53 protein-coding genes (2 of these 53 cut by a window edge) are annotated in these 55850 nt (G+C 71.2%); 33 read left to right on the forward strand and 20 right to left on the reverse strand.

All coding sequences use genetic code 11. From position 1 onward, the window contains the following. Positions 1-936, reverse strand: the 5' portion of a protein-coding gene (locus KE274_RS01885) for an APC family permease (protein WP_249185943.1). The gene continues 1020 nt to the left of window position 1, outside the view; only the first 936 of its 1956 coding nucleotides appear in the window; its start codon is at positions 934-936; its stop codon lies off the left edge, out of view. Between the two features lie 224 nt (positions 937-1160). Here KE274_RS01885 and KE274_RS01890 point away from each other — a divergent pair, with 224 nt between their 5' ends. Beyond that, a complete protein-coding gene (locus KE274_RS01890) occupies positions 1161-2270 on the forward strand; it encodes a VanZ family protein (protein WP_211540611.1) in 1110 nt (369 codons plus the stop codon). Between the two features lie 10 nt (positions 2271-2280). Next, on the forward strand, positions 2281-2985 hold the full coding sequence (locus KE274_RS01895) for a GTP pyrophosphokinase (RefSeq protein WP_211540613.1): 705 nt from the start codon (positions 2281-2283) through the stop codon (positions 2983-2985). A gap of 6 nt (positions 2986-2991) precedes the next feature. Here the strand turns inward: KE274_RS01895 and KE274_RS01900 are convergent, their stop codons facing one another. Together KE274_RS01900 and KE274_RS01905 are read right to left on the reverse strand one after the other, a co-directional pair. Continuing rightward, a complete protein-coding gene (locus KE274_RS01900) occupies positions 2992-4230 on the reverse strand; it encodes an amidohydrolase (RefSeq protein WP_211540615.1) in 1239 nt (412 codons plus the stop codon). A 20-nt stretch (positions 4231-4250) separates the two neighbouring features. Beyond that, on the reverse strand, positions 4251-4895 hold the full coding sequence (locus KE274_RS01905; RefSeq protein WP_211540622.1) for a TetR/AcrR family transcriptional regulator: 645 nt from the start codon (positions 4893-4895) through the stop codon (positions 4251-4253). A 156-nt stretch (positions 4896-5051) separates the two neighbouring features. Here KE274_RS01905 and KE274_RS01910 point away from each other — a divergent pair, with 156 nt between their 5' ends. From KE274_RS01910 to KE274_RS01945, 8 genes are all read left to right on the forward strand, one after another. Beyond that, positions 5052-6713: an ABC transporter substrate-binding protein gene (locus KE274_RS01910; protein WP_211540632.1), complete on the forward strand. Its 1662-nt coding sequence runs from the start codon at positions 5052-5054 to the stop codon at positions 6711-6713. Positions 6714-6774: 61 nt separating this feature from the next. After that, positions 6775-7599, forward strand: a complete 825-nt coding sequence (locus tag KE274_RS01915; protein WP_211540634.1) for an ABC transporter ATP-binding protein — start codon at positions 6775-6777, stop codon at positions 7597-7599. Beyond that, positions 7596-8399 carry an ABC transporter ATP-binding protein gene (locus KE274_RS01920; protein ID WP_211540636.1) on the forward strand — a complete coding sequence of 268 codons (804 nt, stop codon included), beginning with the start codon at positions 7596-7598 and terminating at the stop codon, positions 8397-8399. The genes KE274_RS01915 and KE274_RS01920 overlap by 4 nt, the downstream gene beginning before the upstream one ends. Then, positions 8396-9484 carry an ABC transporter permease gene (locus tag KE274_RS01925; protein ID WP_211540638.1) on the forward strand — a complete coding sequence of 363 codons (1089 nt, stop codon included), beginning with the start codon at positions 8396-8398 and terminating at the stop codon, positions 9482-9484. The genes KE274_RS01920 and KE274_RS01925 overlap by 4 nt, the downstream gene beginning before the upstream one ends. A 1-nt stretch (position 9485) precedes the next feature. Further along, positions 9486-10568, forward strand: a complete 1083-nt coding sequence (locus tag KE274_RS01930; RefSeq protein WP_211540640.1) for an ABC transporter permease — start codon at positions 9486-9488, stop codon at positions 10566-10568. Further along, entirely contained in the window at positions 10568-12814 is a 2247-nt protein-coding gene (locus KE274_RS01935; RefSeq protein WP_211540644.1) for a glycoside hydrolase family 3 N-terminal domain-containing protein, read from the forward strand. Before KE274_RS01930 ends, KE274_RS01935 begins: the two co-directional genes overlap by 1 nt. Before the next feature lie 78 nt (positions 12815-12892). Next, entirely contained in the window at positions 12893-13423 is a 531-nt protein-coding gene (locus tag KE274_RS01940) for a flavin reductase family protein (protein WP_211540646.1), read from the forward strand. Positions 13424-13444: 21 nt separating this feature from the next. Continuing rightward, positions 13445-14071: a superoxide dismutase gene (locus KE274_RS01945; protein ID WP_211540649.1), complete on the forward strand. Its 627-nt coding sequence runs from the start codon at positions 13445-13447 to the stop codon at positions 14069-14071. A gap of 13 nt (positions 14072-14084) precedes the next feature. Here the strand turns inward: KE274_RS01945 and KE274_RS01950 are convergent, their stop codons facing one another. Beyond that, positions 14085-14351: a metal-sensitive transcriptional regulator gene (locus KE274_RS01950; protein ID WP_211540652.1), complete on the reverse strand. Its 267-nt coding sequence runs from the start codon at positions 14349-14351 to the stop codon at positions 14085-14087. Between the two features lie 250 nt (positions 14352-14601). Between KE274_RS01950 and KE274_RS01955 the strand changes: the two genes are divergently transcribed. Continuing rightward, positions 14602-16242, forward strand: coding sequence for an FAD-dependent oxidoreductase (locus KE274_RS01955; protein WP_211540655.1), 1641 nt, complete (start codon positions 14602-14604; stop codon positions 16240-16242). A gap of 43 nt (positions 16243-16285) precedes the next feature. On the opposite strand, the gene KE274_RS01960 is transcribed toward KE274_RS01955, so the two are convergent. The 3 genes from KE274_RS01960 to KE274_RS01970 all read right to left on the reverse strand — a co-directional run bounded on the left by KE274_RS01960 (position 16286) and on the right by KE274_RS01970 (position 20081). Further along, the gene (locus KE274_RS01960) at positions 16286-17293 is read right to left on the reverse strand and encodes a LacI family DNA-binding transcriptional regulator (protein WP_211540658.1); all 1008 of its coding nucleotides are present in this window, start codon (positions 17291-17293) and stop codon (positions 16286-16288) included. Positions 17294-17372: 79 nt separating this feature from the next. Beyond that, a complete protein-coding gene (locus tag KE274_RS01965) occupies positions 17373-19037 on the reverse strand; it encodes a glycoside hydrolase family 13 protein (protein WP_211540661.1) in 1665 nt (554 codons plus the stop codon). A gap of 147 nt (positions 19038-19184) precedes the next feature. Then, positions 19185-20081, reverse strand: coding sequence for an SDR family oxidoreductase (locus tag KE274_RS01970; protein ID WP_249185817.1), 897 nt, complete (start codon positions 20079-20081; stop codon positions 19185-19187). A gap of 230 nt (positions 20082-20311) precedes the next feature. Here KE274_RS01970 and KE274_RS01975 point away from each other — a divergent pair, with 230 nt between their 5' ends. After that, the gene (locus tag KE274_RS01975) at positions 20312-21571 is read left to right on the forward strand and encodes a hypothetical protein (protein ID WP_211540663.1); all 1260 of its coding nucleotides are present in this window, start codon (positions 20312-20314) and stop codon (positions 21569-21571) included. 15 nt (positions 21572-21586) lie between these two features. Here KE274_RS01975 and purQ read toward each other — a convergent pair whose 3' ends face one another. The 3 genes from purQ to KE274_RS01990 form a co-directional block, all read right to left on the reverse strand. Further along, positions 21587-22294 carry a phosphoribosylformylglycinamidine synthase subunit PurQ gene (purQ, locus tag KE274_RS01980; RefSeq protein ID WP_211540666.1) on the reverse strand — a complete coding sequence of 236 codons (708 nt, stop codon included), beginning with the start codon at positions 22292-22294 and terminating at the stop codon, positions 21587-21589. Then, positions 22291-22539, reverse strand: coding sequence for a phosphoribosylformylglycinamidine synthase subunit PurS (gene purS / locus KE274_RS01985; protein ID WP_211540674.1), 249 nt, complete (start codon positions 22537-22539; stop codon positions 22291-22293). The genes purQ and purS overlap by 4 nt, the downstream gene beginning before the upstream one ends. A 62-nt stretch (positions 22540-22601) precedes the next feature. Further along, positions 22602-23135, reverse strand: a complete 534-nt coding sequence (locus KE274_RS01990) for an adenine phosphoribosyltransferase (protein WP_211540675.1) — start codon at positions 23133-23135, stop codon at positions 22602-22604. Positions 23136-23296: 161 nt separating this feature from the next. On the opposite strand from KE274_RS01990, the gene KE274_RS01995 reads away from it, so the two are divergent. From KE274_RS01995 to KE274_RS02020, 6 genes are all read left to right on the forward strand, one after another. Next, positions 23297-24604, forward strand: a complete 1308-nt coding sequence (locus KE274_RS01995; RefSeq protein WP_211540677.1) for an ABC transporter substrate-binding protein — start codon at positions 23297-23299, stop codon at positions 24602-24604. A gap of 113 nt (positions 24605-24717) precedes the next feature. Continuing rightward, positions 24718-25761 carry a carbohydrate ABC transporter permease gene (locus KE274_RS02000; protein WP_211540679.1) on the forward strand — a complete coding sequence of 348 codons (1044 nt, stop codon included), beginning with the start codon at positions 24718-24720 and terminating at the stop codon, positions 25759-25761. Continuing rightward, positions 25758-26648, forward strand: coding sequence for a carbohydrate ABC transporter permease (locus KE274_RS02005; RefSeq protein ID WP_211540681.1), 891 nt, complete (start codon positions 25758-25760; stop codon positions 26646-26648). The genes KE274_RS02000 and KE274_RS02005 overlap by 4 nt, the downstream gene beginning before the upstream one ends. Before the next feature lie 5 nt (positions 26649-26653). After that, positions 26654-28090: a GH1 family beta-glucosidase gene (locus KE274_RS02010; RefSeq protein ID WP_211540683.1), complete on the forward strand. Its 1437-nt coding sequence runs from the start codon at positions 26654-26656 to the stop codon at positions 28088-28090. A 117-nt stretch (positions 28091-28207) separates the two neighbouring features. Then, the gene (locus tag KE274_RS02015; protein ID WP_307872122.1) at positions 28208-29206 is read left to right on the forward strand and encodes a LacI family DNA-binding transcriptional regulator; all 999 of its coding nucleotides are present in this window, start codon (positions 28208-28210) and stop codon (positions 29204-29206) included. Between the two features lie 162 nt (positions 29207-29368). Then, positions 29369-30043: a TetR/AcrR family transcriptional regulator gene (locus tag KE274_RS02020; RefSeq protein WP_211540698.1), complete on the forward strand. Its 675-nt coding sequence runs from the start codon at positions 29369-29371 to the stop codon at positions 30041-30043. A 22-nt stretch (positions 30044-30065) separates the two neighbouring features. Here KE274_RS02020 and KE274_RS02025 read toward each other — a convergent pair whose 3' ends face one another. Further along, positions 30066-30722 (reverse strand): GntR family transcriptional regulator, encoded by a 657-nt coding sequence (locus KE274_RS02025; protein ID WP_211540701.1) that lies wholly within the window; start codon positions 30720-30722, stop codon positions 30066-30068. Between the two features lie 171 nt (positions 30723-30893). On the opposite strand from KE274_RS02025, the gene KE274_RS02030 reads away from it, so the two are divergent. The 5 genes from KE274_RS02030 to KE274_RS02050 are packed head-to-tail and all read left to right on the forward strand — an operon-like array spanning position 30894 to position 37019. Next, positions 30894-32171, forward strand: coding sequence for an NRAMP family divalent metal transporter (locus KE274_RS02030; RefSeq protein WP_211540704.1), 1278 nt, complete (start codon positions 30894-30896; stop codon positions 32169-32171). Positions 32172-32175: 4 nt separating this feature from the next. Further along, entirely contained in the window at positions 32176-32940 is a 765-nt protein-coding gene (locus KE274_RS02035) for a LamB/YcsF family protein (RefSeq protein ID WP_211540706.1), read from the forward strand. 1 nt (position 32941) lies between these two features. Beyond that, a complete protein-coding gene (locus tag KE274_RS02040) occupies positions 32942-33742 on the forward strand; it encodes a putative hydro-lyase (protein WP_211540708.1) in 801 nt (266 codons plus the stop codon). After that, the gene (locus KE274_RS02045) at positions 33742-35304 is read left to right on the forward strand and encodes an urea amidolyase family protein (protein WP_211540709.1); all 1563 of its coding nucleotides are present in this window, start codon (positions 33742-33744) and stop codon (positions 35302-35304) included. Before KE274_RS02040 ends, KE274_RS02045 begins: the two co-directional genes overlap by 1 nt. After that, positions 35301-37019, forward strand: a complete 1719-nt coding sequence (locus tag KE274_RS02050; RefSeq protein ID WP_211540711.1) for an acetyl/propionyl/methylcrotonyl-CoA carboxylase subunit alpha — start codon at positions 35301-35303, stop codon at positions 37017-37019. Before KE274_RS02045 ends, KE274_RS02050 begins: the two co-directional genes overlap by 4 nt. 50 nt (positions 37020-37069) lie before the next feature. Here KE274_RS02050 and KE274_RS02055 read toward each other — a convergent pair whose 3' ends face one another. Together KE274_RS02055 and KE274_RS02060 are read right to left on the reverse strand one after the other, a co-directional pair. Next, positions 37070-38425, reverse strand: coding sequence for a uracil-xanthine permease family protein (locus KE274_RS02055; protein WP_211540714.1), 1356 nt, complete (start codon positions 38423-38425; stop codon positions 37070-37072). 100 nt (positions 38426-38525) lie between these two features. Then, positions 38526-39401, reverse strand: coding sequence for a phosphoribosylaminoimidazolesuccinocarboxamide synthase (locus tag KE274_RS02060; RefSeq protein WP_211540716.1), 876 nt, complete (start codon positions 39399-39401; stop codon positions 38526-38528). A gap of 122 nt (positions 39402-39523) precedes the next feature. On the opposite strand from KE274_RS02060, the gene KE274_RS02065 reads away from it, so the two are divergent. After that, on the forward strand, positions 39524-40150 hold the full coding sequence (locus KE274_RS02065; RefSeq protein ID WP_211540718.1) for a PadR family transcriptional regulator: 627 nt from the start codon (positions 39524-39526) through the stop codon (positions 40148-40150). Then, entirely contained in the window at positions 40147-41694 is a 1548-nt protein-coding gene (locus KE274_RS02070; RefSeq protein ID WP_211540720.1) for a DHA2 family efflux MFS transporter permease subunit, read from the forward strand. Before KE274_RS02065 ends, KE274_RS02070 begins: the two co-directional genes overlap by 4 nt. A gap of 69 nt (positions 41695-41763) precedes the next feature. Here KE274_RS02070 and KE274_RS02075 read toward each other — a convergent pair whose 3' ends face one another. Then, positions 41764-42981: an ROK family transcriptional regulator gene (locus KE274_RS02075; RefSeq protein ID WP_211540722.1), complete on the reverse strand. Its 1218-nt coding sequence runs from the start codon at positions 42979-42981 to the stop codon at positions 41764-41766. A gap of 133 nt (positions 42982-43114) precedes the next feature. Here KE274_RS02075 and KE274_RS02080 point away from each other — a divergent pair, with 133 nt between their 5' ends. The 5 genes from KE274_RS02080 to KE274_RS02100 all read left to right on the forward strand — a co-directional run bounded on the left by KE274_RS02080 (position 43115) and on the right by KE274_RS02100 (position 48458). Continuing rightward, a complete protein-coding gene (locus KE274_RS02080; RefSeq protein ID WP_211540724.1) occupies positions 43115-44143 on the forward strand; it encodes a Gfo/Idh/MocA family protein in 1029 nt (342 codons plus the stop codon). Positions 44144-44218: 75 nt separating this feature from the next. Next, entirely contained in the window at positions 44219-45547 is a 1329-nt protein-coding gene (locus KE274_RS02085) for an ABC transporter substrate-binding protein (protein WP_211540726.1), read from the forward strand. Positions 45548-45557: 10 nt separating this feature from the next. After that, complete coding sequence (locus tag KE274_RS02090; RefSeq protein ID WP_211540728.1) at positions 45558-46484, forward strand: carbohydrate ABC transporter permease; 927 nt, start codon at positions 45558-45560, stop codon at positions 46482-46484. Then, entirely contained in the window at positions 46477-47370 is an 894-nt protein-coding gene (locus KE274_RS02095) for a carbohydrate ABC transporter permease (protein ID WP_211540730.1), read from the forward strand. Before KE274_RS02090 ends, KE274_RS02095 begins: the two co-directional genes overlap by 8 nt. Before the next feature lie 2 nt (positions 47371-47372). Next, complete coding sequence (locus tag KE274_RS02100) at positions 47373-48458, forward strand: ABC transporter ATP-binding protein (RefSeq protein WP_211540732.1); 1086 nt, start codon at positions 47373-47375, stop codon at positions 48456-48458. 10 nt (positions 48459-48468) lie between these two features. Here KE274_RS02100 and KE274_RS02105 read toward each other — a convergent pair whose 3' ends face one another. Further along, complete coding sequence (locus tag KE274_RS02105; protein ID WP_211540734.1) at positions 48469-48774, reverse strand: hypothetical protein; 306 nt, start codon at positions 48772-48774, stop codon at positions 48469-48471. A gap of 189 nt (positions 48775-48963) precedes the next feature. Between KE274_RS02105 and KE274_RS02110 the strand changes: the two genes are divergently transcribed. Then, complete coding sequence (locus KE274_RS02110) at positions 48964-50436, forward strand: amino acid ABC transporter substrate-binding protein/permease (RefSeq protein ID WP_211540736.1); 1473 nt, start codon at positions 48964-48966, stop codon at positions 50434-50436. Next, the gene (locus KE274_RS02115) at positions 50433-51161 is read left to right on the forward strand and encodes an amino acid ABC transporter ATP-binding protein (RefSeq protein WP_211540738.1); all 729 of its coding nucleotides are present in this window, start codon (positions 50433-50435) and stop codon (positions 51159-51161) included. The genes KE274_RS02110 and KE274_RS02115 overlap by 4 nt, the downstream gene beginning before the upstream one ends. A gap of 55 nt (positions 51162-51216) precedes the next feature. Here KE274_RS02115 and KE274_RS02120 read toward each other — a convergent pair whose 3' ends face one another. From KE274_RS02120 to KE274_RS02135, 4 genes are all read right to left on the reverse strand, one after another. Next, positions 51217-52521, reverse strand: coding sequence for an MFS transporter (locus tag KE274_RS02120; RefSeq protein ID WP_211540741.1), 1305 nt, complete (start codon positions 52519-52521; stop codon positions 51217-51219). After that, positions 52518-52997, reverse strand: coding sequence for a winged helix-turn-helix transcriptional regulator (locus tag KE274_RS02125; RefSeq protein ID WP_211540743.1), 480 nt, complete (start codon positions 52995-52997; stop codon positions 52518-52520). The genes KE274_RS02120 and KE274_RS02125 overlap by 4 nt, the downstream gene beginning before the upstream one ends. A 119-nt stretch (positions 52998-53116) precedes the next feature. After that, positions 53117-54394, reverse strand: coding sequence for a phosphoribosylamine--glycine ligase (purD, locus tag KE274_RS02130; RefSeq protein WP_211540745.1), 1278 nt, complete (start codon positions 54392-54394; stop codon positions 53117-53119). Between the two features lie 56 nt (positions 54395-54450). After that, positions 54451-55125 (reverse strand): NUDIX hydrolase, encoded by a 675-nt coding sequence (locus KE274_RS02135; RefSeq protein ID WP_211540747.1) that lies wholly within the window; start codon positions 55123-55125, stop codon positions 54451-54453. A gap of 54 nt (positions 55126-55179) precedes the next feature. On the opposite strand from KE274_RS02135, the gene KE274_RS02140 reads away from it, so the two are divergent. After that, on the forward strand, positions 55180-55548 hold the full coding sequence (locus KE274_RS02140) for a sterol carrier family protein (protein WP_211540748.1): 369 nt from the start codon (positions 55180-55182) through the stop codon (positions 55546-55548). Here KE274_RS02140 and KE274_RS02145 read toward each other — a convergent pair. After that, on the reverse strand, positions 55545-55850 hold the 3' end of the coding sequence (locus tag KE274_RS02145; protein WP_211540750.1) for a heme ABC transporter ATP-binding protein. Its footprint extends 468 nt past the window's final position; only the last 306 of its 774 coding nucleotides appear in the window; the start codon falls outside the window, past its right edge; it ends in the stop codon at positions 55545-55547. The two genes, KE274_RS02140 and KE274_RS02145, sit on opposite strands and share 4 nt — an antisense overlap.

A 55850-nucleotide genomic window follows, 5' to 3' on the forward strand; every position in this document is an offset into this window, starting at 1 on the left:
GAAGCCGTTGAAGGCCGTGTTGGCCGCGAGCAGCAGCACGCACGCGGTCGCCGCCTGCACGATGAAGAACGGGATGCTGCCGCCGCCGAACGTCGCGGCGGCGATCTGCGCCATCAGGCTCGGCTGCGGCGTGGTGCAGTCGAAGCCGATCAGGTCGCACGGGTTCTCGGCGTAGTGCACGCCCGTGATGAGCGCGAGCGCGGTGAGGCCGGAGAACAGGCAGATCGCGATGGTGCCCATGAGCACGAGCGTCGACTGCGCGTTGCGCACCTTGGGCGCCCGGAACGCGGGGACGCCGTTCGACACGGCCTCCACTCCGGTCAGGGCGGAGCAGCCGCTGGAGAACGCGCGCAGGATGAGCAGGATCACGGCGGCCTGGCTCAGGTTCTCCGCCTGCACGGAGAACTCCGCGCTCGACGCGACCGGGGCGTCGCCGAGGAAGGTGCGGATCAAGCCGGTCACGATCATGATGCCGACCGACCCGATGAAGACGTAGGTCGGGATCGCGAACACGAGCGACGCCTCACGCACCCCGCGCAGGTTCACGATGATGATCAGGATCACGAACCCGACCGCGAGCTCCACCCGGAACGGATCGAGTCCGGGCACGGCGGAGATGATGTTGTCGACGCCGGATGCGACGGACACCGCCACGGTCAGCACGTAGTCGACCAGCAGGGCTGCCGCGACGATCACCCCGGGGATCTCGCCGAGGTTCTTCGAGGCGACCTCGTAGTCGCCACCGCCCGAGGGGTACGCCTTGATGAGCTGCCGGTAGCTGAGCACCACCACGAACAGCAGCACGACGACGGCGATAGCGACGAGAGGCGTGAACGACAGGAACGTGAGTCCGCCGATCAGCAGGATCATCACGAGCTCCTGCGGCGCATAGGCCACCGAGCTCAGCGCGTCGGAGGCGAAGATCGGCAGCGCCATGCGCTTCGGGAGCAGCTGCTCGTCGACCTGTTCGCTCGTCAGCGGGTCGCCGATGAGGATGCGTTTGGCGAGCGGAGGCGCGTCCGTGCCGTGGCGGGTTTCTTCTGACACGTCCGGCGAGACTACGCCCGCGCCGCGCCCCCTCACAAGATCCTTACGGAATCCCTACGGGGGGCCTGCGCACCCTCACGGAATCCTTACGGCCGGCGAGTAGAGTTTTACTCATGGGGGAACAGGTCGTTCTGGGTGTCATCGCGATCGCGATCGGAGTGGCCTTCGGCTTCGTGCTGTTCGTGCCGTTCGTCGCGATCAGCTATCGCCGGCGGGGGCGGCTCAGCCTCGGGCGGACGATGCTGTGGCTCGCGGCGCTCATCTACTTCTGGGCGATCTGGACCTACACGCTGCTGCCTCTGCCCGACCCGGACGCGATCCGCTGCGTCGGCGCGATCACCGACCCCATGTCGGTCGTCTACGAGCTCCAGCGCGCGTTCGCATCTTCCAGCCCGCTGCGACACCCCGCGTTCCTGCAGCTCGCGTTCAACGTGCTGCTGTTCCTGCCGCTCGGGGTGTTCGTGCGGGTGCTCGCCGGTCGCGGAGTCGTGGTCGCCCTGCTCGCCGGGTTCGGGCTCTCCCTGCTGGTGGAGGTGACGCAGCTCACGGGCGTGTGGGGCCTGTACCCGTGCGCCTACCGGTTCTTCGACGTGGGCGACCTCATGACCAACACGACCGGTGCCGTGCTGGGGTGCGTGCTGGCGCTCGTGGTGCCGCGCACGCTGCGGGGCTCGCGAGCCTCCGCAGACGCGGATCAGCCGCGGCCGGTCACCCGGGGGCGCCGCGCGCTCGCGATGCTGTGCGACGGCCTGGCGTTCTTTTTCGTGAGCGCGGCCGTCGGTGTCGCCGTGCAGCTGTGGCTCGCGTACGTCGTGAACGACGTGGCGGCGATGCAGGAGGGCGCGCTGTCGGACGTCCTGAGCACGGCCGTGGCGGCGGGCCTGTGGCTGGTGCTGATCCTCGTCACGGGGCGCTCGGTCGGCGACGTGGCGGTGCAGCTGCGCTACACCGGCTCGCGCCTGCCCGTGATGCTCGCCCGGCTCCTGCGGTGGGCAGGAGGCATCGGCGGGATCGGCGCGCTCGCCCTGCTCGGCTTCCCGTTCGACCTGATCTCGTCGGTGCTGTACCCCGTGGCCGTGGTGCTGTTGTTCACCACCCGCCACGGCCGCGGGCTTCCCGGGCTCCTCTCCGGACAGGACCTGGAGGACGCTCGCGGGCGGCCGGAGCCGTCGCCCACGGGTGACCGTGAAAATCCACAGGGGTTTCCGATCACGGATCGATAACGTCGATCCCATGAGCGTGATCCCGGTCGACGAGGCCATGATCAGCGAGGCCAAGGAGCTCCGCGATCAGCTGCAGCGATTCCTGCGCGAGTACGAGTTCGGCATGCGGGAGGTGGAGACCAAGATCTCGATCCTGCGCGACGAGTTCACGCACGACCACGCGTACAACCCGATCGAGCACGTGAAGAGCCGCCTGAAGTCACCGGACAGCATCGTGGAGAAGCTGGCACGCAAGGGCATCGACGAGCCCGACTTCGACCGCATCCGCGCCGAGATCACCGACATCGCCGGGGTGCGGGTCACGTGCAGCTTCGTGGCCGACGTGTACCGCCTGTTCGACCTGCTCACCGCGCAGGACGACGTGACGGTGCGCACCGTGAAGGACTACATCGCGCAGCCGAAGGCGAACGGCTACAAGAGCCTGCACGCCATCATCGAGGTGCCCGTGTTCCTCTCGACCGGTGCGCTCTCGGTGCCGGTCGAGGTGCAGTTCCGCACCATCGCGATGGATTTCTGGGCGAGCCTGGAGCACAAGATCTACTACAAGTTCTCCAACCAGGTGCCCTCGCACCTCGTGCAGAGCCTCACCGACGCCGCCGATGCGGCCGCCGAGCTCGACAGCCGCATGGAGCGGCTGCACCGCGAGGCACACGGCGTGCCGCGGCGGCAGCTTCCCCCGCCGCCCCCGCCGTCGCCCCGCGTCGTCGGCGTCTGACCGGGGTCAGCCGAGGAACTCGCGCGCCGCGGCCGACATCGCCGTGACGCCCACCTCGATCGTGGGGTGGATCTCCGGCGCGAAGAACGGCGAGTGGTTGGTGGGGATGTCCTGTTCCAGCCGACCGGCCGCGAGCGCCTCGGCGAACCGGGCCGGATCGACACCGCCCCAGAACCAGAACACGAGCGGCACCCCCGCGTCGCGCGCGAACCACGAGACGTCCTCGCTGCCGGTGAACATGCCGGGGTCGATCACCGCCGTCTCGCCGAGCGCGCGCTGCAACGCCGCCGTGACGCGCGCGGTCGCGTCCTCGTCGTTGATCGTGGCGGGCAGGGTGTGGTCGGTGCGGATCTCCGGCTCCCGCTCCGCCCCCGACGCGGTGGCCTCGGCGCGCACGATGCGCTCGACGCTCGCGAGCACCTTCTCGCGCACTTCGTCGTTCGGGTAGCGCAGGCTCAGCTCGAGCTTCGCCTCGGCCGGGATGATGTTGTTCTTGAGTCCCGCGTGGATCGAACCGACCGTGACCACGGCCACGCCCTGCGGGTCGATCTCGCGCGACACGATGGTCTGCAGGCGCATGACGGTCGCGGCCGCCATCACCACGGGGTCGATCGTGGCGTGCGGCCGGGAGCCGTGGCCGCCGCGGCCGTGGAGGGTGACCGTGAGCCCGTCCGAGGCCGCCATCTGCGTGCCGCTGCGCACCCCGATCACGCCAGCGGGGAGCGGGGTCACGTGCTGGCCGAGGACCACGTCGGGCTTCGGGTACCGCGCGAGCAGGCCGTCGTCGAGCATGGCCCTGGCGCCGGCGCCGTACTCCTCCGCGGGCTGGATGAGCACCACGAGCGTGCCCGACCACTGCTCGCGCTCGGCCACGAGCTTCTCGACCGCGCCGATCATCGCGGTCACGTGCATGTCGTGTCCGCACGCGTGCATGACCGGCACGGTGGTGCCGGACGGGTCGACGCCCTTGGCGGTGCTGGCGTATGCGCGGCCGGTCTGCTCCTCCACCGGAAGGGCGTCCATGTCGGCGCGGATCCACACCACGGGGCCGTCGCCGGCGGTCTCCGAGCTCGACGAAGGGTTGCGCAGTACGCCGACCACGCCCGTCACGCCCACCCCCTCCTCGACGTCGAGCCCGAGGTCGCGCAGGTGCTGGGCGGCGATGCCCGCGGTGCGCGTCTCCTGGAAGGAGAGCTCGGGGTGCTGGTGCAGGTCGATGTAGAGCGCTTCGAGGTCGATGGCCATGGGCCGAGCCTAGCCCGCGGTCACTCCCGGGCGTAGGACTCGAGCGCCGGTCCGGGGTGCAGCACGCCGTTCACGATCGCGCGGATCGCGAAGGCGCTCGCGTCGCCCAGCTCCACGGCGTCGGGATGCAGCAGCCACTGCAGCTGCAGGCCGTCCATGACGGCGAGGATCGCGGCCGAGGCGGCGGCGATCGTGTCGGGCTCGGTCACGCCCTCCTGTGCGCACAGCTCGCCGAACGCCGCGGCGACCTCGCGCCGCAGCGTCGTGTAGCGATCCTCGAAGTACGGGCGTGACGGGTGGTCGTCGGTGACCGACTCGGCCGACAGCACCGTGTAGGCCTGCACGATGCCGGGGCGCTTCTCGTTCGTGAACGCCGTGCGCACCAGGTGCAGGAACAGCTCGGGCCCGTCGGGGATGTGCTTCTGGGCGAGCCCGGCGACGTCGTCCTGATCCCGGTAGGCGAGCACTTCGAGCAGCAGCTTCTGCTTCGAACCGAAGTGGTGCAGCACTCCGGCGTGGGTGATGCCGACCTGCTCGGCGACGTCGGCGAGGGTGCCGTTGGTGGAGCCCTTGTTGCCGAAGATCTCGATAGCCGCCTTGAGGATCTGCTCGCGCTTCTCCCTGGTCGCCGGACGCACTCGCACCGTCTGCTCGCTGTCCGCCATGGCGGCTCCTCTCGTGATCCCGCTCCGCTTGCCAACTAACTTACTCCCCGGTAACCTCACGATTGCTTACTTTCTCGACAGTAAGCAATCACGATCCCTGCCGGGCTCCCATCCCCCCGGCGACCCTGCACAATGACCCGTGCCCAAGGAGAAGCAATGAAGCTCAGAACGTCTCTGATCGCGGCCACCGCGATCACCGCACTCGGCATCTCGGCCCTCGCCGGATGCTCGTCCGGGGGATCCGACGACGCCGCAGCCGGTGGTGCCGCCCTCACCATCGCCAAGCCGGACGGCGCCATCACCACCGAGTCGAACAACCCGTTCGTCGGCGACTCCGCGGCGTCGAAGTACGGCTACGCCAAGGTCGTGTTCGAGACCCTGGCCCTGGTGAACCAGACCGGCGACCGCGGGGTCACGCCGTGGCTCGCCGAGAGCCTCGAGTGGAACGACGACTACACGCAGCTCACCGTCGTCCCCCGCGAGGGCGTCACCTGGAGCGACGGCGAGCCCTTCACCGCCGACGACATCGTCTTCTCCTTCGAGACCGCCTCGATCCCCGCCCTCGACACCGCCGGCCTCAAGTTCGAGGGCGCCCAGGTCGACGGCGACAAGGTCGTGCTGAACTTCGGCGACTCCAAGTACGTCAACCAGGCGCGCGTGCTCCACGTGCCGATCGTGCCCAAGCACATCTGGGAGAACTTCGACGACCCGGCCACCGACCCCGTCAAGGGCGACGACCTCGTCGGCACCGGCCCCTACGCGATGGCGAACTGGTCGACCGAGTCGGTCACGCTCGACGCGCGCGACGACTACTGGGGCGGCGACCTCGCCGTGCCCGAGCTGCACTACGTCTCCTACGGCGACAACACCGCCCTCACCACGGCCCTCGCCAACGGCGACGCCGACTGGGCGCAGGCGTTCATCCCGCAGATCGAGGAGCAGTTCCTCTCGGTCGACCCCGAGCACAACAAGTTCCTCGCCTCCCCGACCACCGGCTCCGCCACGCTGTTCATGAACCTGCAGCAGAAGCCGTTCGACGACCCGGCCTTCCGTCAGGCGCTCGCCTGGGTGATCGACCGCGACGCCTACGTCGACATCGCCCGCGAGGGCGCCAGCGAGCCGGTCTGGTCGGTCACCGGCCTGTCGTCGATCCTCGAAGACGAGATCCAGCCCGAGTTCCAGGGCGTGGACTACAAGGTCGACGCCGACAAGGCGCGCGAACTGCTCGAGACCGCCGGGTACACCTGGAAGGACGACGCGCTGATCGACCCCGACGGCACGCCCGTCTCCTTCACGCTCTCCGTCCCGTCCGGGTGGAGCGACTGGAACACCGCGCAGGAGCTCATCGCCGAAGACGTGAAGGACGGCATCGGGGCCGAGGTCAAGATCGACATGCCCGACTGGGGCGGCTGGGCCGACCCCCGCGACAACGGCACCTTCTCCGCGATCATCCACTGGCTGGAGGACAGCGGCACGGCGTACGGCCTGTACACCTCGACCATGGACCCGCGCTGGATCTCGCCCGAGGGCAAAGCCGGCTTCAACTTCGGTCGCTTCGACGACCCGGAGGCGACCGCCGCGCTGAACACCTACGCCAACGCGTCGTCCGACGAGGAGCGCACCGCCGCCATCGACACGCTGCAGACGATCTTCTCCGAGCAGGTGCCGGCCATCCCGCTGGGCGCCCACCCGCTGCTGGGCGAGTTCAACACGCGCAACTACGTCGGCTGGCCGTCGGAGACCGACACGTACGCCTCGGCCGACCCGACGCAGCCGAACATCGTGCAGATCCTCACGAAGCTGAAGCCCGCCGAGTAAGCCGCAGCCGATCGGGGCCGGCGTCGTGCGCCGGCCCCGATCGATCGACGAAGGACACCCCATGCCAGACCCCCTGCTCACCGTGCGCGACTTCTCGGTCGTGTACGACGTCGATCCGCCCGTCGCGGCCGTGAAAGACGTGACCCTCGAACTGCACCGCGGCGAGATCCTCGGCCTCGCCGGGGAGAGCGGCTGCGGCAAGACCACGCTCGCCTACGGCGTGCAGCGGCTGCTGCGCGCGCCCGCCGTGATCACCGGCGGCAGCGTCACGTTCCACGACGCATCCGGCGTGGACATCGACGTGAACGCGCTCGACGTGGAGGCCATGCAGCGGTTCCGCTGGGACAAGGTGTCGATGGTGTTCCAGGGCGCGATGAACGCCCTCAACCCGGTCGCCACGATCGGCTCGCAGCTGGAGGACGTGTTCGAGATCCACCGGCCCGACATGAACCGCCGCCAGCGCAGGGCCGAGGCGGAGGAACTGCTCGAGATCGTGAAGGTCGGACGGCAGCGCCACCGGTCCTTCCCGCACGAGCTCTCCGGCGGCATGCGCCAGCGCGTGATGATCGCGATGGCGCTCGCCCTGCGCCCGCAGCTGATGGTGATGGACGAGCCCACCACGGCGCTCGACGTGCTGGTGCAGCGGGAGATCCTGAAGCAGATCTCGCAGCTGCGCCACGAGTTCGGGTTCTCGGTCGTCTTCATCACCCACGACCTCCCCCTGCTGCTGGAGATCAGCGACCGCATCGCGATCATGCGCGAGGGCGAGATCATCGAACTCGCCACGGCCGAGCGCATCTGGAACGCCCCGCAGCACGAGTACACGCAGAAGCTGCTGTCGTCGTTCCCCCGACTGACCGGCGAGAGAGGGGTGCTGGTGCGATGAGCACGCTCGAGTTCCGCGGCGTCACCAAGAGCTACACCGTGCGCGGTGCGGGCCAGATCAAGGCCCTCGACGACGTGAGCTTCACGCTCGAATCCGGTCGCACGATCGGCCTCGTCGGACAGTCCGGCAGCGGCAAGTCCACGATCGCGAAGATCCTCACCCAGCTGGAGACCCCCACCAGCGGCGAGGTGCTGCTCGACGGCACCCCCATCCCGCGGCGCGGCAAGGGACTGCGGCGGTACCGGCAGCAGCTGCGCATGGTGTTCCAGGACCCGTTCGCCTCCCTCAACCCGTACCACTCGATCCGCTACCACCTGGAGCGGCCCATCCGCCTCGACAACGTCGTGCCCAAGAAGGACACCGACGCGGAGGTGCGACGCCTGCTCGCGCGCGTGCGGCTCGACGCGGACGCCGTGATCGACCGCCGCCCGCACGAGCTGTCGGGCGGGCAGCGGCAGCGCGTCGCGATCGCCAGGGCCCTGGCGTCCCGGCCGTCGCTGCTCGTGGCCGACGAGCCCGTGTCGATGCTCGACGTGTCGATCCGCCTCGGCGTGCTCACCCTGCTCGCCGACCTGCAGCGCGAGGAGGGCCTCGGGGTGCTGTACATCACGCACGACCTGGCCACCGCCCGTCACTTCAGCGACGAGATCATGGTGCTCAACCAGGGCCGCGTCGTCGAGTACGGCACCGCCGACGACGTCATCCTCCGCCCCCAGAACCCGTACACCCGCGAGCTGCGTGCCGCGTCTCCCGATCCGGAGAAGCACTTCGCCGCCGCCACGAACGGAGGTGCGCGGTGAGCACCGCATTCCCCCAGCTGGACGACAACGACCTCGTCGCGCGCGACGCCCTCGAGGTCGGCACCACCGCCACCACGGTCGACCGCGGGCGGCGCCGCGTGCCCTGGCGCTTCTTCGCCGGACGCGCCGGGTTCTACCTCTTCACCCTGTGGGCCGCGATCACGATCAACTTCTTCCTGCCCCGGCTCATGAAGGGCGACGCGGTCAGCTCCTACCTGGCGCGCAACCCCAACGTGAGCCCGGAGGCCGCCGACGCCCTGCGCATCCTGCTCGGCATCGACTCGGACAAGTCGGTCTGGCAGCAGTACCTCGAGTACTGGGGCATGCTGCTGCGCGGCGACCTCGGCATCTCCACGCTGCACGGACTGCGGCCGGTCGCCGAGGTGCTCGCCTCCGCCCTGCCCTGGACGCTCGGCCTGGTCGGCATCGCCACGATCATCTCGTTCACGATCGGCACGGTCGCGGGCGCCATCGTCGGCTGGAAGCGCGGCAGCAAGCTCGACGCGATCATCCCGGTCACCACGTTCTTCAACACCATCCCGTACTTCTGGCTCGGGCTCATCGCGATCGCCGTGTTCTCGTCGACGCTCAAGTGGTTCCCGTCGTCGCACGCCTACGACAAGGGGCAGTCGCCGGAGTGGAGCCTCGACTTCATCGGGCAGGTGATCATGCACGGCACGCTCCCGGCCCTCACGATCGTGGTGGCCTCGCTCGGCGGGTGGGTGCTCGGCATGCGCAACATGATGCTGACCGTGCTCGACGACGACTACATCACGGTCGCGCAGGCGAAGGGCATGCCGAACCGGCGCGTGCTGTGGGCCTACGCCGCCCGCAACGCCGTGCTGCCGCAGATCCAGAGCTTCGCGCTGTCGATCGGCTTCATCGTGGGCGGCACCATCGTCATGGAGATGGTGTTCAGCTACCCCGGCGTGGGCAAACTGCTGCTCGACGCGACCAACGCCAAGGACTTCGCGCTCATGCAGGGCGTGTTCCTGGTGATCACGCTGTCGGTGCTCGTGGCCAACATCCTCGCCGACGTGGTCTACGCCTACCTCGACCCGCGCACCCGCCAGACGGAGGCCTGACATGACCGTTCCCACCACCGCCGCGAGCACCGCACCCGACGGCTCCCCCGTCGCCTCGGGCATGCCGGAGACCGCGACGCTGCGCACCCCGCCCGAGGGCGAACCGCACCGCACGACCTTCTGGTCGCAGCTCGGCCAGGCGTTCGCGATGTTCCGCAACCCGAAGTCGCTCGCCGGGCTCATCATCCTCGGGGTGTTCGTGCTCGTCGCGATCCTCGCCCCGTGGATCGCGCCGTACGGTCCGACCCAGAAGGACCGCACCGCGCTGCGGCAGCCGCCGTCGTGGGAGCACTGGCTCGGCACGACGCACATGGGGGAGGACGTGCTGAGCCAGATCATCTACGGCACCCGAGGCGTGATCGTCGTCGGCTTCCTCGCCGCGTTCATCGCCACCATCATCGCCATCACGGTCGGCGTGATCGCCGGCTACCTGCGCGGGTGGAAGAGCGAGTCGCTGTCGGCGCTGACCAACGTGTTCCTGGTGATCCCCGGCATCCCGCTGATCATCATCATCGCGTCGCAGTTCGACAACCCGCCGCTGATCGTGATCGCCGCCGTGCTCGGGCTCACCGGGTGGGCGTGGGGTGCTCGCGTGCTGCGCGCCCAGACCATGTCGCTGCGCAACCGCGACTTCATCCAGGCCGCCCGCGCGAACGGCGAACCGCTGCGCCGCATCATCACGGTCGAGATGCTGCCGAACCTGATGGCACTCATCGCGTCGAGCTTCGTCGGCACCGTGACCGCGGCGATCCTCGGCCTCACCACGCTGGCGTTCATCGGGGTGATCCCCGTCAGCAACCTCAACTGGGGCACGATCCTGTTCTGGGCGCAGCAGAACGGCGCCTTCCCCCGACTGTGGTGGTGGTACGTGCCCGCGGGCCTGTGCATCGCCATCATCGGCGTGGCCCTGTCGCTGATCAACTTCGGCATCGACGAGTATGTGAACCCGCGCCTGCGCTCCGCGGGGGAGCGCGCCAGGGCCATGAAGAAGAAGGGCCTCGACGTGAACGCCCCGGTCACCGCCGTGCGCTCCGTCCCCCTGCCGACGACCGATTCCACCGATACGACACAGAACACGAAGTGATGACCTCTCTGCTCCCGACGACCACCCACCCGTACCAGGACCCCTCCCTTCCGATCGCCGAGCGCGTCGCCGACCTCCTCTCCCGCATGACCGTGGAGGAGAAAGTGGGGCAGATGCTGCAGCTCGACGCCCGCGACGACCTCGACGACCACATCCTCCGCCGCCACGTCGGGTCGATCCTGCACACCTCTCCCGAGCGCATCGTGCGGGCGAACGAGCTCACGGCGCAGACCCGGCTGCGCATCCCGCTGCTCGTGGCCGAGGACTGCATCCACGGGCACTCGTTCTGGCCGGGCGCGACGATCTACCCGACGCAGCTGGGCATGGCCGCCACGTGGGACGCCGACCTGCTGGAGCGCGTCGCCAGGGCCACCGCCGAGGAGGTCGCGGTCACCGGCATCCACTGGACGTTCTCTCCCGTGCTGTGCATCGCGCGCGACCTGCGCTGGGGTCGCATCAGCGAGACGTTCGGCGAGGACCCGTTCCTGATCGGCGAGCTCGCGTCGGCCATGGTGCGCGGGTACCAGGGCGACGGGCTCGACGACCCGACCGCGATCCTCGCCACCGCCAAGCACTTCGCGGGGTACTCCGAGACGCAGGGCGGACGCGACGCGAGCGAGGCCGACATCTCCCGCCGCAAGCTCCGCTCCTGGTTCCTGCCGCCGTTCGAGCGCGTAGCCCGCGAGGGCTGCCGCACGTTCATGCTCGGCTACCAGACCACCGACGGGGTGCCGATCACCGTGAACGACTGGCTGCTGAGCGACGTGCTGCGCGGCGAGTGGGGCTACACCGGCACGCTCATCACCGACTGGGACAACGTCGGCCGCATGGTGTGGGAGCAGCGCATCCAGCCCGACCTCACGCATGCCGCCGCGGCCGCCGTGGGCGCGGGCAACGACATGGTCATGACCACCCCGGGGTTCTACGAGGGCGCACTCGACGCGGTCGCGCGGGGCATGCTGCCGGACGACGCGTTCGACGACGCGGTCGCCCGCATCCTCACGCTCAAGTTCGAGCTCGGGCTGTTCGAGGACCCGCGACTGCCGCGCGAGGACCTCTCGAGCGTGGTGGGCCGTGCCGCGCACGCCGCGCTGAACCTGGAGACCGCGCGGCGCTCGATCGTGCTGCTGGAGAACGACGGCGTGCTGCCGCTCGACCCCGCCGCCCCGCTGCGCATCGCCGTGACGGGGCCGCTGGCGGACGACGCGCAGACGCAGCTCGGCGACTGGGCGGGCGGTTCCGGTCAGGCGGGGTGGCTCGACGGGCAGCCGCGCGACATGATCACGACCGTGCTCGACGGGCTGCGGGCGGTGGACGGGTGGACCGTGACGCACGCGCGCGGCGCCGACATCCTCACGCTCGAGGACGACCCCCGGGGGAAGTTCTTCCCCGACAAGCAGCCGCGGCCGCCGGTGGTGCGGCCGTGCGAGCCGGACGCGGCGCTGATCGCGGAGGCCGTGGCCACCGCTGAGGCCGCCGACGTCGTGGTCGCGGTGGTGGGCGACCGGATCGAGCTCGTGGGCGAGGGGCGCTCGACCGCCACGCTCGAGCTCATCGGCGGGCAGAACGCGCTGCTGGACGCGCTGATCGACACCGGGAAGCCGGTCGTGATCGTGCTGCTGGCGTCGAAGCCGCTCGTGCTCCCGGCGTCGGCGGCTCGGGCCGCGGCGGTGCTGTGGGCCGCGAACCCGGGGATGCAGGGCGGTCGCGCGCTGGCCGAGATCGTGGCGGGCGCGGTGGAGCCGTCCGGCCGGCTGCCGATCTCGTTCGCGCGGCACGTGGGTCAGCAGCCCACCTACTACAACCAGATCCGAGGGCAGCACGGCGACCGGTACGCCGATCTCACGCAGTCGCCCGCCTGGGCGTTCGGCGAGGGGCGGTCGTACACCACGGTGGAGTACTCCGACCTGGAACTGGAGGCGGATGCGCTCACCGCGGACGACACGGTCGTGGGTCACGTGACGGTGACGAACACGGGCGCGCGGCCGACGCGGGAGACCGTGCAGGTGTACGTGCGCGACGAGGTGACGAGCGTGAGCTGGACCGACCGGGAGCTCAAGGCGTACCGCCAGGTGGACGTGCCGGCGGGGGAGTCGGTGCGCGTGCGCGTGGAGGTGCGCGCGTCCGACTGCACGATCGTCGACGCGGACGGCCGGCGCCTGGTCGAGCCTGGCGCGTTCACGCTGCTGGTGGGCCCGAGCTCTCGCGAGGAGGCGCTGCTGTCGGCGGGGTTCCGCATCGGCTGAGCGCGGGCGGGCGGGCTCGATTTGATCTCAAGTGCACTTGAGGTCTTACGGTGGAGGGGTGACCCGGAAGTTCCCCGCATGACCGTCGACCCCCGCCCGCACCCCGCCGCCCCCGTCCCGTCCGCCGTGGGCGAGGGCCTCAAGGCCGCGTTCCGCACGCACCCCGCCGGGGTCGCGATCATCACGGCGCAGGGCCCCGACGGCCCGGTCGGCCTCACCGCGTCCAGCGTGTCGTCCGTGGCGGTCGACCCCGCCGCGATCGTGTTCTCGGTGACCAGGGCCACGGGAAGCGCCGGGGCGATCCTGGCCGCGCCGACCTTCGTGGTGCACCTGATCGACGATGAGCACTCGGCCCTCGCGCAGAGCTTCGCCGTGAGCGGCGCCGAGCGGTTCACCCCGGAGCAGGGCTGGACGACGCTGCCGACGGGCGAGCCGCATCTGCCCGAGGCGCGGGTCGCGCTGCAGTGCCGTCCGCTGCAGACCGTGCCGGTCGGCTCGTCGACCGTCGTGATCGCGGAGGTGCTGGAGGTGCTCACCGGGCGGCCAGCGCGGCCGCTCGTGTACCTCGACCGCCGGTTCCACGCCCTTCCGCACGACCCCGCCGTCTGACCACCCCCGAAAGGAACCCCCATGACCGCGTACACGCTCCCCGAGCTCCCCTACGACTACTCCGCGCTGGAGCCGCACATCTCCGGCCGCATCATGGAGCTGCACCACTCCAAGCACCACCAGGCGTACGTGACGGGCGCCAACACGGCGCTCGAGCAGCTCGCCGCGGCGCGCGAGGCGGGCGACCTCGCGAACGTCAACAAGCTGGAGAAGGACCTGGCCTTCAACCTGGGCGGCCACATCAACCACTCGGTGTTCTGGCAGAACCTGTCGCCCGAGGGCGGCGGCAACCCCGAGGGCGAGCTGGCCGCGGCGCTGGCGGACGGCTTCGGCTCGATCGACGGCTTCCGCGCGCACTTCACGGCCACGGCGCTGGGTGTGCAGGGTTCGGGCTGGGCCGTGCTCGCGTGGGACTCCGTGGGTGCCCGTCCGGTGATCTTCCAGCTGTTCGACCAGCAGGGTAACGCGCCGCTCGGCGTGACCCCGCTGCTGCAGCTCGACGTGTGGGAGCACGCCTACTACCTCGACTACCTCAACGTGCGCGCCGACTACGTGAAGGCGTTCTGGGAGCTGGTGAACTGGCCCGACGTGCAGCGTCGTCTCGACGCCGCGCGCTCGGCGACCGCCGGGCTCATCGTCCCGGCCTGAGATCGCTCCCGCGTCAGGCGAGCGAGAGGAACAGCTTCTCGAGCTCGGGGAGGGAGACGCCGTTCTCCTCCTCGGGCTCGGCGAGGCAGTCCTTCATCGCCGTGGCGATGATCTGGAAGCCGGCCTTGTCGAGCGCGGAGGTGACGGCGGCGAGCTGCGTGACGACCGCACGGCAGTCGCCGCCCGCTTCGACGGCGGCGATCACGGCGCCGAGCTGGCCCTGCGCGCGCTTGAGGCGGTTGGCGATCTTGCGCTGCGTCTCGGCATCGGTGGTGGGCATCGGGTCTCCCTGATCGTCGGCTGGGAAGTCCACTATACCCCCGGGGGTATAGTGATGGATACCCACCGGGGTATCGAGAGGAGTCACCCATGTGCCGAGCCGTCCGCTGCCGAACCTGCGGAAAGACCACCTGGGCGGGGTGCGGTCAGCACGTCGACGCCGTGCGCCAGTCCGTGCCGAGGGCCGACTGGTGCGCCGGTCACGCCGACGAGAAGCCCGCCGGCGGCCTGCTCTCCCGGTTGTTCGGCCGATGAGCGCCGCGCCCCTCACGGTCGTGATCGTCGGCGGCGTCGCGGGCGGGATGTCCGCCGCCACCCGCCTGCGCCGGCTGGACGAGTCCGCCCGCATCATCGTGTTCGAGCGCGGCCCCGAGGTGTCCTACGCCAACTGCGGCCTGCCGTACTACGTGGGCGGGGTGATCCAGGACCGCGACGCGCTGCTGCTGCAGACCCCGGCATCGCTGCACCGCCGCTTCCGGCTCGACGTGCGCGTGCGCCACGAGGTCGTCCGCATCGACACGGACCTGCGGATCGTCGAGGTCGAGGGTCCGGACGGGCAGCGCGTGCGCCAGGCGTACGACCGCCTCGTGCTCGCCACGGGAGCCCGTCCGCGCCGCGACGAGCCGCACGCGGGCGTGCCCGTGCGCAGTCTCCGCACGGTGGAGGACGCCGACGCGATCCACGCCACGCTGCGCCCCGGGCTGCCCGTGGTCGTGGTCGGCGGCGGGTACACCGGGCTGGAGGCCGTGGAGAACCTCGTCGCCCGCGGCGCCACGGTCACCCTCGTACAGCGCGGACGGCAGCTGCTCACGCCGCTCGACCCCGAGATGGCCGCGCCGCTCGCGGAGGAGCTGCGAGCGCACGGCGTGGACGTACGGCTCGGCGTCGAGGTCACCGCCTCCGCGCCGGGGGCCGTGACGCTCAGCGACGGCAGCGTCGTGCCGGCGGAGTTCGTGGTGGACGCATCCGGCGTGGTGCCCGAGGTCGGACTCGCGCAGGCCGCGGGCCTCCGTCTCGGCGAGACGGGCGGCATCGCGGTGGACGAGGCCTGCCGCACCAGTGCTCCCGACGTGTTCGCGGTGGGCGACGGCGTGGAGAAGGACGACCTCGTGGGTGGCGGTCCCGCGCTCGTCACGATGGCGGGCCTCGCGAACCGGCACGGCCGCATGGTGGCCGACCTCATCGCCGGCAGGGAGGCGTCCGCACGACCGGCCGCCGGTACCGGCATCGTCGGCGTGTTCGGGCTCGCGTTCGCCAAGACGGGCTGGAGCGAACGACAGCTCCGTGCCGCTGGTCGCGAGTACCTCGCCGTGCACGTGCACCCCGGGTCGCACGCGGGCTACTACCCCGGCGCGGAGACGCTGTCGATGAAGCTGCTGGCCGACCCCGCGAGCGACCGCATCCTGGGCGCACAGGTGGTGGGGCGCGACGGCGTGGACAAGCGCATCGACGTGATCGCGACCGCGATGCAGGCGGGGGTCACGGCCACGGGGCTCGCCGAGCTCGAGCTCGCCTACGCCCCGCAGTTCGGGTCGGCGAAGGACCCGGTGAACCTGCTCGGCTACGTGGCGGAGAACACCCGCACCGGCACCACGCCCACGGTGCAGTGGCACGAGCTCGACGAGACCGTGCGGTCGGGGGCCGCGCTGATCGACGTGCGCTCACCCGCGGAGCACGCGGCGGGGGCGATTCCCGGCGCGACCAACCTCCCGCTGGACGAGCTGCGCGACCGCCTCGACGAACTGCCGCCCGGCCCGCTCGTGGTGCACTGCCAGGTGGGGCTCCGCGGGCACATCGCCACGCGGCTGCTGCGTCAGCACGGGCGCTCGGTGCGCAACCTCGACGGCGGCTACCGCACCTGGCGCGACGGCACGGCCTCCGCGGTCGCCTGAGCCCGCACCGGGGTCGCTCGCGGGCTCGTCCTGGCGCGGTGACTCAGACCAGGCGCGCGGTGGTGCCGCGCACGTTGAGCTCGAACGGCAGCGCGGCCGGAGGGTGTGCGACCTCGGGGTCCGTCAGCTTCGCCAGCACCGCGTCGGCCGCGCGCTCGCCCTGCCCGAGCGGGAACTGGTCGACCGTGGTGAGCCGGAAGAACTCGCCGAGCTCGTGGCCGTCGATGCCGACGATCGACAGGTCTTCCGGCACCCGGAAACCGAGGTCGCGTGCCGCGAGGAGTGCGCCGATCGCCATCTCGTCCGACGCGGCGAACACCGCGGTCGGGCGCGGTCCCGGCCGTCCGAGGAGCTGCTTGGCGGCGCGATACCCGCCCTCGACCGTGAAGTCCGCCGGCTCCAGGAACGCGGGCTGCAGCGGGATCCCGGCCGTCGCGAGCGCCCGCTCGAAACCCAGGCGCCGGTTGGTGGGGATGTGGAAGTCGATGTCGAACTCGGGGTTCGCGCCGATGTGGGCGATGTCGGTGTGGCCGAGCCCGATCAGGTGCTCCGTGGCGAGCTGCGCCACCGCGACGTCGTCGACCGTGAGCGTGTCGAGCTTCGGGTTGGGGCCCCCGATCGCGATCACCGGCAGCCCGAGGTCGAGCAGCTGCTGCGTCTCGTCCTCGTCGAGCTCGATCGACACGGCGATCACGGCATCCACGCGCTGCCGCCGCAGGAACGTGTCGAACACGTGCCGCCGCACGTCCTCGTCCGCCGTGATGTTGTAGAGCGTGATGTCGTAGCCCGCCCGCATCAGCGCGGCGGACACCCCCGACAGCACCGTGCTGAAGAACCAGCGGTCGAGGAACGGCACCACCACGCCCACGTTGCGCGTGCGCCCGGAGGCGAGGCTCGAGGCGCGCGACGACACCACGTAGCCGAGCGACTGCGCCGCCGCCCGCACGCGTTCGCGCGCCGACTCCGAGACCTGCCCGCGGCCGCTGAGGGCGCGGGAGACGGTGGCGGTGGAGACGCCCGCGAGCCGGGCGACCTCGTCGATGCTCGCCATGGGTCCTCCTGGGTCCGGTCCTGCCACGGTCGCACGGGCGGGGGCGCCGCCGGTGCGACCGTGACGGGAACGCGTGGGATCAGGCCGCGGTGGTGTACCAGACGGCGGTGTCGACCGGGAGGGCCGGGCCGTCGAACGGCTGGCTGCGCAGCACGATCAGTGCGTCGGCCGGGAGGTCGAGCGGCTCGGTGCCGAGGTTGGCGAGCACGTGCACGTCGCCGCGGCGGAAGGCCACCGCGTCGGGTCCCGCGTCCTCCCACACGAGCGAACCGGTGCCGAAGCCGTAGTCGCGGCGGCCGGCGAGCAGGCGCTTGTACAGGGCGAGGGTCGACGCGGGGTCGACCTCCTCCACGTCGCGCGCGTACGCGGCCCAGTCGGCCGGCTGCGGCAGCCACGACAGCCCGGTGTCGTTGAAGCCGAACGCGGGCGCCTCGGCCTCCCACGGCAGGGGCACGCGGCAGCCGTCGCGGCCGTAGCGCTTGCCGTTGGTGCGGAACCACGTGGGGTCCTGCCGGAACTCGTCCGGGATCTCCATGGCCTCGGGCAGTCCGAGCTCCTCGCCCTGGTACAGGTAGGCCGAGCCGGGGAGCGCGAGCATCAGGGTGGTCGCGGCGCGGGCGCGGGCCAGGCCGATCGCGGTGTCGGGCTTGTCGGGGGTGTTCGGCCCGATGCCCTCGCCCTGCGGGTTCTCGGCCGTGAGCGCGAGGCGCGAGGCGTGCCGCACGACGTCGTGGTTCGAGAGCACCCACGTGCTGGGGGCGCCGACGGCACCGAACTCGTCGAGCGATTCGCGGATCACGTCGCCCAGGGCCTTCGCGTCCCACTCCGTCATCAGGTACGGGAAGTTGAAGGTCTGGTGCATCTCGTCGGGACGCACCCACAGCGCGGTCTGCTGGAGGGTGGGCATCCACGCCTCACCGCACAGCGCCCGGTCGCCGTCGTACTCCGCGAGCACGCGGTGCCAGTCGCGGTAGATCTCGTGCACGCCGTCCTGGCCCCAGTACGGGACGTTCGACTCGCCGCCGCCCATGGAGTCGGCGTCGGTGGGCGGCGTGTAGTCGGGCAGTCCCTCGGTCTTGATCATGCCGTGGGCCACGTCGACCCGGAAACCGTCGACGCCGCGATCGAGCCAGAAGCGCAGGATCGAGCGGAACTCCTCCTGCACCTCCTCGTTGTTCCAGTCGAAGTCGGGCTGGGTGGCGTCGAAGATGTGCAGGTACCACTGGCCCGGCGTGCCGTCGGCCTCGGTGACGCGCTGCCACATGCCGCCCCCGAACACGGACTCCCAGTTGTTGGGCGGCAGTTCGCCGTTCTCGCCCTTGCCGTCGCGGAAGATGTAGCGCGCGCGCTCCGGGCTGCCGGGCCCCGCCGCGAGGGCGGCCTGGAACCACGGGTGCTGATCGGACGAGTGGTTGGGCACCAGGTCGACGATCACGCGGATGCCGCGGTCGTGCGCGGCGGTGAGCATCTCGTCGAAGTCGGCCAGCGTGCCGAACAGCGGGTCGACGCCGCGGTAGTCGGCCACGTCGTAGCCGGCGTCGCGCTGCGGGCTCGTCATGAACGGGCTCAGCCAGATCGCGTCGACGCCGAGCTCCTGAAGGGCGTCGAGGCGGCGCGTGATGCCCGGCAGGTCGCCGATGCCGTCGCCCGAGGCGTCCGCGAAGGAGCGGGGGTAGATCTGGTAGATGACGGCGCTGCGCCACCACTCGGAACCGGGGGCTGCGAACTGTTCGAGCTGTGCCATGCGAACAGGCTACTGCAAACGCTTACACTCACACCACCGTGCGGATCGAATCGGTTCGGAGAGCCACGGATCCCCGGTCCGCGATGGAGTGTTTCCATCGCCAGTCCGGGTGCCGTCGCCGACACCCGGACGGGCGGGGAGCCGGTGTCACGGCGTGGGCATGCCGCCGTTCACGTTCAGCGTCTCACCCAGCACGTAGCTCGACTCGGGCGAGGCGAGGAACACGTAGGCGGGGGCGAGTTCGGCGGGCTGCCCCATGCGGCCGAGCGGGGTGTCCTGACCGAACTGCGCGATCTTCTCCTGCGGCTGGCCGTCGCTCGGTTGCAGCGGCGTCCAGATCGGCCCGGGTGCCACCGCGTTCACGCGGATGCCCTTCGGCGCGAGCTGCTGGGCGAGGCCCTTCGTGAACGCGTTGATCGTGGACTTCGTCGAGGCGTAGTCGACCAGGATGTCCGACGGCGAGTAGGCCTGGATCGACGTCGTGTTGATGATGGTCGAGCCCGCGGGGAGGTGCGGCAGAGCGGCCTTCGTGATCCAGAACATGGCGTACACGTTGGTCTTGAAGGTGTCGTCGAACTGCTCGTCGGTCAGGTCGGTGAGCGACTCGCGATACACCTGCTTGCCGCCGTTGTTGACGAGGATGTCGAGCCCGCCCAGCGCCGCCACCGCCTCGGCCACGAGCGTGCGGCAGTACTCGGGGTCGCGCAGGTCGCCCGGGATCGTGGCGACGGTCGCTCCCGCCTCGCGGAGAATGCCCGCGATGCGGCTGGCGTCCTCCTCCTCCTCGGGCAGGTAGGAGATGGCCACGTCGGCGCCCTCGCGGGCGAACGCGATCGCGGTGGCGGCGCCGATGCCCGAGTCGCCGCCCGTGATCAGCGCCTTGCGCCCGGTGAGGCGCCCGGTGCCACGGTAGGTGTCCTCGCCGAGGTCGGCCTTCGGGGTCAGGTCGGCGTCGAGGCCCGGCTCCGGCAGGTGCTGCTTCTGCGGCTGGATGTCGGCGTAGAGCTCGGCCGGGTTCGTGAAGGTGTACTGGTCGCGGGACATGGTCGTCCTTTCCGGGGGATCGTGGACAGGCCCCCCATCGTGCGACCGGCCCCGACCGGTCGCAAACGCCTTGCACGGCGTCTTCGCCTTTGATACGCGCGCACGGCTCGCCATATCGCACGCGAGATGTGGACGAAAGGCACTTCACCGGCGTGTCGCCATCTGGCACATTCGGTAGCGTGCCCCCCGCTCCGTCCCGTTCCCCGCGCCGACCGGGCCCCGCTCGCGTCGTGTCCGCTCGTCGTGCCGCCCCGCTGACCGCCGTCGCCGCCCTGGTCGCCGCGGCCGTGCTGATCGGTGCGGCGCCCGCGATGTCCGATAGCCGCAGCCCGCGCGCCGAGAGCGGAGGAGACGTGACGGCCGACCCTGCGGCATCGGTCGCCCTGGCCTACGAGTTCCTCGATGCCCGGGTCGACGAGTTCTGCGACGGGGCGGGCCACTGCCTGCCGCGCAGTTACCAGGGCGGCTTCTTCACCGATCTGCCGACCTGGGACTTCACGCCCTCGTTCGTGTACGACGACGCCCTCGTGGTGATCGCCTACACGGCCCGTGGGCTGCCCGACGACCTGCGCCGCGCGAGGGCCATCGGCGACACCCTCCTCTTCGTGCAGGACGAGGATCCGATCGGCGACGGTCGCACGCGGGCGTCGTACGAGCCCCACGGCATCCGGCAGGGGCGGGTCGAGATCACCGGTCCGGGTAGCTTCACCGGCAACCAGGCGTGGGTGGGCATGGCGTTCGCGCGCCTGTTCCACGCGACGGGGGAGCAGAAGTACCTCGACGGCGCCCTGCGCACGGCGCAGTGGATCCAGGACAACACCGCCGACACGACCCGCGCCCCCTACGGCTACACGGGCGGGCAGACCGACACGGGTGCCGTGCTGGAGTGGAAGTCCACCGAGCACAACGCCGACGTCGCCGGCTTCTTCGCCCAGCTCGCCCAGCTCACGGGCGACGCGGTGTGGGCGCAGCGCTCTGCCGTGGCGGCGGCCTTCGTCGCGGCGATGCAGAGCGCGGACGGCCACGTCGACACCGGCACCCTGCTCGACGGCAGCACCGTCAACACCCACCCCGTCCCCCTCGACGCGCAGACGTGGAGCGGGCTCGGCACGGGAGACGCCCGCTACGGCGCGGCGGTGGACTGGACGCTCGGGCACCTGATGGCCACGGACGGCCCGTACCGCGGTCCGTCGATCAGCGACGTGGACGTGTCGAAGGTGTGGTTCGAGGGGAGCGGGCACCTGGCCCTGGCGCTGAAGCTCCGCGGTGCGGCCGGGGATGCGGCGCAGGCCGACGACCTGCTCGCCGACATCCGGCTGGCGCAGCGCGACGCGGAGAACGGCGACGGCAAGGGCATCGTGGCGACCTCGACCGACGGACTCGACTCGGGCTTCGGCGACCTGTACTACGCGAGCCTGCACACCGGGACGACCGCGTGGTACCTGCTCGCCGCGGCGGGGGACAACCCCTTCGCGCTGCCCTCCACCTGACGCGGCGGGGAGGCGTTACGCGGCGACCCGGGCGACCGCGGCGATCGCGCTCGCGAAGAAGCCCAGACCGTCGACGCCGCTGCGCATCGCGACCGCGGTGTCGGGCCCGAAGCCGGGCTCGGTGGCGTGCTCGGGGTGCGGCATGAGTCCGACCACGTTGCCGGCCTCGTTCGTCAGACCCGCGATGTCGCGCAGCGAGCCGTTCGGGTTGACGCCGGCGTAGCGGAACGCCACCAGCCCCTCGCCCTCGATGCGGTCGAGCGTCTGCTCGTCGGCGATGTAGCCGCCGTCGGCGTTCTTCAGCGGGATGACGATCTCCTGGCCGGAGCGGAAGGCGTTGGTCCAGGCGGTGTCGGCGTTCTCGACCGTGAGGCGCTGGTCGCGGCGCACGAAGTGCTGGTGGTTGTTGCGGATGAGGCCGCCGGGAAGCAGGTGCGCCTCGACGAGCATCTGGAAGCCGTTGCAGATGCCGAGCACGGGCATGCCCTTGGCGGCGGCGTCCTTCACCTCGGTCATGATCGGGGAGAGCGCGGCGATGGCTCCGGCGCGCAGGTAGTCGCCGTAGCTGAAGCCCCCGGGCAGCACGAGCGCGTCGACGCCCTCGAGGTCGTGCGAGCCGTGCCACAGCGCGACCGGCTCGGCACCGGCGAGCCGGACGGCGCGCTGCGCGTCGACGTCGTCGAGCGAGCCGGGGAACGTAACGACCCCGATGCGCGTGGTCACTCGGCCACCTCGATGCCCACCACGTCTTCGATCACGGCGTTCGAGAGCACCTCGTCGGCGAGGCGCTGCGCCTCGGCGAGCACCTCGTCGGTGACCTCGCCCTCGACCGTGAGCTCGAAGCGCTTGCCGATGCGCACGTCGGTGAAGCCCTCCACGCCCAGGCGGGCGAATGCGCCGGACACGGCCTTCCCCTGGGGGTCGAGCAGTTCGGGCTTGGGCATGACGTCGACGACGATGGTGGGCATGAACGGCTCCGGGAGTCGCGGGTGGACGGGCGGGACCAGTCTACTGCCCCGGCCGGAGGGGCTCACGCCGAGTGGAAGACCGTGTGCAGGTCGCCGATCGCCTCGCGACCGCCGAGGCCGTCGATCTCGAACAGCACCGAGATCCCGGCCACGTGACTGCCGAGGCGCTCGACGAGCTGGCGCCCCGCGGCGAGGGTGCCGCCGGTGGCGAGCACGTCGTCGATGAGCAGCACCCGGGAGCCGGCGGGCAGGTCGTCGTGCATCTCGATGGTGGCGGTGCCGTACTCCAGCGCGTAGTCCACGGAGGCGGCGGGGCGCGGGAGCTTGCCGGCCTTGCGGATGGGGATCAGGCCCACCCCGGCGGCGATCGCCGCGGCTCCGGCCAGGATGAAGCCCCGCGCCTCGATCCCGGCGACCACGTCGAACTGTCCCGCGAAGGGTTCGATGATCGCCTCGGTGGTGACGCGGAGGGCCTCGGCGTCGGCGAGGAGCGGCGTGATGTCGCGGAAGACGATGCCGGGCTCCGGGTAGTCGGGGATGCTGCGGATCAGCGAGGCGGCGCGGGTGAGGGCGGGGGACAGGGTGGCTTCGGGCACCGGTCAAGGGTACGCCGGGTCGACGGCTGCGGGGAAACGGGTGGGGTCGAGCGGGGTTGACAGTCGTGGGAGCGCTCCCATAGAGTTCACCGAAGTTCGTGGGAGCGCTCCCACGACTTCCCATGCACCACCACGCACGATCCCGCACAAAGGAGTGAACCGTGAACACACGTGCCCGCACCCGGATCCTGGCCCCCGCGGCCCTGGCATCCGTCGCCGCCCTCGCCCTCGCCGGCTGCTCCGGCAGCACCGGAGGAGACCGCGGCGACGCCGGCGAGCAGATCACGCTGACCGTGACCACGTTCGGCACCTTCGGCTACGACGACCTCTACGACGAGTACGAGAAGGCGCACCCGAACGTGAAGATCGAGGCCACCAACATCGACACCGGCGGCAACGCCCGCACCGACGCCTTCACCAAGATCGCCGCCGGCTCCGGCCTCAGCGACATCGTCGCGATCGAGGAGGGCTGGCTGGGCGCGATCATGGACGTGTCCGACACCTTCGTGGACCTGCGCGACTACGGCATCGAAGACCGCAAGGACGACTGGGTCGACTGGAAGTACGGCCAGGCCACCGACGCCGAGGGCCGCGTGATCGGCTACGGCACCGACATCGGCCCCAGCGGCATCTGCTACAACGGCGCTGCGTTCGAGGCCGCCGGCCTCCCGAGCGACCGCGAGTCCGTCGCCGAACTGCTGAACGGCGACTGGGAGAACTACTTCCAGGTCGGCGCCGACTACACCGCCGCGACCGGCAAGGCGTGGTACGACCACTCCGGCTTCGTCTGGAACGCCATGGTCAACCAGCTCGACGAGGGCTACTACACCGCCGACGGCGAGCTCAACGTGGAGGGCAACGAGGAGCTCAAGCAGCGCTTCGAGCTGCTGGGCGCGGCGACCGAGGGCGGCCAGTCCGCCGCGCAGACCGCATGGGACTGGAACGGCGGCAAGTCGTTCGTCGACGGCACGTTCGCCACGTTCGTGTGCCCCGGCTGGATGCTCGGCGTGGTGCAGGGGCAGATCGAGGCGGGCGGCGGCGACGCCTCGACCGGATGGGACTTCGCCGACGTGTTCCCCGGCGGCGCGGCCAACTGGGGCGGGGCGTTCCTCTCCATCCCCGAGAGCTCGCAGCACAAGGAGGCGGCGGCCGAGCTGGCCGACTGGCTCACGCAGCCCGAGCAGCAGGTGAAGCAGTCCGCCGCGGCCGGCAACTTCCCCTCCACGGTGAAGGCGCAGGAGACCCTGGCCGCCGACGCCACCCCGAACGCGTTCTTCAACGACGCGCCCACCGGGGCGATCCTCGCCGAGCGCGCCAAGGGCGTGGTCGCGCAGTTCAAGGGAGCGGACGACTCCGTGATCCAGGAGAACGTGTTCGGCCCCGCGCTGAGCAGCCTCGACCGCGGGGAGACCGACACCCAGGGGGCCTGGGACCAGGCCATCGGTCTGCTGAACGAGCTGGTCGGCTGACCCCGCCGGGCGTCCTTCGTCTCGTCGCTCCGCTCCTCGCTCGGGAACCGGGTTCCCGGTCCCTGAGCGTGCGAAGCGAGACGAAGGGCGCCCGCCCGACTCGAGGAAGACTCATGACCCTCACGCACGAGCGCGCCGCAACGGCCTCGCCGCCGCCGCGCCCCCGCACCGACGCCGCGCCCGCGTCGTCGTGGCGTCACCGCCTCTCGCGGTTCGACCACCGCGCCTCCCCGTACTTCTACATCTCGCCGTTCTTCCTGCTGTTCGGTCTCGTCGGCCTGTTCCCGCTGCTCTACACGGTGTGGGTCGCGGTGCACGAGTGGGACCTGCTCAAGGGCGAGGGTGACTTCGTGGGACTCGGCAACTTCGTCGAGATCCTCGGCGACGGGATGTTCTGGAACTCGATCCGCAACACCCTCAGCATCTTCCTGCTCTCCGCGATCCCCCAGCTGGCGGTCGCACTGCTGATCGCCTACCTGCTGGACCGCGGGCTGCGTGCACCCACGTTCTGGCGGATGAGCGTGCTGATCCCGTTCGTCGTCACGCCGGTCGCGGTGGCGATCATCTTCTCCAGCATCTTCAACGAGGCGGACGGCCTGGCCAACAACCTGCTGAACCTGATCGGCATCGCCGACCAGCAGTGGAAGCACGACACGGTGCTCTCGCACATCGCGATCGCGGTGATGGTGAACTTCCGCTGGACCGGCTACAACGCCCTCATCCTGCTGGCGGCGATGCAGGCCGTGCCACGCGACCTGTACGAGTCCGCCGCGCTGGACGGCGCCGGCTCGGCACGGCGGTTCTTCTCCATCACGATCCCCACCATCCGCCCGACGCTCATCTTCGTGATCATCACCGCGACGATCGGCGGCCTGCAGATCTTCGCCGAACCGCGGCTGTTCGACGTCTCGACCGCGGGCGGCATCGGCGGCAGCGACCGGCAGTTCCAGACCACGGTGCTGTTCCTGTGGGAGCTGGCGTTCTTCCGCCGCAACCTCGGCGAGGCGTCGGCGGTCGCGATCCTGCTGTTCCTGCTGATCGTGGGGATCGGCCTGATCAACTTCCTGATCTCGCGGCGCATCTCCACCGGCGACGCCCCGAGGAACCGCGCGGCCCGACGCCGCGCCCGCACCACCGCAACGGAGGAGGCACGATGACCGCCACCCAGGCCCTCAGCGTCCCGGAGCGGATCCGCCGCCGTCGCGGTGCGGCGTCCGGCACGGCAGGCATCGGCAGCCGCCCCGGCTTCCTCACCTACGGACTGCTCACGGCGTTCGTGCTCGGCAGTGCTTACCCGCTGTGGTGGTCGTTCGTGGTGGCGAGCGGCACGAACGCCACCCGGGGCGAGACACTGCCGCTGGTCCCCGGCGGCAACTTCCTCGCCAACGCGGCCAAGGTGTTCGACGCGATCCCGTTCTGGCTCGCGCTCGGCAACTCCGTGCTGATCTCCTCGATCATCACGCTGTCGGTCGTCACGTTCTCCACGCTCGCCGGTTACGCGTTCGCCAAGCTGCGCTTCCGCGGCCGCGACGGCCTCATGGTGTTCGTGATCGCCACCATGGCGATCCCGACGCAGCTCGGCATCATCCCGCTGTTCATGCTGATGCGCGAGCTGGGGTGGACCGGCACGATCGGCGCGGTGATCGTGCCCACGCTCGTGACCGCGTTCGGGGTGTTCTTCATGCGGCAGTACCTGGTGGACGTCATCCCGGACGAGCTGATCGAGGCCGCCCGTATGGACGGCGCCGGGCAGTTCCGCACCTTCCTGACGGTCGGCGTCCCCGCCGCCCGTCCGGCGATGGCGATCCTCGGGCTGTTCACGTTCATGACGGCATGGACCGACTACCTGTGGCCGCTGATCGTGCTCTCCCCCCAGAACCCGACCCTGCAGACGGCGCTCAGCCAGCTGCAGTCGGGCTACTACATCGACTACTCGATCGTGCTCGCCGGTGCGGTGCTCGCGACCCTTCCCCTGCTCGTGCTCTTCGTGGCCGCGGGCCGGCAGCTGGTCAGTGGCATCATGGCGGGCGCGGTGAAAGGATGACCCCTATGACGCGTGCCTTCCCCTCGGACTTCCTCTTCGGCGCGGCGACGGCGGCCTACCAGATCGAGGGCGCCGCCTTCGAGGACGGGCGCACCGCCTCCATCTGGGACGCGTTCTCGCGCGAGCCCGGTGCCGTGGTCGGCGGCGACAACGGGGACGTGGCGTGCGATCACTACCACCGCTACCCGCAGGACGTGGCGCTCATGCGCGACCTGGGACTGCAGACGTACCGGTTCTCCACCTCGTGGGCGCGCGTGCGGCCGGACGGCGGGGCGGTCAACCGGGCGGGCGTGGACTTCTACAGCCGGCTGGTCGACGAGCTGCTCGACGCCGACATCCTCCCCTGGCTCACGCTGTACCACTGGGACCTGCCGCAGGCGCTGCAGGAGAACGGGGGCTGGACGAACCGCGACGTCGTCTCGCGCTTCCTGGAGTACGCGGGCACCGTGCACGACGCGCTGGGCGACCGCGTGAACGTGTGGACCACGCTGAACGAGCCGTGGTGTTCGTCGTTCCTCTCCTATACGGGCGGCGAGCACGCGCCGGGGCACACCAGCATCGCGGAGGGACTGCTCGCCTCGCACCACCTGCTGCTCGCCCACGGCGCCACGGTGCGCGAGCTGCGCGGCCGCGACTCGTCGCTCAACCTCGGCATCACGCTCAACCACACCGTGGCCGACCCCGCCGATCCGCAGAACCCGGCCGACGTCGACGCTGCGCGGCGGGTGGACGGGCAGTTCAACCGCTGGTTCCTCGACCCCATCTACCGCGGCGCCTACCCCGCGGACGTCGTGGAGGACATCCGCGCGGTCGACCCGGAGGCGGTGGCGCGGTTCGAGGCCGCGGTGCACGACGGCGACCTCGCCACCATCGCGCAGCCGATCGACACGCAGGGCGTGAACTACTACCACGGCGACCTGGTCTCGGGCACGGCCCCCGCGCCCGCCGACACGCCGGAGGTCGAGGGTCCGGCGACCTCCCGTCCCACGCGCAGCCCGTATCCGTCGAGCGAGGGCATCCACGCGGTCGAGCGCGGGCTGCCCCGCACGGCGCAGCACTGGGAGGTGCAGCCGGAGGGGCTGACCCGGCTGCTGCGCCGCATCTGGACGGAGTACGCCGAGCCCGCCGGGACCGTGCTGTACGTGACGGAGAACGGTGCCGCCTACGACGACCAGCCCGTGGTGGAGGACGGCCGCACGCGCGTGCACGACGCCGACCGCACGGAGTTCCTGCGCCTGCACCTGGAGGCGGTGCTGGATGCGGTCGAGGCCGGGGTGGACGTGCGCGGCTACTTCTACTGGTCGCTGTTCGACAACTTCGAGTGGGCCTGGGGCTACGACAAGCGGTTCGGCATCGTGCGCGTCGACTACGACACGCAGGAGCGGAGCCTGAAGGACTCGGCGCACGAGTACCGTCGCATCATCGCCGCCCGCTCGCTCTGAGCTCGTGTGCGCCCCGGGCCCGGGGCGAGGACTCGACCGTTCGCGCGTACCGGAACGCGTCGGCGGGCGGCCGGGGTGCCGTGTGGATGACAATAGGGCCATGGAAGAGAGCGTGCGGTGATGACGCCCAGGGCGACCATCGAGGAGGTCGCGGCGGCGGCGGGGGTCTCGCGGTCGACCGTGTCACGGGTCGTGAACGGATCGACGGCGGTGAGCCCGGAGGCGCTCGCGGCGGTGCGCGCGGCGATCGACGAGCTCAGCTACGTGCCCAACCGGGCGGCGCGTTCCCTGGCGTCGCGGCAGACGCACGCGATCGCGCTGATCGTGCCGGAGGACACCACGCGGTTCTTCGGCGACCCGTTCTTCGCGGCCATCGTCGCGGGCATCACGGGGGCGCTCGGCAGCTCGGACTACCTGCTCAACCTGCTCATCGCGAGCGATGATCCCGGCGACAAGATGACGAGCTTCGTGCGCAACGGCGGCGTCGACGGTGCGCTCATCGTGTCGCACCACGCGAGCGACGCCTTCGTGGATCGCATCGCCGACGCCGTGCCCGTGGTGTTCGGCGGGCGGCCGGTGCGCCGCAGCGCGGGCGACTACGTGGTGGACGTCGACAACGTGGCCGGGGCGCGCGTGGGCACGCAGCACCTCATCGACATCGGGCGCACCCGCATCGCGACCATCTCCGGCCCGCTGTCGATGATCTCCTCGACCGACCGCGTGCAGGGTTTCCGCGCCGCGCTCGCGGAGGCCGGGCTCACGCCGTTCGGCGAGGAGGAGGGCGACTACAGCGAGGCGAGCGGGGCCGAGGCGGCGCGACGCCTGCTGGCGGCCGGTCGGCCCGATGCGATCTTCGTGGCGAGCGACCTGATGGCGCGCGGTGCCCTGACGGCGTTGCGCGCGGCGGGCGTGCGGGTGCCGGACGACATCGCGCTGGTCGGCTTCGACGACTCCTCGGTGGCGGTCAGCACGGATCCGCAGCTGACCACCGTGCGGCAGCCGATGTACGCGCAGGGCGAGTCGATGGCGCGCGTGCTGCTGTCGCGGCTGGCGGGGGAGGACCCGCCGCAGACCACGATCCTGCCGACCGAGCTCGTGGTGCGCGGCTCGGCCTGACGCGCGCACGGGTGCGGCCCTGACGCCCCCTCATGGCCAGGGAAGCACCCGTGCGTCGGGTGATGGGCGAACCCACACGAACGCATGAACTGAACAGGCGTTCAACGTACACGCTACACGGCGCGGCGATATTCTGGTTAGCCCCCGGGAGGTGGTCGCCGCATGGCCCGAACCGACGAGCAGAACCGCCAGGCCCGCGAACGCGCCCGAGAGAACATCCTCCAGGCGGCGATCGCGGTCTTCAGCGAGCGTGGCGTGGCGGGTGCCAGCATCGCCGAGATCACCTCGCGCGCCGGCGTCGCGCAGGGTCTCGTCAACTACCACTTCGGCGGGAAGGACCAACTGGTCGCCGCCGTGATCGACCGCTGGTTCGAGACCGTCCTCGAGCTCGCGCGCGTGGACGGCACTCCCGACGAGATGCTGGCCGCGATCATCGACGGCGCCCTCATGGCCACCGCTTTCGCGATGCCGCTGCAGCGCGCCGTGCTGGCGATGCAGCAGCAGCCGTCCACCCACCGCCTGTTCGCCGAGTCGGAGCAGCGTCACGCCGACGCCGCGACCGCGGCCGAGGATGCCGTGCGCGACGTGTTCCGCGCGCGCGGCGCCGAAGACCCCGGGCTCGAAGAGGTCATGCTCCGCAGCACGCTCGAGGGCGTGTTCGTGAAGTACTGCGTCTACGGCGACACCTACCCGCTGGAGGAGGCGCGGCGGTGGCTGCACCGGAGGTACGGGCTGCCCGAGCCCGCACAACCGATGCCGCTCGACGTGCCGGCGCCCACGGGGGAGCCGCGGCCACGCGCCACCGCGGCCCTGCGCCCCGCGGAGGCATCCGACTGATCGTGCGGCTCGGGCGTCGCGGTCAGTCGAGGTGCATGCGCCCGAACGCGCCCAGCACCACCCGTTCGGACTGCACCAGGTAGCGCTCCAGCTCGGCGGCCCCCGCCTCCGCGCCGCGGCTCAGGAAGGTGTCGAGCACGGCGCGGTTCTTGCGCACGAACGGCTCGTGCAGCGCCCGCGGGTCATCGATCTTCAGGAACGCCAGGCGCAGTTCGGCCGCGACGTTGCGGTACGTGCGGGCCAGGCGCGGGCTGTCGGCGAGGTCGACCAGCGCCACGTGGAACGCCATGTTGGCGCTGCCCACCGTGCGCCACGCGGCCGCATCGTCGCGCGCGACACCGGCCACGGCGGCCTCGGCCGACGCGACCGCTTCCCTCATGCGCTGCACCGCGGGGTGCTCCGGTTCGGACTGGCGCAGGGCCGTGCACTCGATGACGCGGCGGGCGCGGTAGATGTCGATCACGTCGGCGATCGACGGCGATGCCACGGAGACGCCGCGGTGCGGCACGTGCTCCACCAGGCCCTGCTCCGCGAGCACGCGGAACGCCTCGCGGAGGGTGTTCCGCGACACCTCGAAGTGGTCGGCCAGCGCGGATTCGGACAGGCGGGAGCCGGGGGCGAAGTCGCCGTCGATGATGCGCTGACGGAGCACGTCGGCGAGCGGGCCCTGCGGGTTCATGCCTTCATCGTAGGTGCGGGGCGGGCGGCGGCCGTGGATCGGGGGGCCGCAGGAATCACACGACGGCAATCGTGCTGTAGCACGACGGAAACATGATTGTTGAACAATCGAGCCCTGTCCGTTCTACACTGGGGGTCACCCGACACCCACCAACGACGATGGGACCCCCCTATGTCCGAGCAGTCCACCGCCTCCCTCTCCCCCGAGGACGAAGCCCGCGCCGCCCACGCGAAGAAGCGCGCCGGGCGCAGCGCCGTCATCGGCGCCATCTTCCTTATGGCCACGAGCGCCATCGGCCCCGGCTTCATCACGCAGACGGCCACGTTCACGGCGCAGATGGGGGCCGCGTTCGCCTTCGCCATCCTGGTGTCGATCCTGGTCGATATCGCCGTGCAGCTGAACATCTGGCGCATGATCACCTCCTCCGGCAAGCGCGCCGGCGAGCTCGCCAACAGCGCCATCCCCTTCTCCGGCCACGTGATCGCCGTGCTCGTGGTGATCGGCGGCCTGGCGTTCAACATCGGCAACATCGCCGGTGGCGGCCTCGGCCTCAACGCGCTGCTCGGCATCGACGCCAAGCTCGGCGGCGCCCTCACCGCGGCGCTCGCCATCATCATCTTCCTGGTGAAGAAGGCCGGCAAGGTGATGGACGTCGTGCTCATCATCCTCGGCGTCGGCATGATCGTGATGACGCTCGTGGTCGCCCTGATCGCACAGCCGCCCATCGGCGACGCACTGCGGCAGACGTTCGTGCCCGACCAGCTCAACTTCGCCACCATCACCACGATCGTCGGCGGCACCGTCGGCGGCTACATCACCTACTCGGGCGCCCACCGCTACCTCGACTCCGGTCACGTCGGTCCCCAGTACGCCAAGCCCGTGATGCGCGCCGCGACCAACGGCATCCTCGTCACCGGCATCATGCGGTACGTGCTGTTCCTCGCCATCCTCGGCGTCGTGGCCTCCGGCGTCGCGCTCGACCTCTCCTCGCAGGCCGCGAACCCGGCCGGCCAGGCGTTCGGCGCCGTGCTCGGCGACGCCGGACTGCGCATCTTCGGCGCGATCTTCTGGGCCGCCGCGATCAGCTCGGTCATCGGTGCGGCCTACACCTCGGCCACGTTCCTGTCGACCTTCACGGCGAAGCTCCGCGGCGGCTGGCCGCTGCAGCTCGCCACGGTCGCGTTCATCGTCGTGTCCCTCGCGGTGTACCTCTCGATCGGCACCGCCCCGGCCGCGATCCTCGTGTTCGTCGGCGGCTTCAACGGCCTCATCCTGCCGATCGGCCTCACGGTGTTCATGTACATCGGCTGGTTCCGCCGCGACCTGCTCGGCGACCGGAAGTACCCGATGTGGCTGCTGATCGCCGGTACCGTCGTGACCGCCCTCACCTGGTACATGGGCGCCGTGTCGATCGGCCCCATCTTCGCCTTCCTCGGAATCGGAGCGTGACGACATGGCCACCATCGACCTGAACTCGGACCTCGGCGAGAACGTCCCCGACCGGATCGTCAGCGACGACGCGAGCATGCTGCGCATCGTCACGAGCGCGAACGTGTCGTGCGGGTTCCACGCCGGGAGCCCGGAGGGCATCCGGGAGACCCTCGCGGCGGCCGTCGCGGGCGGCGTCGTGATCGGCGCCCACCCCGGCTACCGCGACTACGAGAACTTCGGCCGCACGAAGGTCGACATCGACTCCGCGACGCTCCAGGCCCACGTCGAGTACCAGCTCGGCGCGCTCCTCGGGCTCGCGGCGGCAGTGGGCGGACGGGTCTCCTACGTCAAGCCCCACGGCGCGCTCTACAACACCATCGCGCGCGACGAGCGGCAGTCGAAGGACGTGGTCGCGGCGATCCGCGCGGTCGATCCCTCGCTCGTACTGCTGGGGCTCGCGGGCGGCGTGGTGCTCGACGTGGCGCAGAAGGCCGGGCTCGCGGTGGCCGCGGAGGCCTTCGCCGACCGGGCCTACCAGCCGGACGGACAGCTGGTGTCGCGCACCGAGGAGGGCGCCGTGCTGCACGACCCCACCGCGGTCGCCGAACGCATGGTGCGGCTGGCCGCCGACGGCGTGATCCGGGCGATCGACGGCACCGACGTCGCGGTGTCCGCGCAGTCCATCTGCGTGCACGGCGACAGCCCCGGCTCGGTCGCGATGGCCGCGGAGACCCGGCGGCTGCTGCAGACCGAGGGCATCACGATCGCCCCGTTCGCGGGAGCCTGACATGCCCGTGCTCGCCACCCCCGATCAGCTCGCCGCCGCCCGCGCCGCCCGCGCCGCGCACCGGGCGGGACACTCCGCCCCCACGAGCGGCGTGGCCCCCGGGCTGACGCAGGCGAACCTGATCGCCGTGCCCGCCGACTGGGCGTTCGAGACGCTGCTGTACGCGCAGCGCAACCCCAAACCGTGCCCCGTGCTGGAGGTCATCGAGCAGGGCGAGGTCGAGTCGCGGCTCGCGCCGGGCAGCGACATCCGCACCGACATCGGCCGCTACCGCATCTGGCGCGACGGCGAGCTGGTGGAGGAGACCACCGACGCGACAGCGGCGTGGGCCGAGCAGCCCGACCTCGTGGCGTTCCTGATCGGGTGCAGCTTCACGTTCGAGACCGGGCTGGTCGAGGCGGGCATCCCGATCCGCCACCAGGAACTCGGCCGGAACGTGCCGATGTACCGCACGGCCGTGGACTGCACGCCCGCCGGACGACTGCGCGGTGAGATGGTCGTGTCGATGCGGCCCATCCCCGCCGACCGCGTGGCCGACGCCGTGCAGATCTCCGGTCGCACGCCCGCCGTGCACGGTGCCCCCGTGCACATCGGCGACCCCGGCTCGCTCGGCATCGCCGACCTGATGACCCCGGACTTCGGCGACGCCCCCGAGGTGCGGGACGGCGAGGTGCCCGTGTTCTGGGCGTGCGGCGTGACCCCCCAGGCGGCAATCATGGCGTCGAAGCCGCCGTTCGCGGTGACCCACGCCCCTGGCTACATGTTCGTGACCGACGTGCCGGATGCGGAGTACCGGGTCTGATGCGCATCCTCACGGCCTCCGACACCGCGCTGCTGGTCGAGGCGGACGACCTCGAACAGGCCATGCGCCTGAACCTCGCGTGGGACGGCGTGCCCGGCGTGGTCGAGCGCATCCCCGGGGCGCGCACGGTGCTGGTGCGGTTCGACCCGCTGCGCACCACGGCGGCCGCGCTCGCCGAGGTGCTCGCCGCGACCGAGGTCGCCGCGACCGCACTGCCGGACGCGGGCGAGGTCACGGTGCCGGTGCGCTACGACGGGGAAGACCTCGACGAGACGGCGGCCCTGCTCGGGGTGTCGGCGGACGAGCTGGTGGCGCGTCATATCGCGGCCGAGTGGCGCGTCGCGTTCTCGGGTTTCGCGCCGGGGTTCGGCTACGCGGTGAGCGGCGACGCGCTGTTCGACGTGCCGCGCCGCTCCTCTCCGCGCACGCGCGTGCCCGCGGGATCGGTCGCGCTCGCCGGAGCGTTCAGCGGCGTATACCCGCGCGAGAGCCCCGGCGGCTGGCAGCTGATCGGCCGCACGGACCTGGCCATGTGGGACATCGACCGGGACCCGCCCGCCCTCCTCGCCCCCGGGCGGCTGGTGCGGTTCGTGCGGGCCGCGCGCGAGGCCGTCACCGCGGCGGCCGAGGGCTCTCCGACCGCGGAAGAGACCCGCACGGTCGCGCTCGCCGACGACGCCCCCGCGGTGGAGGTCGTGCGCTCGTCGCTGCAGCTGCTGGTGCAGGACCAGGGCCGCCCCGGCTACGCCGCCCTGGGCGTCTCGGCCTCCGGGGTCGCGGACCGGGTGGCCATGCGCGACGCCAACCGCGCGGTCGGCAACCCCTCCGCGGCGGCCGTGCTGGAGAGCGTGGGCGGCGCGGTGCTGCGCTTCCGCGGCGCGGGCGTGGCCGCGGTGGCCGGAGCGACCGGTGCCCTCACCCTCACGGACGCCGACGGCGTGACGCGCGACCTCGGGCACGGTGCACCGTTCGCCACGGTCGACGGGGACGAGCTGACCCTCGGTCACCCCGAGCGCGGGCTGCGTGCGGTGATCGCCGTCCGGGGCGGGTTCGACGTCGCCCCGGCGCTCGACAGCCGCGCCAGCGACACGCTCGCCGGGCTCGGGCCGCGACCGCTCGTGGCGGGCGATGTCGTGGCGATCGGTAGGGCTCCGGTGACCTCGGTCGACCCGGTGCCCGTGCCGCGCGACCTCCCGGCCCCTGGCGAGGTGGTGGAGCTGGAGATCACGCTCGGCCCGCGCGACGACTGGTTCACGGCCGCCGGGGTCGCGGCGCTCACCGGGCAGCAGTGGACGGTGACCCCGCGCTCCGACCGCGTCGGCATCCGGTTGCACGGCGACGTGCCGCTGGAGCGCGCGGTGGGCGGCGAGCTGCCCAGCGAGGGGGCCGTGACCGGCGCGATCCAGGTGCCGCCCGACGGTCAGCCCGTGCTGTTCCTCCCCGACCACCCGCTGACGGGCGGCTACCCCATCATCGGCGCGCTCACCGACCGCAGCCTCGACCTCGCCGCGCAGCTGGCCCCCGGCGTGCTGCTGCGCTTCACCGTGAAGGAGACCCCATGACCCGCGTGCTGATCGCCAATCGCGGAGAGATCGCGGTGCGCGTGATCCGCGCGTGCACCGAGGCCGGCCACACCTCGGTCGCGGTGTACGCCGACCAGGACGCGGACGCTCTGCACGTGCGGCTCGCCGACGAGGCCGTGGCGCTCGGCGGCGACACCGCGGCCTCCACATACCTGTCCGTGGAGGCGCTGCTCGACGCCGCCCGCCGCACGGGGGCCGAGGCCGTACACCCCGGCTACGGCTTCCTCTCCGAGAGCGCGGCGTTCGCGCGGGCGGTGGAGGGCGCGGGACTGGTGTGGATCGGTCCGTCGCCCGAGAGCATCGACGCGCTGGGGGACAAGATGACCGCGCGGCGCATCGCCCAGCGGGTCGGCGCACCGCTCGCCGCCGGTACGGACGAGCCGCTGTCGGGGCCGGAGGAGGCCGTGGCCTTCGCCGAGGAACACGGGCTGCCGATCGCCATCAAGGCCGCGTTCGGCGGGGGCGGCCGCGGTCTCAAGGTGGTGCGGGAGCTGTCCGAGGTGGCGGCGGCGTTCGAGGCCGCGACGCGAGAGGCCGTGGCGGCGTTCGGTCGCGGCGAGTGCTTCGTGGAGCGGTTCCTGGAGAGCCCGCGGCATATCGAGGTGCAGGTGCTGGGCGACGGCCGCGGCGGCGTGGTCGTGGTGGGCGACCGCGACTGCTCGATGCAGCGCCGCAACCAGAAGCTCATCGAGGAGGCGCCGGCCCCCGGGCTCACGCCGGAACAGCGGTCGCGGTTCCACGAGGCGGCGCGGGCGATCTGCGCCGAGGTGCAGTACCGCGGCGCGGGCACGGTCGAGTTCCTGCTCGCGGCCGACGGCACGATCTCGTTCCTCGAGGTCAACACGCGCCTGCAGGTCGAGCACCCGGTGACGGAGGAGGTCACGGGCACCGACCTCGTGCGCGAGCAGTTCCGCATCGCGTTCGGCGACGGCCCCTCGTTCACCGAGACCCCGGAGCCGTCGGGTCACGCGTTCGAGTTCCGCATCAACGCGGAGGACCCCGGCCGCGGGTTCCTGCCCAGTCCCGGACGGGTCGAGGCGCTGCGCCTCCCCGGCGGGCCCGGCGTGCGGTGGGACGGCGGTGTCGAGGCGGGCGACGTGGTGCAGCCCGCGTTCGACTCGCTGATGGCGAAGCTCATCGTGCACGCGGACTCCCGCGAGGCCGCGCTCGTGCGGGCGCGTCGGGCGCTGCGCGAGCTCGGGGTAGACGGCCCGGCGACCGTGGTGCCGTTCGACCTCCGCGCGATCGACGACCCCGCGTTCGCGACCGACACCTTCGCGGTGCACACGCAGTGGATCGAGTCGGTGCTGCTGCCCACGCTCGACCTGCAGCCCCGTCCGGCCCCCGCGGCCGAGGGCGGGCTGCGACGGTTCCCCGTAGAGGTGGACGGGCGCCGCGTCGTGCTCGGGCTGCCCGCGGAGCTGCTGGCGGGTCTCGGGCGGGCGGCCGCGGGAGCCGAGGCGCAGCCGGAGCCCGCGGTGGACGCGTCCGAACTGCGGGCGCCCGCACCGGGCACGCTCGTGCGGTGGCTGGTCGAGGCGGGCGCCGAGGTCGCGGAGGGCGATCCGGTCGCGGTGCTCGACGCGATGAAGATGGAGACCACGGTCACCGCGCACCGCTCCGGCGCCCTGACCCCGCGCGCCGAGACCGGCGCGAGCCTCGCGCCGGACGCCGTGATCGCGACGATCGCCTGACGCCGCGTCCCGGGTGCGGGAGGGCGAACCGTCCCGCACCCGACGCCGGGTCAGGCGGGGTCGCCGCCGAGCGGGCCGACCGGCTCGAGGGGCTTGGGGTCGTCGGCGCCGGTCTTGCGGGCGCGGGCGATCAGGTTGCCCAGGTGGTAGATCAGCAGCGCGGCGACCGTGCCGAGCACGATGCCGCCGAACGCGAAGTCGCCCAGCTGCATCGAGAAGCCGGCGATGCCGATCACGAGCGACACCGCGGCCGTGTACTGGTTGACCGGGCGGGAGAAGTCCACGCGGCTGTCCACCCAGATCTTGATGCCGATGATGCCGATCAGGCCGTACAGGGCCGTGGTCGCACCGCCCAGCACGCCCGCGGGGATCGAGTTGAACACCTCGCCGACCTTGGGGGAGAACGCGAGCAGGATCGCGAACATGCCCGCCACCCAGTAGACGGCGGTCGAGTACACGCGGGTCGCGGCCATGACGCCGATGTTCTCGCCGTACGTGGTGGTGCCCGAGCCGCCGAAGCCACCGGCGATCGTGGTGGCCACACCGTCGGCGATCAGTGCGCGGCCGGTGTGCTTGTTGATCGACGGGTCCTCGGTCATGGTCGCGACGCCGCGCACGTGGCCGACGTTCTCCGCGATCAGCACGAGCACGACCGGGAGGAACATGGCGATCGTGGACCAGGTGCCCGGCTCGACGAAGTCCGGCAGCTGGAAGTGGGGCAGTCCGATCCACGGCGCCTCGGCGATCAGCTCGGCCGGGGTCTTGCCGCCGCGGAGCGCGTTGGGCACGTCGAACGAGCCGGTGAACGCGGCCCAGACGAAGCCGACCGCGACGCCGAGGAAGATCGAGATGCGGCCGAGGAAGCCGCGGAACAGCACCGCGAACAGGATGATCGCGACGAGGGTGATGGTGGCGGTCACCGGGTCGAGCTGGAAGTTGCTCCACGCGGTGGGCGCGAGGTTGAAGCCGATCAGCGCCACGATCGCCCCGGCGACCACCGGCGGCATGAGGGCGTCGACCCAGCGGAGCCCCGCGAACTGCACCACGAGCCCGACCACGGCGAGCAGCACGCCCACCGCGACGACGCCCGCGAGCGCGGAACCCGTGCCGCCCGCGGCGACGGCCGCCGTGATGGGGGCGATGAACGCGAACGACGAGCCGAGATAGCTGGGCAGCTGGTTCTTCGTGATGAGCAGGAAGATCAGGGTGCCGAGGCCGCTGAACAGCAGCGTGGTCGAGACGGGGAAGCCCGTCAGCGTCGGCACCAGGAACGTGGCACCGAACATCGCGACGACGTGCTGGAGGCCGATCGCGACGGTCGCGGACCAGCTCAGTCGCTCGTCGGGACGGACGACGGCGCCGGGCTCGACCGTGCGGCCGTTTCCGTGCAGCTTCCACAGGGCCATGCGGGCTCCTCAGGGTTCGGGGGATGGCGGGAGTGCTGGAGCAACACTACCGATTCCTGAGTGTTCCCTGAGCGGCCGGCGTCACGCCGCCGAGGGGCGCTCAGGCGCCCAGACGCTCGATCAGCTCGCGGTAGCGCGCGGTGGTGCGGGCGACGACGTCGTCGGGCAGCACGGGCGGCTCGCCCTGCTTGTCCCAGTTCGCGGCGAGCCAGTCGCGCACGATCTGCTTGTCGAAGCTGGCCATGCGCTCGGCCGGAGTGGTGCCGGTGCGCCACGCCTCGGCGTCCCAGTAGCGCGAGGAGTCGCTCGTGAGCACCTCGTCGGCCAGGCGCAGCGTGCCGTCGGCGTCGGTGCCGAATTCGAACTTGGTGTCGGCGAGGATCAGGCCCTTCTCCTCGGCGATCGCGGCGGCGCGGGTGTAGATCGCGAGGGAGGCGTCGCGCAGTTCGGCGGCACGCTCGGCCCCGACCAGCTCGACCACGCGGTCGAAGGTGATGTTCTCGTCGTGCTCGCCCATCGGCGCCTTGTAGGCGGGGGTGAACAGCGGCTCGGGCAGCCGGTCGCCGTTGTGCAGGCCCTCCGGCAGCGCGATGCCGCACACCGTGCCGTGCTCCTGGTACTCGGCCCACCCGGATCCGGTGATGTAGCCGCGCACGACGCACTCGATCGGCAGCATCTCGAGCGACTGCGCGAGCATGGCGCGGTCGGCCACCTCCGCGGGCAGTTCGCCGGGGGCCAGGTGGTTGGGCACGTCGAGCTGGGCGAACCACCAGCGGCTCAGCCGGGTGAGCAGGGCGCCCTTGTCGGTGATGCCGGGGGACAGCACCACGTCGAACGCGCTGACCCGGTCGGAGGCGACGACGAGGATGCGCGTGTCGGCGGGGTCCTCGGAGGCGTACAGGTCGCGGACCTTGCCGGAGTACAGGTGTCGCCACCCGGGGATGGTCTGGGCCGTGCCGTCGGAAGGTGTGCTCACCCGCCCATTATCCCGGTCCCGCGCGGAGGCTCGTGCGGCCGGTCGGCTCGGGGCCCCGGGCGGTTGCCGGGAGGCCCGCGGGAGGCGTATAGTCCACGTGGACTAATCGAGGTGGAGCACTGATGAAGAAGGACCCCGTCGACACCCTCACCCCGCTGGGCGTGATGGTGCTCGCGCTGCTGCGCGAGGGCGACATGCACCCCTACGAGATGGTGCGCCTGCTGCGCGCCCGCCACGACGACCGGCTGATCGCCGTCACGAACGGCACGCTGTACCACACGGTCGCGCGGCTCCAGAAGGCGGGACTGCTCGACGAGGTCGGCATCGACCGTGACGGCAACCGGCCGGAGCGCACGACCTACACCCTCACCGACCAGGGCCGGGATGCCGTGCTCGCGTGGGTGCGCCGCGAGCTGCCGCGCATCGACCGCGAGACCGACGCCCGCGTCGCACTCGCGGAAGCCCACAATCTCGACCGCGACGACGTGATCGCGCTGCTGCACGAGCGTCGCACGGCCCTCACCGACTCGCACACGCTGCACCGCGACGGGCTGCACAAGGCTCGCCGGAAGGGCGTTCCCGCCCAGGTCCTCGTCGAGATCGAGCGCCAGGAGGCGCTGCTCGCCGCGGAGCTGCGCTGGCTCGACTCCCTCCTCACCCGGCTCGACGGCGACGACCTCTCGTGGGGTCCCGACGCCTTCCACGACACCGACCGCTACCTCGCTCAGCGAAAGGCTGCACAGCAATGACCGAATCCCGCCAGGCCGCAGGGCCGCAGACCGGCCCCTTCGCCGCCGGTCACGCCCCGAAGAGCCCGTGGCCCGCGCTGTGGGCGCTCGTCATCGGCTTCTTCATGATCCTCGTCGACACCACGATCGTGTCGGTCGCGAACCCGGCCATCAAAGCCGCCCTCGACCCGCAGACCAACAATCTCGACAACGTCGTGTGGGTCACGAGCGCCTACCTGCTCGCCTACGCGGTGCCCCTGCTGATCACCGGACGCCTCGGCGACCGCTTCGGCCCGAAGAACATCTACCTGATCGGCCTGGCCGTGTTCACGCTCGCCTCGCTGTGGTGCGGTCTGTCGACCACGCTCGAGGGCCTGATCGCGGCGCGCGCGGTGCAGGGGCTCGGTGCGGCCTTCATGACCCCGCAGACGATGGCCGTGATCACCCGCACGTTCCCGCCCGAGCGCCGCGGCGCCGCCATGGGGCTGTGGGGCGCGACGGCGGGTGTCGCCACGCTCGTCGGTCCGCTCGCGGGCGGCCTCCTGGTCGACGGCCTCGGCTGGGAGTGGATCTTCTTCGTCAACCTGCCGGTGGGCGTGGTGGCGTTCGTGCTCGCGTGGATGCTGGTGCCGCGCCTGAAGACGCACCCGCACCGCTTCGACCTCGTCGGGGTCGTGCTCAGCGCGGTGGCGCTGTTCCTGATCGTGTTCGGCTTGCAGGAGGGCGAGAAGTTCGACTGGGGCGTGATCTGGGGGCCGATCTCGGTGTGGAGCCTGATCATCGCGGGCGTCGTGGTGCTGGCGCTGTTCATCGTGCAGCAGGCACGGACGCGCAGTGAACCGCTGGTGCCGCTCGGGCTGTTCCGCGACCGCAACTTCTCCGGCGCGAACGTGGCGATCGCCGCGGTGGGCTTCACGGTCACGAGCATGTCGCTGCCGATGATGTTCTTCCTGCAGACGGCGCGCGGACTCACGCCCACCGAGGCCGCGATGCTGCTGATCCCGATGGCGGTGCTGTCCGGTGTGCTCGCCCCGGTGGCCGGCAAGATCCTCGACCGCGTCGACCCGCGGGTGATCCTCATCCCCGGCCTGCTGTGCGTGGGCGGAGCGCTGCTCTGGTACTCGGCCCTGACCACGATGGACACCCCGATCCTGATGTTCCTGCTGCCCTCGGCCCTGATGGGAATCGGCAACGCGGGCATGTGGGGTCCGCTCGCGACGACCGCCACGCGCAAGCTGCCGCCGCGGCAGGCCGGCGCGGGCGCGGGCATCTACAACACGACCAGGACGATCGGTTCCGTGATCGGCTCGGCGTCGATCGCGGCGTTCATGCAGTCGCGCCTCGAGGCGAACCTGCCAGGACTGTCGGACGCCCCGGCGGGCATCAGCGGGGGCGGGTCGCTGCCGCCGCAGGTGGCGGAGGGGTTCGCGGCCGGCATGGCGCAGGCGCTCCTTCTGCCCGCGGCCGTGATCGTCGTGGCGCTCGTGGCCGCGCTGTTCCTCGGTCGCTACGACCGCACCGACGCCGAGGCTCCGGCGGCCGCGGCTCCGGCACCTCCCGCGTGAGCGGGGTGGAGGGAGGGCGGAGTCCGCGCTCCCTCCACAGCCCCGGCCGGGGCACCCGTGGCGGTGCGCTCAGGCCTGCGTGCTGAAGACCGACGACAGCACGAGACCGGCACCTCCGAGCAGCGTGATCTGATCCGGGTCGTCCGCGAAGAACACCGTCGGGGGCTGTCCGCGCTCCGGCGCGAGGCGCGTGACCCAGGCCTGCAGGGCCGTGCGCAGGGCGTCGCCGCCCGTGCAGGCGTCGCCGTGCATGATGTAGTGCCCCGGCGCGAGGATCTGCTCGTTGTTGGCGATGCCGATCGCGAGGTTGCGCGCGTAGAGGTCCAGCAGGGCGGCCGCGTCTGCCGAGCCGTCCGCCGCGAGGGCCGAGAGGCTGCGCGAGTCGAGGGTGTCGGCGTGCGGAAGCCCGGCCGCTGCCGCCCGGTCGCGCAGCCACCCCAGCGTGGCGACCGTCTCCCAGCAGCCCCGCCGCCCGCACCGGCACTCATCGCCGTCGAGCTGCACGATCGTGTGGCCCGACTCGCCGCCCGCGCCGTTCTCTCCGCGGAGAACCTCGCCGCCGTGCACGATGCCGAAGCCGAGCGCCTCGCCCGTGTACACCGACGCGAAGTCCTGGATCTCACGGCCGAGCCCGAACCACCGGTCGCCCAGCGCCTGCACGCGGGGGTGGTGGTCGACGAGGGTGGTGGCGCCGAAGCGCTTCTCCAGCAGCGCGACCACGGGAAGGCCGTTGAGCCCCGGCGTGAGGTGCATGGAGATGACGCTGCCCGTGCTCGTGTCGACCATGCCGGCCGCGGCGACCCCGATGCCGACGAGCTGCTCGCCCGCGAAGCACCCGTCGGTCACCTGGTGGAGGCAGGCGGTGATCTCCTCGGTGGAGGCGTCGCGGCGATAGGCGGCATGGTGCATCTCGTGGATGGTGCCGTCGAACGCGATGCGGGCGGCCACGACGAAGTCGGGGGAGAGGTGCACGGCGCCGAGCCACGGGCCGTCGCTGCGGAACCATAGCGGCCTGGCCGGTTTGCCGCCGGCTTCGGACGGTGCGACGGGTTCGCCCTCGACGAGCGTGGCGGAGTCGAGCAGCGGCTGCAGGATCGTGGCGATCGTGGCGCGGTTCACGCCGAGCGAGCGCGCCAGCTGCGCGCGGCTGGAGGGGCCGAGGCGGTGCAGGGTCTCCAGCACGCGGCGTCGGTTGGCGGCTCCGATCGCGCTCGTGGTGATGAGCGGACGACGCGAGGTCTGGTCGGAGAACACCAGGTCGGCGTGCGGTTTGCCTGACGGTGCCATGGCACCTGCCTTTCCGGTCGCGACGGGTGCGGCGATGGCTCCGTCTGCGGATCAGTTTACAAGGAAGAATGTTTGGTTTAGTGTCATACATACCTCGCGGCGCGCGGGCATCCATGAAGAAGTGGGGTAGGCAGTGAACCACAGCAGGTCGGCACGAGTCGGAGTCATCGGCGGGGGCATCCGCGGCGGCATGTTCGCCAGGGCGCTGCAGGAGAACCCCGACGCCGAGCTCGTCGCGATCTGCGACCGCAGCCCCGCTGTGCTGTCCACCATGGTCGAGCAGCTCGGCGTCCCCGGCTACGCCCGCACGGAAGAGCTGCTGGCCGCCCACCCCGACCTCGACGGCGTCGTGATCGCCACGCCCGACTTCGCGCACCGCGACGCCGCCGTGCTGTGCGCCGGTGCCGGCCTCGACCTGATGATCGAGAAGCCGCTCGCGACGGACGTCGACGACGCCAGGGCCATCCTCGACGCCGCCGACGCCGCGGGAGTCCGGGTCATGGTCGGCTTCGAGAACCGGTGGAACGTGCGGTACTCCTCCGTGCGCGACCGCCTTGCAGCCGACGGCGACCCCCGGATCAGCGCTCAGATCATCAACCTCAACGACACGATCTTCGTGCCGACCGAGATGCTGTCGTGGTCGTCGAAGAGCTCCCCCGCCTGGTTCCTCATGCCGCACTCGCTCGACCTCGCGTGCTGGATCGGCCGCACGCACCCCGTCTCGGTCTATGCGGTCGGCGCGCGGGACCGCCTCGCCGACGCCGGCATCGACACGTGGGACCGCGTCAACGCCGTGTTCACCATGGCCGACGGCTCGCACGTCGCCCTCAACTCCTCGTGGGTGCTGCCCGAGTCCATGCCCTCGGTGTTCGACTTCCGGTACGAGATCCAGTCCGCCGGCCACGTCGTGCACATCGACGGCGCCGACGACGGCGTGATCGCGTACGACGCGCAGCGCGGGCAGCTCGTGCAGTCCGCCGTGCACGAGCGCGCCGGCCGCATCCACGGCGTGCCGATCGATATGGTCGGCGACTTCGTCCGGCTCGTGCGCGGCGAACCCGTCGACGTGCCGGACGCCCACGACGGCCTCCTGATCACCGCCGCGATCGAGGCGGTGCACACCGCGCTCGAGACCGGCGACGTCGTCTCCATCTCCGTCTGACTCCGCTTCACCTGCACCACCGCGATACCCGAAAACACGCGACACCCGTCCGGAACTTCACGAAGGAGCAAGGAAATGAACGCATCACCGTCGATGAGCCGGGGCCTCTCCCGGCGTCAGGTCTTCCAGCTCGGCGGACTGGCCTTCGGCGCCATCGCCCTCGCCGGCTGCACGCCCGGTGGACAGCAGCAGAGCACCGGACCGCTCACGGCCGGCTCGGGCAAGCCCTCCGGCCAGATCAGCATCCTCGACGACAACACCAACAGCATCTTCAAGGACTGGGCGATCGCCGAGTTCGAGAAGCAGACCGGCATCAAGGTCGTGACCTACCAGCAGGGCAACTTCAACGACCTGCACGACAAGATGGCCACGATGTTCGCGGCGCAGGACTCGTCGTTCGACGTCGTGATGACGTGGGCCGGATGGTCGGCCGAGTTCGGCCAGGCCGGATGGCTGGAAGAGCTCGACGCCTCCGCCGTGCCGGACGACCTCATCCAGCCCGCGCTCGACGCGGTGTCGTGGCGCGGCAAGGTGTACGGCCTGCCCAAGTTCGTCAGCACCCAGACCATGTTCTGGAACAAGGACCTGTTCGCGGGCGCCGGCCTCGACCCCGAGACGGGCCCGGCGAGCTGGGACGACTTCGTCGAGGCAGCCAAGGCCCTCACCGGCGGCGGACAGTACGGCTATGCGTGCGACATGGGTAACCCCGCCGGCGCCTACCAGAACTTCCTGCGGGCGCTGCTGCTGAACGGGGGCGAGTTCTACGACGCCGACTACAACCCCACGTTCGCGAGCGACGCGGGCGTCGAGGCGCTCACCCGGATGGTCGAGCTGCTGCAGGTGCACAAGGTGATGGACCCGTCGTCGCTGCAGATCACCAACGCCTCCGACCTCGCCGACCTGTTCGCGCGCGGCCGCACCGGCATGGTGTTCAACTGGCCGTTCCAGTACGCGGTCGCCACGGCCGACGGCGCCGCGACCACGGCCGCGACGGTCGGCAACGGCCTGCTGCCCGGCATGTCGGTGCGCTCGGCGTCGATCGACGGCTCGGAGGGCTTCGCGATCAGCCGCTTCTCGAAGAACAAGGAGGCGGCGCTCGCGTGGCTCCAGTTCGTCACGACCGGGAAGGTGCAGTCCGACATCGTGGAGAAGGAGGGCTGGTTCCCCGTGTCGCAGTCCGTGCTCGCCGAACCCGCCGCCCGCGAAGCGCTGCCCATCCTGTCCACCTACGAGCAGTCCACCGAGTACGTGACCAAGCGCTACGGCACCCCCTGGTCGAACGAGCTCGACCAGGCGCTCTCCGTGCAGCTCGTCAATGCCATGAACGGCACGACCTCCCCGAAGGAGGCGCTGGAGTCGGCGCAGAAGACCGCGGAGGACCTCGTGAAGAAGTACCTGAAGTAGGGCGACCGGAATGGGCGTGAACCTCCTGGAGAGGAGCCGCCGGCGGGATCTGCGTTTCGGCCTCATGCTGATCGCGCCGGCGGTGCTCATCATCGCGATGCTCCTCGGCTACCCGATGGGCTATGCGGTGTTCATGTCGTTCCACCAGTGGAACGACAAGCTCGGGCTCGAGCACCCCTTCATCGGGCTGGAGAACTACGGGCAGCTGCTGACCGACCCCGCGGTGCACCGGGCGATGGAGCGCACGGCGTACTTCTCCGTGATCACCGTGATCGGCGGGGTCGCGCTGGCCGTGGCGATCGCGGTGCTGCTGAACCGGGAGTTCCGCGGGCGCACGCTCGCCAGGGTGCTGCTGCTCGTGCCGTGGGCGGTGCCCCCGGTGGTCAACGGCATCATGTGGAAGCTGATCTTCGACGGCAGCACCGGCATCGCCAACACGATCCTGCGCGGGCTCGGTCTGACGGAGGAGAACGTGCAGTGGCTGTCCGATCCGGCGCTCGCCATGAACATCCTGGTGTTCGCGGAGATGTGGAAGCTGCTGCCCTTCCTGTGTCTGCTGATGCTCGCGGCGCTGCAGGGCATCCCGTCGAACCTGTACCGGGCGGCGGCGATCGACGGCGCGGGGCCGTGGCGGGCCTTCTGGCGCATCACCCTGCCGAACATGCGCGGCGCCCTGATGTTCGCGCTGATCGTGCAGTCGATGTGGTCGCTGAAGGTGTTCGACACCATCTACGTGCTCACGGGCGGCTCCGGCGGCCCGGCAGAGGGCACCACCACGATCAACTTCCTCGCGTACCTGGTCAACTTCAGCAACCTGGACCGCGGCTACGGCTCGGCGATGGCGGTGGGGATCATGATCCTGGTGCTCGTGGTCGCCGTGTTCTGGATCCTGCTGTTCGGCGGGTTCCGTCGGAAGAGGGGAGAGGCGCATGCCTGACCTGACCACCACCGCCCTCGTCACCACGGACCGCCCGCGCGGGCGCCGGGTGTCGCGTCGCGGACGGCGTCGGCTCACCGCGGTCGTGTGCGCGATCCTGCTCGTGCTGGTGATGGCGTTCTTCCTCGCACCGTTCCTGTGGATGTTCGTGTTCAGCGTGTATCCGTCGAGCGCGCTGCAGGGGCAGACCCCCGACCTGTCGCCGTCGCTGCTCACGGTCGACGCATACGTCCGGCTGCTGTCCGACGGCAGCTTCCTCACCCCGATGGCGAACTCCGCGATCGTGGGGCTGTCGACGACGATCATCTGCATGACGGTGGGTGCGGCGTGCGCGTACGCCATCGCCCGGTTCAAGTTCCGCGGGCGGCAGCCGCTGCTGCTGAGCATGATGACCGTGCAGGCGATCCCGGTGATCGTGCTCGCGGTGCCGCTGTTCATCCTGCTGCGCTCGGTCGGCCTGTACGACCAGCTGCTCGGGCTGATCGCGACCTACACGGCGTTCATCCTGCCGCTCGTGATCTGGATGCTGGTCGGGTTCTTCGAGGACATCCCGCCCAGCCTGGAGCGCGCCGCTCGCATCGACGGGTGCAACCGCTTCCAGATCATGTACCGGATCGCGTTCCCGCTCGCCGCCCCCGGCATGGCGGCCACAGCGATCCTGGCGTTCATCACCAGCTGGAGCGACTTCTTCCTCGCGAAGGTGCTGACGTCGAACAACGCCGTGACTCTGCCGGTGAAGACCGCGGCGTTCCAGGGGCTGTTCGCGATGGACTACACGTCCGCCGCGACGGCGGGAGTGATCACGGCCGTCCCGGTCCTGATCCTCACCCTCGTGGCACAGAAATGGATCATCCGCGGCATGACCGAGGGTGCGGTGAAAGGCTGACCATGGCACAGATCGAACTGGTGGGCGTCGAGAAGTCGTACGGACGCCCGAAGCGCGGACACGAGGCCCGCAAGGCCGTCTCCGACCTCAGCTACGTGATCGAGGACGGGCATTTCGTGTCGCTGCTCGGCCCGTCCGGCTGCGGCAAGACCACGACCCTCAACATGATCGCGGGGCTGGAGGACATCTCCGGCGGCGAGATCCTCATCGACGGTCGGCGGGTCGACGACCTCGACCCCGACAAGCGCGACCTGGCGTTCGTGTTCCAGGACTACGCGCTGTACCCGCACATGAGCGTGTACGAGAACATCGCGTTCGGGTTGCGGATGCGCAAGGTCGCCAAGGACGAGATCGACCGTCGCGTGGTGGACGCGGCACGCCGGCTCGACATCGGCCACGTGCTCGACGTGAAGCCCAAGAGCCTGTCGGGCGGGCAGCGGCAGCGGGTCGCGCTCGCCAGGGCCATCGCGCGGCGCCCCGCCGTGTTCCTGTTCGATGAGCCGCTGTCGAACCTCGACGCCCTGCTGCGCGATCAGACCCGCAGCGAGCTGAAGGTGCTGCACCGCGAGCTCGGCGCGACCAGCGTGTACGTGACCCACGACCAGGAGGAGGCCATGACCCTCTCCGACCGGATCGCGGTGATGAGCCGAGGGCGGCTGGAGCAGTACGGCAGCCCGTACGAGGTGTACCACGAGCCGGCGACCGAGTTCGTGGCGTCGTTCGTCGGCAAGCCGCGCATGAACCTGTTCACCGCGATGAGAGGGGAGCGCGGTCGCCACGTGCTCCCTGGCACCGCGTTCGGCGTCGAGTCCGGCGTGGTGCCGGACGAGATCCGCGTGGGGCTGCGCCCGGAGGAGTGCGACCTGCGGCGGCCGCTGGCCGGCGAGCAGCCGCACGGCACCGTCGTCGCGGTGGAGCCGCTGGGCAACGTGTCCGACGTGCACCTCACGATGGGCGATGTGGAGTTCCTCGTGCGGGTGCCCGGCTTCGGCTCCTACGACGTGGGCGACGCCGTGGTGGTCGACCTCACCCGTGCGCGGCTGCACTGCTTCGACCCCGAGACCGGGCAGCGCCTCGCCGCTGCCTGACCCCGCTGCCTCAGCGCAGCGCCAGCTGGAGGCGGGCGCTGAGGCGGTCGGCGGCGCCGCGCACCCGCCGCGCGTGGCCACCGGCCGGTTCCTCGAGCGCGATCCGCACGTCGGAGCCGGTCGGGAGCGCGGCCGCGGCCACGTGCACGGTGCGCGGACCGCTGAACGCGGTGCCGCGGGTCGTGAAGACCACGCGGCGGTCGTCGAGGATGCGCCATTCGGCGCGACGCTGCCGCTCGGCGATCCGCCGGACGGCGTCGAGCACGGAGTCGGTCGCGGCTGGCGTATGGAAGCTGGTGTGCGCGACGGCGCGCATCGGTCCCTCCGATCGTGGTGTCTGGACGGGCGTCTGCCCCCGCGTGCCCTACGGATGAGACGACGGGAAGCCCCGTTCATTACGCGGTTCCGCACACTGGCGCGTTCCGGCACACCGGTCTCCCAGGGTTAGGGTGGATGGTCGGCGGCCGCCGGGTCGTCCCCCCAGATCCCCGAGGAGCCCACGACCGTGAGCCGAAATCCATCCTCCGCGGCGAGCCGTCTGCGCCGCTTCGCCCGCACGGCGACCGCCTCCGCGCTCGCCGCGCTCGTCGCCGCCGGCGCTCTCCTGGCCGGTGCCGCGCCCGCTGCGGCCGAGGGCGAGACCTACGTCATCGGCACCGACACGACCTTCGCGCCGTTCGAGTTCACCGACGCCGACGGCAAGCTCGTCGGCATCGACATGGACCTGCTGCGCGCGATCGCGAAGGATCAGGGCTTCGAGGTCGAGATCCGCCAGCTCGGGTTCGACGCCGCCGTGCAGGCGCTCCAGTCGAACCAGGTCGACGCGGTCATGGCCGGCATGTCGATCACCGACGAGCGCAAGGCCACGTTCGACTTCAGCGACCCGTACTTCACCAGCGGCGTGCAGCTGGGCGTGCTCGAGTCCAGCGACATCCAGTCGCTCGACGACCTCGACGGCAAGACCGTCGCGGTCAAGACCGGCACGCAGGGGCAGAGCTTCGCCGAGGAGAACCAGGAGAAGTACGGCTTCCGCATCACGCCGTACCAGGACACGACCGACATGGTCGACGCCGTGAAGGCCGGACAGGCCGTCGGCTACTTCGAGGACTTCCCCGTCCTCGCCTACGGCATCCAGCAGGGCTCCGGCTTCCGGCTGATCGGCGAGCCGGCGCTCGGCGGCGAGTACGGCTTCGCGGTGAACAAGGGGCAGAACACCGAGCTGCTGGAGATGTTCAACGCGGGCCTGGCGAACCTCAAGGACTCCGGCGAGTACGACGAGATCGTCGACCGCTATCTCGCGGGCGACGAGACCGCGGCGCAGCCCGCCGACATCATCTCGGTGGCCGTGAAGTACTGGCCGGCGCTGATGGAGGGCCTGTGGCTCACGATCCTCGCGACCATCGTCGCGATCGTGGCGGCGTTCATCCTCGGCATCATCTTCGGCTTCGGACGCATCTCCCGCATCGCCCCGTTCCGCTGGATCGCGACCGCGTACGTCTACGTGTTCCGCGGCACCCCGATCCTGATCCAGGCGTTCTTCGTGTTCTTCGCGATCCCGCAGCTGATCCCCGACCTCACGTTCAACCCGTTCGTGGCCGGTGCCATCACGCTGTCGCTGAACACCGGCGCGTACATGACCGAGATCATCCGCGGCGGCATCCAGGCGGTCGACCCCGGTCAGGCGGAGGCCTCGCGTTCGCTCGGCCTCGGTCACTGGAAGACCATGCAGAAGGTCGTGCTGCCGCAGGCGTTCCGCATCATGATCCCGTCGTTCGTGAACCAGGGCATCATCACGCTCAAGGACACGTCGCTGATCAGCGTGATCGGCCTGGCCGAGCTCACGTTCGTGTCGCGCCAGATCATCGCCTCCACCTACCTGTCGGCGCAGGTGCTCACCATCGTCGCCATCATCTACTTCGTCGTGATCACGCTGCTGACGCTGCTCGCGAACCGCCTGGAGAGGACGCTCAACGCATGAGCAAGATCGACGTCAGGAACCTGCACAAGTCGTTCGGCGACAACGAGGTCCTCAAGGGCATCGACCTCACGGTCGACGACGGCGAGGTCGTCGCGGTGATCGGTCCGTCCGGCTCGGGCAAGTCCACGCTGCTGCGGTGCCTCAACAAGCTGGAGGAGCCCACCTCGGGCCACGTCGTGATCGACGGCGTCGACCTCACCGACAAGAGCGTCAAGCTCGATGAGGTGCGCCAGCGCATCGGCATGGTCTTCCAGCACTTCAACCTGTTCCCGCACATGACCGTGCTGGAGAACATCACCCTGGCACCGGTCGAGCTCGGCCGCATGACCAAGGCGGAGGCGAAGGACCGCGCGCTCACGCTGCTCGAGCGCGTGGGGTTGTCGGAGAAGGCCGACGCCAAGCCCGCGTCGCTGTCGGGCGGGCAGAAGCAGCGCGTGGCCATCGCACGCGCCCTCGCGATGGACCCCGAGATCATGCTGTTCGACGAGGCCACCAGCGCCCTCGACCCAGAGATGGTCGGCGAGGTGCTGCAGGTGATCCGCGACCTGGCCGAGGGTGGCATGACTATGGTGCTGGTGACCCACGAGATGGGCTTCGCGCGCGAGGTGTCCGATCGCACGGTGTTCATGGACGGCGGTGTCGTGGTGGAGCAGGCTCCGCCCGCCGAGCTGTTCGGCGCCCCCAAGAACGAGCGGCTCCAGGACTTCCTGTCGAAGGTGCTCTGAGCGCTGTCCGCGAAGGCCCGCCCCGGTGTCCGGTGGCGGGCCTTCGCGCGTCCGGTCAGCCCACCGGCGCGGGGTGACGACGGATGGTCGCGCTCACCAGGGCCGCGACCGCGCACAGCCCGGCGGCGGCGAACCACGCGACCGTGTACTGCCCGGTGTGGTCGCGCACGAGCCCGGCGAGGATCGAGGCGATGCCCGCGCCGATCTGGTGCGCCGCGAACACCCAGCCGAACACCAGCGGGCCGCGGTCGCCGAACACCTCGCGGCACAGGGCGATCGTGGGTGGCACCGTGGCGACCCAGTCGAGGCCGTAGATCACGATGAACACGATGATGCTGGGCTGCACCTCGGCCGACAGCAGGCTGGGCAGGAACAGCAGGCTCACCCCGCGCAGCGCGTAGTACGCCGCGAGCAGGATGCGCGGGTTGACGCGGTCGGTCAGCCAGCCGGAGAACACGGTGCCGACGATGTCGAAGATCCCGACAACGGCCAGGAGTCCCGCGGCCGTGGTGGTGGGCATGCCGTGGTCGTGGGCGCTGGGGATGAAGTGCGTGCCGATGAGGCCGTTGGTGGTGGCGCCGCAGATCGCGAAGCCGATCGCGAGAGCCCAGAAGGTCTTGGTGCGGGCGGCGTCGCGGAGCGTTCCGAGCGCGAGCTTCGCGGCACCCCACGCGTTGCCGCGGGGCACGGGCGCCGGAGGGGTGGTGGGCGCGGGCTCGCCGTATCGTCCGACGCCGAGGTCGCTCGGGCGGTTGCGCACGAAGATCCACACCAGCGGGGCGACCGCCAGCGCGCCGCCCGCGATGATGAGCGAGGCCCCGCGCCAGCCGATGTCCTCCGCGGCGGCGGCGATCACGGGCAGGAAGATGAGCTGCCCCGTGGCACTGCCCGCGGTGAGCACGCCGGACACGAGTCCGCGGCGCGTGGCGAACCAGGTGTCGGTGATGGTCGCGGCGAACACGAGCGCCATCGACCCGGTACCCAGGCCGATCAGCACGCCCCACGTGAGGATGAGCTGCCCCGGCGTGGCCACGAGCACGCTCAGCGCCGCGCCCGCTCCGATCACGAACAGGGCGACGACCGTGACCGCGCGGATGCCGAAGCGCTGCATGAGCGCGGCGGCGAATGGGGCGATCAGGCCGTACAGCAGCAGGTTCACCGAGACCGCGAGCGACAGCTCCGCCGTGCTCCAGCCGAATTCCTCCTCGAGCGGCACCATGAGCACGCCGGGGGCTGCCCGGAATCCGGCGGCACCGATCAGGGCGATGAGCGCGACGAACGCGACGGTCCACGCGGGGTGCAGGCGGCGGCGGACGACGGGAGGGTCCTGCACCGGCTCGTCGACGGATTCGGCGGTCATGCGGCGCGCCCGGTGTGCAGGGCGAAGGGTTCGCCGCCCATGCTGCGGCGCGCCCAGCGGGTGCTGTCGGCGTCGAGCGGGGCGGTGCAGCGGGCGCACCAGTCCACCGACGTGGCGGTCTCGCCGCAGCGCGCGCACGAGACCTCGAGGCCCCACGGCCCGTCCGGGTCGGTCGTGCGGCTGAAGCGCGCGTAGGCGTGGAGGATCGGCAGGGTCTCGCGTCCGGCGTCGGTCAGGCGGTAGCCGCTGCGGGCGTCGGCGGGGTCTTCGCGGGTCAGCAGCCCGGCGTCGTGCATCGCGGCGAGGCGGCGCGACAGCACCGAGTCGGCGGCACCCGTGGCGGTGCGCAGTTCGTCGAAGCGGGTGCGGCCGGAGAACAGCTCGCGCAGCAGGAGCAGGACCCAGGGGTCGGCGAGGACATCGGCCGAGCGGGCGATCGGGCAGGTCGCGGACGACCAGTCGGAACGGAGAGGCATGCCGTCACTTTCGTGAAGAAAGTTCACGACGTCAAGACGCGGCGGGCACTATGGCAGGAATCGTCGCCGGATTCGACCGGGATCGCACGACGGCGGCGGCGAAGCCCCGCCGGGCAGGGTTACTCGGCGACGCGGGCGGCGATGTCGCGGCGGTAGTGCGAGCCGTCCAGGCGGATGCGCCCGATCGCGTCGTACGCGCGGTCACGGGCCGTCCGGAAGTCCGGCGCCACCGCCACCACGTTCAGCACGCGCCCGCCCGTGGCGATCAGCGAACCGCCGGGGGCGTCCGGGCTGGCGGTCGCCGCGTGCACCAGGCGCACCCCCTCGACCCCGGCCGCGTCGGCCAGACCCCCGATCGGGCGCCCGGTCTGCGGCGCCTCCGGGTAGCCCTCGCTCGCGAGCACCACCGTGATGGCGGCGTCGTCGCGGAACACCGGCTCCGGCTGGTCCTCGAGCGTGCCCGAGGCGGCGGCGAACAGCAGCTGCGACAGCGGGGTCGACAGCCGCGGGAGCACGACCTGCGTCTCCGGGTCGCCGAAGCGCGCGTTGAACTCGATGACGCGCACGCCGTTCGGGGTGAGGATGAGCCCGGCGTACAGCAGCCCGATGAACGGGGTGCCCTCCGCGTCGAGCTGCCGCACCACGGGCAGTGCCACATCGCGCGTGACCTCCGCCACGAAGGCCTGCTCGCTGCCGAACTGCTCCGCGAGCCACGGCAGCGGGGAGTACGCGCCCATGCCGCCCGTGTTGGGACCGGCGTCGCCGTCGAACGCGCGCTTGAAGTCCTGCGCCGGGCTGAGGGCGCGCACGGTGTCACCGTCGCTCAGGAAGAACAGCGACACCTCGGGGCCGGAGAGGAACTCCTCCACGAGCACGGGTCCGGCCGGGAGGTACTGCTGGGCGTGGGCGAGGGCTTCGGCGCGGTCGTCCGTCACGATCACGCCCTTGCCCGCGGCGAGCCCGTCGGCCTTGACCACGTACGGCGCGCCCAGGGAGTCGAACGCGGCCTCGACCTCGGCAGCGGTCGCGGCGCGCACGGCCCGACCGGTCGGCACACCCGCGGCGTCCATGACCCGCTTGGCGAACGACTTCGAGCCCTCCAGCTGCGCCGCGGCCTTCCCCGGACCGAACACGGGGATGCCGCGCTCGCGCAGCTCGTCCGCGACGCCCGCGACCAGCGGAGCCTCCGGGCCGATCACGACGAGGTCGATCGCGTGCTCGTTCGCGAACGCGGTGACCGCGGCGCCGTCGAGCGGGTCGAGCGACACGGGCGTGGCGTCCTGCGCGATGCCGGCGTTGCCCGGGGCGACGACGATCTCGTGCTCCACCTCCTCCGCACGGAGGGCGAGGATGATCGCGTGCTCACGGGCACCGGAACCGAGGACGAGGATCTTCACCCGTCCAGCCTACCGAGGCCCGTCGCCCGGGTTTCGGCCGCGGACGGCCGTGCGCCTCAGAGCTCGATCGGACGCTCGACGCTCGCGTCCCACGGCACGGTCCACCCGGTCGCGTCGAACAGGGCGTCCAGCACCATCGCCGTGAACCCCCACACGATCGTGCCGTCCACGTCGAACGCGGGGCCGCGGAACGTGCGGCCGAGGCGCGTGAGGGTCGACGTGAACCGGGTCGCCGGGTCGAGCAGCTGGGCCACCGGCACGCGGAACACCTCGACCGTCTCGGCGTGGTCCACCGCGACCACCCGCGACGGCGACCGCCACCACGCCAGCACGGGCGTGACGAGGTGGTTGCTCGCGGCGAGCGGGATCACCGGCAGCGTGGACAGCACCTCGACGCCCGCGGGGTCGAGTCCCGTCTCCTCCTCGGCCTCACGCAGTGCCGTGGCCACGGCATCGGCGTCGGACGGCTCGACGCGCCCCCCGGGGAACGACACCTGGCCGGGGTGGGACGACAGCGTGGGCGCCCGGCGCTGCAGCAGCACGTCGAGGTCACGGGCCACGGCCGCGTCCGGCGTGGCGGCGGGAACGTGGTCGAGCACGCCGAACAGGATCAGCACCGCGGCGTCGTGCGCGCTGCGCGGGTCGGCGAGCGGCGGGATCGGCACGCCCCAGGAGTGGTCCGTGGCGGCAGCGAGCAGCTCGGCGCGCGCGCCCTGGGGGTGCATGCTCATACCCCGAGCTTAGGCCGCCGTCGTGGGCGCTGGCCGCGGTTCTAGGGTGGAGGCATGGCGAGGAAGATCGACATCATCGACGGTCGGGCGGCGCTCGATGCCGTGCGGGCGGCCGAGGCGGCGGGCGACAAGCCGGCGCGCCCCTCGCTCGCGACCGCGGTGCGGTACCTGCTGCAGCTGCTCGACGAGAAGGCGCCGGGGAACAGTGTGGAGGTGCGGGTGCCGCCGTTCGGTGCCGTCCAGGTGATCCAGGGTCCGCGGCACACCCGTGGCACGCCGCCCAACGTGGTGGAGATGGACGCGGCCACGTGGATCGCGGTCGCGACGGGCGCGGAGGCGTGGGGAGAGGCCGCGGCGTCCGGGCGCATCCACGCGTCGGGCACCAGGGCCGACCTCGCCGCCGTCCTTCCGCTGCGTCCCTAACGCCGCGCGACCACGAGGGGCACGCCCGTGCGCGGGTGCGGGAACACGTCGACCGGCTGCCCGTAGACCTCGGCGATGCGGTCGGCGGTCAGCACGGCGGACGGCGCTCCGGTCGCGGTCACCCGTCCGCGGGCGAGCAGGGTCACCCGGTCGGCGTGGGCGAGCGCGGCGTTCAGGTCGTGCAGCACCACGGCCACCGCGGCACCGTCGTCGGCGAGACCGCGGATCAGGCGCATGACGTCTTCGTGGTGCTTCAGGTCGAGCGCGGCGGTCGGCTCGTCCAGCAGCAGCACCCCGGTGCG

Source organism: Microbacterium paraoxydans (genome assembly GCF_018224615.1).
Lineage (GTDB): Bacteria > Actinomycetota > Actinomycetes > Actinomycetales > Microbacteriaceae > Microbacterium > Microbacterium paraoxydans_B.

What these genes read in the sequence shown, in the direction of transcription:
- KE274_RS01890 (WP_211540611.1), top strand. Translation starts at nt 1,161, where the DNA reads ATGGGGGAACAGGTCGTTCTGGGTGTCATCGCGATCGCGATCGGAGTG.
- KE274_RS01895 (WP_211540613.1), top strand. Translation starts at nt 2,281, where the DNA reads ATGAGCGTGATCCCGGTCGACGAGGCCATGATCAGCGAGGCCAAGGAG.
- KE274_RS01900 (WP_211540615.1), bottom strand. Translation starts at nt 4,230, where the DNA reads ATGGCCATCGACCTCGAAGCGCTCTACATCGACCTGCACCAGCACCCC.
- KE274_RS01905 (WP_211540622.1), bottom strand. Translation starts at nt 4,895, where the DNA reads ATGGCGGACAGCGAGCAGACGGTGCGAGTGCGTCCGGCGACCAGGGAG.
- KE274_RS01910 (WP_211540632.1), top strand. Translation starts at nt 5,052, where the DNA reads ATGAAGCTCAGAACGTCTCTGATCGCGGCCACCGCGATCACCGCACTC.
- KE274_RS01915 (WP_211540634.1), top strand. Translation starts at nt 6,775, where the DNA reads ATGCCAGACCCCCTGCTCACCGTGCGCGACTTCTCGGTCGTGTACGAC.
- KE274_RS01920 (WP_211540636.1), top strand. Translation starts at nt 7,596, where the DNA reads ATGAGCACGCTCGAGTTCCGCGGCGTCACCAAGAGCTACACCGTGCGC.
- KE274_RS01930 (WP_211540640.1), top strand. Translation starts at nt 9,486, where the DNA reads ATGACCGTTCCCACCACCGCCGCGAGCACCGCACCCGACGGCTCCCCC.
- KE274_RS01935 (WP_211540644.1), top strand. Translation starts at nt 10,568, where the DNA reads ATGACCTCTCTGCTCCCGACGACCACCCACCCGTACCAGGACCCCTCC.
- KE274_RS01940 (WP_211540646.1), top strand. Translation starts at nt 12,893, where the DNA reads ATGACCGTCGACCCCCGCCCGCACCCCGCCGCCCCCGTCCCGTCCGCC.
- KE274_RS01945 (WP_211540649.1), top strand. Translation starts at nt 13,445, where the DNA reads ATGACCGCGTACACGCTCCCCGAGCTCCCCTACGACTACTCCGCGCTG.
- KE274_RS01950 (WP_211540652.1), bottom strand. Translation starts at nt 14,351, where the DNA reads ATGCCCACCACCGATGCCGAGACGCAGCGCAAGATCGCCAACCGCCTC.
- KE274_RS01955 (WP_211540655.1), top strand. Translation starts at nt 14,602, where the DNA reads ATGAGCGCCGCGCCCCTCACGGTCGTGATCGTCGGCGGCGTCGCGGGC.
- KE274_RS01960 (WP_211540658.1), bottom strand. Translation starts at nt 17,293, where the DNA reads ATGGCGAGCATCGACGAGGTCGCCCGGCTCGCGGGCGTCTCCACCGCC.
- KE274_RS01965 (WP_211540661.1), bottom strand. Translation starts at nt 19,037, where the DNA reads ATGGCACAGCTCGAACAGTTCGCAGCCCCCGGTTCCGAGTGGTGGCGC.
- KE274_RS01970 (WP_249185817.1), bottom strand. Translation starts at nt 20,081, where the DNA reads ATGTCCCGCGACCAGTACACCTTCACGAACCCGGCCGAGCTCTACGCC.
- purS (WP_211540674.1), bottom strand. Translation starts at nt 22,539, where the DNA reads ATGCCCACCATCGTCGTCGACGTCATGCCCAAGCCCGAACTGCTCGAC.
- KE274_RS02000 (WP_211540679.1), top strand. Translation starts at nt 24,718, where the DNA reads ATGACCCTCACGCACGAGCGCGCCGCAACGGCCTCGCCGCCGCCGCGC.
- KE274_RS02005 (WP_211540681.1), top strand. Translation starts at nt 25,758, where the DNA reads ATGACCGCCACCCAGGCCCTCAGCGTCCCGGAGCGGATCCGCCGCCGT.
- KE274_RS02010 (WP_211540683.1), top strand. Translation starts at nt 26,654, where the DNA reads ATGACGCGTGCCTTCCCCTCGGACTTCCTCTTCGGCGCGGCGACGGCG.
- KE274_RS02020 (WP_211540698.1), top strand. Translation starts at nt 29,369, where the DNA reads ATGGCCCGAACCGACGAGCAGAACCGCCAGGCCCGCGAACGCGCCCGA.
- KE274_RS02025 (WP_211540701.1), bottom strand. Translation starts at nt 30,722, where the DNA reads ATGAACCCGCAGGGCCCGCTCGCCGACGTGCTCCGTCAGCGCATCATC.
- KE274_RS02030 (WP_211540704.1), top strand. Translation starts at nt 30,894, where the DNA reads ATGTCCGAGCAGTCCACCGCCTCCCTCTCCCCCGAGGACGAAGCCCGC.
- KE274_RS02035 (WP_211540706.1), top strand. Translation starts at nt 32,176, where the DNA reads ATGGCCACCATCGACCTGAACTCGGACCTCGGCGAGAACGTCCCCGAC.
- KE274_RS02040 (WP_211540708.1), top strand. Translation starts at nt 32,942, where the DNA reads ATGCCCGTGCTCGCCACCCCCGATCAGCTCGCCGCCGCCCGCGCCGCC.
- KE274_RS02045 (WP_211540709.1), top strand. Translation starts at nt 33,742, where the DNA reads ATGCGCATCCTCACGGCCTCCGACACCGCGCTGCTGGTCGAGGCGGAC.
- KE274_RS02050 (WP_211540711.1), top strand. Translation starts at nt 35,301, where the DNA reads ATGACCCGCGTGCTGATCGCCAATCGCGGAGAGATCGCGGTGCGCGTG.
- KE274_RS02055 (WP_211540714.1), bottom strand. Translation starts at nt 38,425, where the DNA reads ATGGCCCTGTGGAAGCTGCACGGAAACGGCCGCACGGTCGAGCCCGGC.
- KE274_RS02065 (WP_211540718.1), top strand. Translation starts at nt 39,524, where the DNA reads ATGAAGAAGGACCCCGTCGACACCCTCACCCCGCTGGGCGTGATGGTG.
- KE274_RS02070 (WP_211540720.1), top strand. Translation starts at nt 40,147, where the DNA reads ATGACCGAATCCCGCCAGGCCGCAGGGCCGCAGACCGGCCCCTTCGCC.
- KE274_RS02075 (WP_211540722.1), bottom strand. Translation starts at nt 42,981, where the DNA reads ATGGCACCGTCAGGCAAACCGCACGCCGACCTGGTGTTCTCCGACCAG.
- KE274_RS02085 (WP_211540726.1), top strand. Translation starts at nt 44,219, where the DNA reads ATGAACGCATCACCGTCGATGAGCCGGGGCCTCTCCCGGCGTCAGGTC.
- KE274_RS02090 (WP_211540728.1), top strand. Translation starts at nt 45,558, where the DNA reads ATGGGCGTGAACCTCCTGGAGAGGAGCCGCCGGCGGGATCTGCGTTTC.
- KE274_RS02095 (WP_211540730.1), top strand. Translation starts at nt 46,477, where the DNA reads ATGCCTGACCTGACCACCACCGCCCTCGTCACCACGGACCGCCCGCGC.
- KE274_RS02100 (WP_211540732.1), top strand. Translation starts at nt 47,373, where the DNA reads ATGGCACAGATCGAACTGGTGGGCGTCGAGAAGTCGTACGGACGCCCG.
- KE274_RS02105 (WP_211540734.1), bottom strand. Translation starts at nt 48,774, where the DNA reads ATGCGCGCCGTCGCGCACACCAGCTTCCATACGCCAGCCGCGACCGAC.
- KE274_RS02115 (WP_211540738.1), top strand. Translation starts at nt 50,433, where the DNA reads ATGAGCAAGATCGACGTCAGGAACCTGCACAAGTCGTTCGGCGACAAC.
- KE274_RS02120 (WP_211540741.1), bottom strand. Translation starts at nt 52,521, where the DNA reads ATGACCGCCGAATCCGTCGACGAGCCGGTGCAGGACCCTCCCGTCGTC.
- KE274_RS02125 (WP_211540743.1), bottom strand. Translation starts at nt 52,997, where the DNA reads ATGCCTCTCCGTTCCGACTGGTCGTCCGCGACCTGCCCGATCGCCCGC.
- KE274_RS02135 (WP_211540747.1), bottom strand. Translation starts at nt 55,125, where the DNA reads ATGAGCATGCACCCCCAGGGCGCGCGCGCCGAGCTGCTCGCTGCCGCC.
- KE274_RS02140 (WP_211540748.1), top strand. Translation starts at nt 55,180, where the DNA reads ATGGCGAGGAAGATCGACATCATCGACGGTCGGGCGGCGCTCGATGCC.